At 42.5% G+C, this 57,671-nt stretch carries 52 protein-coding genes and 1 riboswitch (2 of these 53 only partly in view); of the genes, 30 read left to right on the top strand and 22 right to left on the bottom strand.

Annotated features, from left to right (window positions below; all coding sequences use genetic code 11):
• Nucleotides 1–1,154, top strand: the 3' portion of a protein-coding gene (locus IG80_RS0104855) for a putative bifunctional diguanylate cyclase/phosphodiesterase (RefSeq protein WP_032112792.1). 640 nt of this gene lie to the left of the window's left edge; only the last 1,154 of its 1,794 coding nucleotides appear in the window; its start codon lies off the left edge, out of view; the stop codon is at nucleotides 1,152–1,154.
• A 27-nt stretch (nucleotides 1,155–1,181) separates the two neighbouring features.
• Here IG80_RS0104855 and amaB read toward each other — a convergent pair whose 3' ends face one another.
• Nucleotides 1,182–2,723, bottom strand: coding sequence for an L-piperidine-6-carboxylate dehydrogenase (gene amaB / locus IG80_RS0104850; RefSeq protein WP_052046047.1), 1,542 nt, complete (start codon nucleotides 2,721–2,723; stop codon nucleotides 1,182–1,184).
• 71 nt (nucleotides 2,724–2,794) lie between these two features.
• Complete coding sequence (zapE, locus tag IG80_RS0104845; protein WP_032112791.1) at nucleotides 2,795–3,910, bottom strand: cell division protein ZapE; 1,116 nt, start codon at nucleotides 3,908–3,910, stop codon at nucleotides 2,795–2,797.
• 105 nt (nucleotides 3,911–4,015) lie between these two features.
• On the opposite strand from zapE, the gene IG80_RS0104840 reads away from it, so the two are divergent.
• The gene (locus IG80_RS0104840; RefSeq protein WP_032112790.1) at nucleotides 4,016–4,708 is read left to right on the top strand and encodes a hypothetical protein; all 693 of its coding nucleotides are present in this window, start codon (nucleotides 4,016–4,018) and stop codon (nucleotides 4,706–4,708) included.
• A 236-nt stretch (nucleotides 4,709–4,944) separates the two neighbouring features.
• Here IG80_RS0104840 and glmM read toward each other — a convergent pair whose 3' ends face one another.
• The 3 genes from glmM to tilS form a co-directional block, all read right to left on the bottom strand.
• Entirely contained in the window at nucleotides 4,945–6,294 is a 1,350-nt protein-coding gene (gene glmM / locus IG80_RS0104835) for a phosphoglucosamine mutase (RefSeq protein ID WP_032112789.1), read from the bottom strand.
• A 16-nt stretch (nucleotides 6,295–6,310) separates the two neighbouring features.
• Nucleotides 6,311–8,191: an ATP-dependent zinc metalloprotease FtsH gene (ftsH, locus tag IG80_RS0104830; RefSeq protein WP_084756151.1), complete on the bottom strand. Its 1,881-nt coding sequence runs from the start codon at nucleotides 8,189–8,191 to the stop codon at nucleotides 6,311–6,313.
• 184 nt (nucleotides 8,192–8,375) lie between these two features.
• Nucleotides 8,376–9,608, bottom strand: a complete 1,233-nt coding sequence (tilS, locus tag IG80_RS13145) for a tRNA lysidine(34) synthetase TilS (protein WP_052046045.1) — start codon at nucleotides 9,606–9,608, stop codon at nucleotides 8,376–8,378.
• A 44-nt stretch (nucleotides 9,609–9,652) separates the two neighbouring features.
• On the opposite strand from tilS, the gene IG80_RS0104820 reads away from it, so the two are divergent.
• The gene (locus tag IG80_RS0104820; protein WP_032112788.1) at nucleotides 9,653–12,214 is read left to right on the top strand and encodes a tetratricopeptide repeat protein; all 2,562 of its coding nucleotides are present in this window, start codon (nucleotides 9,653–9,655) and stop codon (nucleotides 12,212–12,214) included.
• A 137-nt stretch (nucleotides 12,215–12,351) separates the two neighbouring features.
• Here the strand turns inward: IG80_RS0104820 and IG80_RS0104815 are convergent, their stop codons facing one another.
• Nucleotides 12,352–13,716 (bottom strand): M48 family metalloprotease, encoded by a 1,365-nt coding sequence (locus IG80_RS0104815; protein ID WP_032112787.1) that lies wholly within the window; start codon nucleotides 13,714–13,716, stop codon nucleotides 12,352–12,354.
• Nucleotides 13,717–13,913: 197 nt separating this feature from the next.
• Between IG80_RS0104815 and IG80_RS0104810 the strand changes: the two genes are divergently transcribed.
• Both IG80_RS0104810 and IG80_RS15590 read left to right on the top strand, forming a co-directional pair.
• Nucleotides 13,914–14,744, top strand: coding sequence for a DUF2608 domain-containing protein (locus IG80_RS0104810; protein WP_032112786.1), 831 nt, complete (start codon nucleotides 13,914–13,916; stop codon nucleotides 14,742–14,744).
• 219 nt (nucleotides 14,745–14,963) lie between these two features.
• Nucleotides 14,964–15,824, top strand: coding sequence for a hypothetical protein (locus IG80_RS15590; protein ID WP_052046044.1), 861 nt, complete (start codon nucleotides 14,964–14,966; stop codon nucleotides 15,822–15,824).
• Nucleotides 15,825–15,903: 79 nt separating this feature from the next.
• Here IG80_RS15590 and IG80_RS0104800 read toward each other — a convergent pair whose 3' ends face one another.
• Both IG80_RS0104800 and IG80_RS0104795 read right to left on the bottom strand, forming a co-directional pair.
• A complete protein-coding gene (locus IG80_RS0104800; protein WP_032112785.1) occupies nucleotides 15,904–16,641 on the bottom strand; it encodes an outer membrane protein in 738 nt (245 codons plus the stop codon).
• Between the two features lie 172 nt (nucleotides 16,642–16,813).
• Entirely contained in the window at nucleotides 16,814–19,096 is a 2,283-nt protein-coding gene (locus IG80_RS0104795) for an Rne/Rng family ribonuclease (RefSeq protein WP_052046042.1), read from the bottom strand.
• Nucleotides 19,097–19,658: 562 nt separating this feature from the next.
• Between IG80_RS0104795 and IG80_RS0104790 the strand changes: the two genes are divergently transcribed.
• The 3 genes from IG80_RS0104790 to IG80_RS14975 all read left to right on the top strand — a co-directional run bounded on the left by IG80_RS0104790 (nucleotide 19,659) and on the right by IG80_RS14975 (nucleotide 23,573).
• Nucleotides 19,659–21,902 carry a penicillin-binding protein 1A gene (locus tag IG80_RS0104790; RefSeq protein ID WP_156962040.1) on the top strand — a complete coding sequence of 748 codons (2,244 nt, stop codon included), beginning with the start codon at nucleotides 19,659–19,661 and terminating at the stop codon, nucleotides 21,900–21,902.
• 207 nt (nucleotides 21,903–22,109) lie between these two features.
• Nucleotides 22,110–23,220, top strand: a protein-coding gene (gene prfB, locus IG80_RS0104785; protein WP_156962039.1) for a peptide chain release factor 2 whose coding sequence is annotated in 2 segments (ribosomal slippage) — nucleotides 22,110–22,178 and nucleotides 22,180–23,220 — 1,110 coding nt in all. Because the reading frame shifts where the segments join, the coding sequence is not laid out codon by codon here.
• A 161-nt stretch (nucleotides 23,221–23,381) separates the two neighbouring features.
• Nucleotides 23,382–23,573, top strand: a complete 192-nt coding sequence (locus tag IG80_RS14975) for a hypothetical protein (RefSeq protein WP_156962038.1) — start codon at nucleotides 23,382–23,384, stop codon at nucleotides 23,571–23,573.
• Between the two features lies 1 nt (nucleotide 23,574).
• On the opposite strand, the gene IG80_RS13135 is transcribed toward IG80_RS14975, so the two are convergent.
• The gene (locus tag IG80_RS13135; protein ID WP_052046039.1) at nucleotides 23,575–24,000 is read right to left on the bottom strand and encodes a flagellar assembly protein FliX; all 426 of its coding nucleotides are present in this window, start codon (nucleotides 23,998–24,000) and stop codon (nucleotides 23,575–23,577) included.
• A 177-nt stretch (nucleotides 24,001–24,177) separates the two neighbouring features.
• Here IG80_RS13135 and IG80_RS0104775 point away from each other — a divergent pair, with 177 nt between their 5' ends.
• The 5 genes from IG80_RS0104775 (at nucleotide 24,178) to IG80_RS0104755 (ending at nucleotide 27,624) form a co-directional block, all read left to right on the top strand.
• Nucleotides 24,178–24,357, top strand: coding sequence for a hypothetical protein (locus tag IG80_RS0104775; protein ID WP_032112783.1), 180 nt, complete (start codon nucleotides 24,178–24,180; stop codon nucleotides 24,355–24,357).
• 231 nt (nucleotides 24,358–24,588) lie between these two features.
• The gene (locus tag IG80_RS0104770; protein WP_156962037.1) at nucleotides 24,589–24,921 is read left to right on the top strand and encodes a hypothetical protein; all 333 of its coding nucleotides are present in this window, start codon (nucleotides 24,589–24,591) and stop codon (nucleotides 24,919–24,921) included.
• 71 nt (nucleotides 24,922–24,992) lie between these two features.
• Nucleotides 24,993–25,733: an MFS transporter gene (locus IG80_RS0104765; protein ID WP_156962036.1), complete on the top strand. Its 741-nt coding sequence runs from the start codon at nucleotides 24,993–24,995 to the stop codon at nucleotides 25,731–25,733.
• Between the two features lie 26 nt (nucleotides 25,734–25,759).
• A complete protein-coding gene (locus tag IG80_RS0104760; RefSeq protein ID WP_156962035.1) occupies nucleotides 25,760–26,131 on the top strand; it encodes a hypothetical protein in 372 nt (123 codons plus the stop codon).
• Between the two features lie 170 nt (nucleotides 26,132–26,301).
• The gene (locus IG80_RS0104755; RefSeq protein ID WP_052046037.1) at nucleotides 26,302–27,624 is read left to right on the top strand and encodes an amino acid permease; all 1,323 of its coding nucleotides are present in this window, start codon (nucleotides 26,302–26,304) and stop codon (nucleotides 27,622–27,624) included.
• 154 nt (nucleotides 27,625–27,778) lie between these two features.
• Here the strand turns inward: IG80_RS0104755 and dapE are convergent, their stop codons facing one another.
• The 7 genes from dapE to rpmH all read right to left on the bottom strand — a co-directional run bounded on the left by dapE (nucleotide 27,779) and on the right by rpmH (nucleotide 33,551).
• Nucleotides 27,779–28,933, bottom strand: coding sequence for a succinyl-diaminopimelate desuccinylase (dapE, locus tag IG80_RS0104750; RefSeq protein WP_156962034.1), 1,155 nt, complete (start codon nucleotides 28,931–28,933; stop codon nucleotides 27,779–27,781).
• 84 nt (nucleotides 28,934–29,017) lie between these two features.
• A complete protein-coding gene (gene dapD, locus IG80_RS0104745; RefSeq protein ID WP_032112779.1) occupies nucleotides 29,018–29,857 on the bottom strand; it encodes a 2,3,4,5-tetrahydropyridine-2,6-dicarboxylate N-succinyltransferase in 840 nt (279 codons plus the stop codon).
• Between the two features lie 65 nt (nucleotides 29,858–29,922).
• Nucleotides 29,923–30,591 carry a ribosome biogenesis GTP-binding protein YihA/YsxC gene (gene yihA, locus IG80_RS0104740; RefSeq protein WP_032112778.1) on the bottom strand — a complete coding sequence of 223 codons (669 nt, stop codon included), beginning with the start codon at nucleotides 30,589–30,591 and terminating at the stop codon, nucleotides 29,923–29,925.
• Nucleotides 30,592–30,594: 3 nt separating this feature from the next.
• Nucleotides 30,595–32,292: a membrane protein insertase YidC gene (gene yidC / locus IG80_RS0104735; RefSeq protein WP_032112777.1), complete on the bottom strand. Its 1,698-nt coding sequence runs from the start codon at nucleotides 32,290–32,292 to the stop codon at nucleotides 30,595–30,597.
• A 503-nt stretch (nucleotides 32,293–32,795) separates the two neighbouring features.
• On the bottom strand, nucleotides 32,796–33,050 hold the full coding sequence (gene yidD, locus IG80_RS0104730) for a membrane protein insertion efficiency factor YidD (RefSeq protein WP_032112776.1): 255 nt from the start codon (nucleotides 33,048–33,050) through the stop codon (nucleotides 32,796–32,798).
• Nucleotides 33,047–33,460: a ribonuclease P protein component gene (rnpA, locus tag IG80_RS0104725; RefSeq protein ID WP_052046035.1), complete on the bottom strand. Its 414-nt coding sequence runs from the start codon at nucleotides 33,458–33,460 to the stop codon at nucleotides 33,047–33,049. Before rnpA ends, yidD begins: the two co-directional genes overlap by 4 nt.
• Nucleotides 33,417–33,551: a 50S ribosomal protein L34 gene (gene rpmH / locus IG80_RS13880; protein WP_075553155.1), complete on the bottom strand. Its 135-nt coding sequence runs from the start codon at nucleotides 33,549–33,551 to the stop codon at nucleotides 33,417–33,419. Before rpmH ends, rnpA begins: the two co-directional genes overlap by 44 nt.
• Nucleotides 33,552–33,718: 167 nt before the next feature.
• Nucleotides 33,719–33,914, top strand: a riboswitch (cobalamin riboswitch).
• On the opposite strand from rpmH, the gene IG80_RS0104720 reads away from it, so the two are divergent.
• Nucleotides 33,872–35,992 (top strand): TonB-dependent receptor plug domain-containing protein, encoded by a 2,121-nt coding sequence (locus IG80_RS0104720; protein ID WP_156962033.1) that lies wholly within the window; start codon nucleotides 33,872–33,874, stop codon nucleotides 35,990–35,992. (Overlaps the previous riboswitch by 43 nt.)
• Nucleotides 35,967–36,548: an energy transducer TonB gene (locus tag IG80_RS0104715; RefSeq protein ID WP_032112774.1), complete on the top strand. Its 582-nt coding sequence runs from the start codon at nucleotides 35,967–35,969 to the stop codon at nucleotides 36,546–36,548. The genes IG80_RS0104720 and IG80_RS0104715 overlap by 26 nt, the downstream gene beginning before the upstream one ends.
• 122 nt (nucleotides 36,549–36,670) lie before the next feature.
• On the opposite strand, the gene IG80_RS0104710 is transcribed toward IG80_RS0104715, so the two are convergent.
• Nucleotides 36,671–38,632, bottom strand: a complete 1,962-nt coding sequence (locus IG80_RS0104710) for a hypothetical protein (RefSeq protein ID WP_032112773.1) — start codon at nucleotides 38,630–38,632, stop codon at nucleotides 36,671–36,673.
• A gap of 348 nt (nucleotides 38,633–38,980) precedes the next feature.
• Here IG80_RS0104710 and IG80_RS0104705 point away from each other — a divergent pair, with 348 nt between their 5' ends.
• The 3 genes from IG80_RS0104705 (at nucleotide 38,981) to IG80_RS0104695 (ending at nucleotide 41,900) form a co-directional block, all read left to right on the top strand.
• The gene (locus IG80_RS0104705) at nucleotides 38,981–39,799 is read left to right on the top strand and encodes an MlaA family lipoprotein (protein WP_052046033.1); all 819 of its coding nucleotides are present in this window, start codon (nucleotides 38,981–38,983) and stop codon (nucleotides 39,797–39,799) included.
• A gap of 118 nt (nucleotides 39,800–39,917) precedes the next feature.
• Nucleotides 39,918–40,487 (top strand): MlaC/ttg2D family ABC transporter substrate-binding protein, encoded by a 570-nt coding sequence (locus IG80_RS0104700; RefSeq protein WP_052046031.1) that lies wholly within the window; start codon nucleotides 39,918–39,920, stop codon nucleotides 40,485–40,487.
• A gap of 201 nt (nucleotides 40,488–40,688) precedes the next feature.
• The gene (locus tag IG80_RS0104695) at nucleotides 40,689–41,900 is read left to right on the top strand and encodes a multidrug effflux MFS transporter (protein ID WP_075553154.1); all 1,212 of its coding nucleotides are present in this window, start codon (nucleotides 40,689–40,691) and stop codon (nucleotides 41,898–41,900) included.
• 99 nt (nucleotides 41,901–41,999) lie between these two features.
• Here the strand turns inward: IG80_RS0104695 and IG80_RS0104690 are convergent, their stop codons facing one another.
• The 4 genes from IG80_RS0104690 to IG80_RS0104675 form a co-directional block, all read right to left on the bottom strand.
• Nucleotides 42,000–43,781, bottom strand: a complete 1,782-nt coding sequence (locus IG80_RS0104690) for an ABC-F family ATP-binding cassette domain-containing protein (protein WP_032112771.1) — start codon at nucleotides 43,779–43,781, stop codon at nucleotides 42,000–42,002.
• A gap of 1 nt (nucleotide 43,782) precedes the next feature.
• Entirely contained in the window at nucleotides 43,783–44,259 is a 477-nt protein-coding gene (gene nrdR, locus IG80_RS0104685; RefSeq protein ID WP_032112770.1) for a transcriptional regulator NrdR, read from the bottom strand.
• Complete coding sequence (glyA, locus tag IG80_RS0104680) at nucleotides 44,259–45,524, bottom strand: serine hydroxymethyltransferase (protein WP_032112769.1); 1,266 nt, start codon at nucleotides 45,522–45,524, stop codon at nucleotides 44,259–44,261. Before glyA ends, nrdR begins: the two co-directional genes overlap by 1 nt.
• A 113-nt stretch (nucleotides 45,525–45,637) precedes the next feature.
• Nucleotides 45,638–46,117, bottom strand: coding sequence for a hypothetical protein (locus IG80_RS0104675; RefSeq protein WP_032112768.1), 480 nt, complete (start codon nucleotides 46,115–46,117; stop codon nucleotides 45,638–45,640).
• A 136-nt stretch (nucleotides 46,118–46,253) separates the two neighbouring features.
• Between IG80_RS0104675 and IG80_RS0104670 the strand changes: the two genes are divergently transcribed.
• Together IG80_RS0104670 and rpoH are read left to right on the top strand one after the other, a co-directional pair.
• Entirely contained in the window at nucleotides 46,254–47,210 is a 957-nt protein-coding gene (locus IG80_RS0104670) for an RluA family pseudouridine synthase (protein ID WP_232224330.1), read from the top strand.
• Nucleotides 47,211–47,403: 193 nt separating this feature from the next.
• On the top strand, nucleotides 47,404–48,285 hold the full coding sequence (rpoH, locus tag IG80_RS0104665; protein ID WP_032112767.1) for an RNA polymerase sigma factor RpoH: 882 nt from the start codon (nucleotides 47,404–47,406) through the stop codon (nucleotides 48,283–48,285).
• An 82-nt stretch (nucleotides 48,286–48,367) separates the two neighbouring features.
• Here rpoH and IG80_RS0104660 read toward each other — a convergent pair whose 3' ends face one another.
• The gene (locus tag IG80_RS0104660; protein WP_052046027.1) at nucleotides 48,368–49,375 is read right to left on the bottom strand and encodes a polyprenyl synthetase family protein; all 1,008 of its coding nucleotides are present in this window, start codon (nucleotides 49,373–49,375) and stop codon (nucleotides 48,368–48,370) included.
• A gap of 137 nt (nucleotides 49,376–49,512) precedes the next feature.
• Here IG80_RS0104660 and IG80_RS0104655 point away from each other — a divergent pair, with 137 nt between their 5' ends.
• From IG80_RS0104655 to IG80_RS0104610, 10 genes are all read left to right on the top strand, one after another.
• Nucleotides 49,513–50,265: a tRNA1(Val) (adenine(37)-N6)-methyltransferase gene (locus tag IG80_RS0104655; protein WP_032112766.1), complete on the top strand. Its 753-nt coding sequence runs from the start codon at nucleotides 49,513–49,515 to the stop codon at nucleotides 50,263–50,265.
• A gap of 122 nt (nucleotides 50,266–50,387) precedes the next feature.
• Nucleotides 50,388–50,594 carry a hypothetical protein gene (locus IG80_RS0104650; protein ID WP_032112765.1) on the top strand — a complete coding sequence of 69 codons (207 nt, stop codon included), beginning with the start codon at nucleotides 50,388–50,390 and terminating at the stop codon, nucleotides 50,592–50,594.
• Nucleotides 50,595–50,605: 11 nt separating this feature from the next.
• Nucleotides 50,606–51,715, top strand: coding sequence for a hypothetical protein (locus IG80_RS0104645; protein WP_032112764.1), 1,110 nt, complete (start codon nucleotides 50,606–50,608; stop codon nucleotides 51,713–51,715).
• A gap of 61 nt (nucleotides 51,716–51,776) precedes the next feature.
• Nucleotides 51,777–52,385, top strand: a complete 609-nt coding sequence (bioD, locus tag IG80_RS0104640; protein WP_032112763.1) for a dethiobiotin synthase — start codon at nucleotides 51,777–51,779, stop codon at nucleotides 52,383–52,385.
• A 33-nt stretch (nucleotides 52,386–52,418) separates the two neighbouring features.
• Nucleotides 52,419–53,738: an adenosylmethionine--8-amino-7-oxononanoate transaminase gene (bioA, locus tag IG80_RS0104635; RefSeq protein WP_032112762.1), complete on the top strand. Its 1,320-nt coding sequence runs from the start codon at nucleotides 52,419–52,421 to the stop codon at nucleotides 53,736–53,738.
• A 102-nt stretch (nucleotides 53,739–53,840) separates the two neighbouring features.
• Entirely contained in the window at nucleotides 53,841–54,056 is a 216-nt protein-coding gene (locus IG80_RS0104630) for an aminotransferase class IV (RefSeq protein ID WP_032112761.1), read from the top strand.
• A gap of 17 nt (nucleotides 54,057–54,073) precedes the next feature.
• The gene (locus IG80_RS0104625; RefSeq protein ID WP_052046026.1) at nucleotides 54,074–54,727 is read left to right on the top strand and encodes an HAD family hydrolase; all 654 of its coding nucleotides are present in this window, start codon (nucleotides 54,074–54,076) and stop codon (nucleotides 54,725–54,727) included.
• A gap of 83 nt (nucleotides 54,728–54,810) precedes the next feature.
• Entirely contained in the window at nucleotides 54,811–55,077 is a 267-nt protein-coding gene (gene hfq, locus IG80_RS0104620; RefSeq protein WP_032112760.1) for an RNA chaperone Hfq, read from the top strand.
• 310 nt (nucleotides 55,078–55,387) lie between these two features.
• A complete protein-coding gene (hflX, locus tag IG80_RS0104615; RefSeq protein WP_420887380.1) occupies nucleotides 55,388–56,662 on the top strand; it encodes a GTPase HflX in 1,275 nt (424 codons plus the stop codon).
• 99 nt (nucleotides 56,663–56,761) lie between these two features.
• Nucleotides 56,762–57,671, top strand: the 5' portion of a protein-coding gene (locus IG80_RS0104610; RefSeq protein ID WP_032112758.1) for a hypothetical protein. Its footprint extends 23 nt past the window's final position; only the first 910 of its 933 coding nucleotides appear in the window; it begins with the start codon at nucleotides 56,762–56,764; its stop codon lies beyond the right edge, outside the window.

The raw sequence follows: 57,671 nt of genomic DNA, 5'->3' as shown, positions 1-57,671 counted from the left end.
TTAGGGGAGGAGTAGCTGACTATATCACAGCCCATTTGATGAATGATGTTAAAGAGCGACTGCAACAATATATGGCTGAGGGGTGGATTCTTGGGTTTTGGGGTCAAGGTCGTTTTGGTATCATTATTCCAGGCATAAGCGATCACAAAATTTGTGAAAAGCAGCTCCTTGCGCTGAATGAAAAATTAACTGAAATTTATAAAATTTATGGAGATGAATTAATCATTTCTATTTCCATCGGCGTGGCATTTTCCGAGAGTATTGTGACATCAGCGATGGAATTGATAAATCATGCCCAAAATGCTGTTAGAATGACGAGTCCTCAACAGAAAATCCACATTGCTTTTTACAATACATATATCGCAAATAAAAAAATACGCAATTTAATGTTAGAATCAGAATTAAAAAAAGCAATTCAAGAGGATGAATTTGAGATTTTGTTTCAGCCAATTATTAATATTAAGCAAAATCGGGTCGCTGGGGTTGAGGTTCTGGTACGATGGCATCACCCCACTCTTGGATTGCTTTTACCCTATGAATTTTTAAACCTTGCAGAAGAAGCAAATCTTCTCATTGCATTGAATGAGCTTGTGATTAATAAGGCTTTTGCTCAAGTTAAAGCATGGCTATTCTACGGGATCAAGGTGGCTCTTAATATTCCCGTGGAGCATTTACTATCGGAAAATTTTGCTGAAATAATGAATGCTTTATGTCAAAAATATGAAATCCCGATTGAGTCAGTAGAACTTGAAATTACCGAAGAACAAGCACTAGAGCAAAGCTTAGAAGTGATTGAGGTAATTCATAGAATTAAGCACCATGGTTATCAGGTTGTCCTAGATGATTTTGGGGTGGGCTATTCATCGCTCCAATATTTAAGTAATTTTCCAGTAGATAAAATTAAGATTGATCGGTCCTTCTTATTTATCAATTCACCTAAGCAAGTCAATATCGTCAAAGCAATTCTGGCGCTTTGCCAAAAACTGAATATCCGCTCCGTGTGTGAAGGGGTAGAAGAGTATCGTCAATTCGGGTTTTTGGAAAAGACTGATTGCGACGAAATTCAAGGATTTCTTTTCTCCCACCCCCTCCCAGCAGAAAACGTCGAGCCTTTTATTAAAGGTTTTTCCCTGGACAATTTTCTGCTGAGATAGGCCCGGGTGAGGTGCGAAATGTACTTACTAGAGATCAAATTGAATGCCTTGAGCCAAAGGTAAATCGGCTGAGTAGTTAACAGTATTGGTGGCGCGCCGCATATAGTTGTGCCAGGAATCTGTTCCTGATTCGCGACCGCCTCCCGTCTCTTTATCTCCCCCGAAAGCCCCCCCAATTTCAGCACCACTAGGCCCGATGTTGACATTGGCAATGCCGCAATCACTGCCACAAGCAGAAAGGAAGGTTTCCGCCTCTTGGAGTTGTTGCGTAAAAATACAAGAGGAAAGCCCTTGAGGCACCGCGTTGTTAAGCGCGATGGCTCCTTCCAATGTGTCATAGGTGATAACATATAAAATCGGTGCAAAAGTTTCAAAGCACACAATGTCAGAGTGGGTTGGCATCTCCACCAAAGCGGGATGCACATAATAGGCATCTGGATAGGTGATTTCATGGGTTCTGCTTCCCCCAAAAACATTTCCTCCTTCGGCGGTTGCTTGTTGTAAACTTTGTTGCATCCGTTCAAAAGAAGCTTTATCAATCAGGGGGCCGCAGAGAGTGCGTGATTCAAGTGGATTGCCAATATGAATGGTTTCGTAAACCTTTTTAAGCTTAGCTAAGAGCGTCTCTTTCAAGCTTTTGTGGACAATTAAGCGGCGCAGCGTCGTACAGCGTTGGCCAGCGGTGCCCACAGCGCTGAAGGTAATAGCACGTAAGGCCAAATCTAAATCAGCAGAAGGGGTGACAATCATCGCATTATTACCGCCAAGTTCAAGGAGTGACTTGCCAAATCTTTTGGCGACGCGTTGTCCCACATGACGGCCCATTTCTGTGCTACCAGTGGCGCTGACTAAGGCAATTTTGGGTGAATCAATCAGGCAATTAGCAACATCATGTCCACCTTGAATCATTACCGATAAATTTTCAGGAGCTTGACCAAATTTTTCGCAAGCCACCTCAAATAAATGTTCACAAGCAAGGGCAATCAAAGGGGTTTTTTCAGAAGGTTTCCAAACAGTGCTATTACCGCAAATGATGGCTAATGCGAAATTCCAGGCCCAGACTGCAGCGGGAAAGTTAAACGGGGTGATAAGCCCAACAACACCTAAAGGATGCCACGTTTCCATCATTCGATGTTGGGGGCGCTCAGAAGCAATAACTAAACCATAAAGTTGACGTGACAGACCAACCGCAAAGTCACAAATATCAATCATCTCTTGGATTTCGCCTAACCCTTCTTGCAGAATTTTACCACATTCAAGGGTTACCAAGGCCCCTAATGCATGCTTATGTTGACGTAATTCTTCCCCAAATAAACGGATTAATTCCCCGCGTTTGGGGGCAGGCACGCTGCGCCAATTAAGAAAAGCTTCCTGGGCGTGATCGATCGCCTGATCCACCTCTTTTATAGAGTTGATAGCAACCCGTCCAATCACCTCACCTGAAATCGGTGTGCTTACTTTTAAATCACCAGAGGTAAAAGTTGATGGTTTGACGCCCAATTGAGTAAGAATTTCGGCAGTTAATTGAGTATAGTTTTGGAGATTGAGAGGGAGACTACTTGGAGACATACGGGGCGCCTATATTATAAAGGTAAGGTAATGAAAAAATTTTAGAAAAATATTTTGATATTAGCAAGTGCCTAACTCATTTCAATCAAACGGGAAACAGTACGCCCCGAGGGAAGTGGCGGTTCCATATCTGAACTAAAGAGTTTTTCGGGAGTCGTTGCTGCTTGGAGATAAAGGGTTACTTGATTATCATAAAGGCAATCAACGAGCGTGATGAAACGTCGGGCTGGGTTGCGCCTCTCTTTATCAAATTGGGGCACGTTCACAAGAAAAACCTGTCTGTACGTTTGAGCAATTAATTGGTAATCCGCAGAGCCATAAGCTTTTTCGCCAAACTCATCAAAATCTAGCCAAACAGCGGTTTTCGTGGCATAAGGCAATTTTAATACTCGCTGATTGATGGTAAATTGAGCAGGGTGATAGCCCTCTATCTCCGCAATGTCGGCAAATGTTTGCTTGAGTGTTTCAAGATTTAAAGAACCATGGGATCTAGCTTTGTCGACGGTGCGAAAATCAACCTTCTCATCATTATTGAGCTTAAATACCTGAAAGGTAGAGCCAATATAACTGACAAAAGGGTAAAAGCGATCATAATGAAGACCGCCTTGGTAGAGCCTTTCAGGCGGAATATTGGAGGTGAGAAAAATAATCACGCCCGCTTCAGTTAACCCTTTAAACAAACGACCGAGAATCATGGCATCGGCAATTTCAGTGACTTCCAGTTCGTCTAAAAACAGATAATCGTAATGTTGTTTTAAATAAGTAATTGTTTGTTCAATAGGTTGCGATTTATTGCTTTTTCGGTCGACCTTTTGGGCAAAGTTGGCATTGAGCGCATGTATTTTTTGCATGAATTCAGTAAAATGCCAGCGAATCTTGCGGGCTGAGGGTAGTGTACTGGCGGCAATATCCATCAACACTGTTTTACCTCGACCGACAGGACCATACAGATAGATTCCTGTAGCAGTGAATTTGCGCCGCCCCCATAATCGGGTAAAAAACCACTGAGACTGTTTTTCCAGGCGATTCTGATACACGACTGCAATTTTTTTTAAGGTTAGTTGTTGCTCCTGATCCGCATGCCAATGCAATAATTTTGCTTGTTCTTGGTAATGGTCTAGAAAAAGGGTGGAGAGAGGGGTCATAATAACGAGATATCCTTTGTGAATATTTCCATCATAGAGCATCTACTCTTTCACTTAAATTTAATTTTATTTATTTAAAATTATTGAAAAAGAGATTTTAAGTGGTTTATAAATGCGTCACTAGCTTCACTAAAAATGAGAAAATAAATGCATCACTGTCAATTATTCTTTGCCTTATCTTTTTTAATGACAGCGTCAGGGGTGATGGCATCTGGCAACGGGCAAAACTCAACTAAATGGAACATTGGTGCAAGAATTGGCACACTTGGGGTTCAAGGAGAAGTGGGATATCGATTTAATAAAACATTTGGTTTGAGATTTCAGGCCGGGGGGTTTATTCATAATCGGGAAACCTTTGAATTTGGGGGGATAAGCTATCATGATGTTGAGATTAAACCCCAAACCTATAACTTAATTGCTGACTGGTATCTATTAAATGACGCTGGTTTTAAGCTTAGCATTGGGGGTGGCTATAACCGGAGCAAACTCGTTTTGAATCGGGACTTTTCAGGTATTTCTGAAGTTCCTTTTAATGGAAATGTTGTGCCTGGTACTACCATTGGTATTCTTAAGGCTTGTTACCACTTTAGACGATTTACGCCCTATTTCGGGGCTGGGTATGATTCGCGCAATCTATTTGGCAGTAATTTTTCTTTGAGTTTAGATGTCGGTGCTTATGTGCAAGGGAATACCAAAGCAAAAATCTCTGCGACGGGTCCAATCCAATACAATCCTGCCGGTATGGTTAAGCTTAAACAAGGCGCTGAAGAAGTCGTCAACGATACTTGGTGGATTAAGACTTATCCAGTTATATCCGTAGCGGTGCGGTATAATTTTTAGCAGATTCCCAGGTTGCCATCCTAGGCTCTGCGCATCTAAGCCCTTAAAAAGTAGGTCATATTAAAATATCAGCTTTCCAACTACAATTGGTCTCCTTGAAATAGACTATTCCAGATAGAGACATGACACCCGCAGATGGGAAGTCAGAAGTCCTGAGGTTGGATTCACTATATATGCTTGGGTCTTTTAAAACGCCAATAATGATGGTAAATGGATGCGCTAACTTTTGCCTTCTTTTACGAAGCTTTCACAATAACTTGTTCCAAATCATCAATAATTTTTGTTAGAGCAGCTAGGTCGTCCGCTTCCCCCATCAGACGTAAAAGCGGCTCAGTACCCGAAAAACGTACCAACAACCGTCCTTGATTGGTCTCAAGTTTTTGTTTTGCCACCTCAATGGCATTGACAATTGTGGTTTGGTTTAAAAGCTCACGCTCACTTACCCGGACGTTGCGCAATAATTGAGGAACAGAGCTAAAAACCGTGGCAAGCTCACTAAAAGGTTTTTGGCGCTCAATAAAAATACGCAAAATTTGTAAAGCTGAGAGCAATCCATCCCCTGTGGAGCTGTAGTCTGAGAGAATGAGGTGGCCAGATTGTTCACCGCCAAGGGTATAGCCATGTTGCTGCATGGCTTCTATAACATATCGATCTCCAACATCTGTACGGATAAGATTAATGCCACGACCTTTCAAAAAGCGCTCAAAACCTAAATTTGACATTTGAGTCGCCACCACAGTATTATGAGTCAAGAGCCCTTGTTCATGCATGGATTTGGCCAAAATCGCCATGAGATGGTCGCCCGAGACGATAGTACCTTTTTCATCTGCCATAATCAAACGATCGGCATCGCCATCGAGTGAAATGCCCAAATGAGCTTTAGATTTCACAACGGTTTCGGCCATCAATTTGGGAGATGTGGCGCCGCACCCAGCATTGATGTTAGTTCCGTCTGGTTGGGTACCAATGTGTATTAAGGTTGCCCCAAGTTCCCATAAAATTTGGGGTGCCACTTTGTAGGCAGCTCCATTTGCGCAGTCAATGACAATTTTAATGCCATCTAGACGCAGTTGGCGTGGCAAAGTGCTTTTGACAAACTCTACATATCTGCCGCCTGCATCGTCCAGACGACGAACTTTACCAATATCATGGGGAAGGGCTACATCGTACTGACCTTTATTAAGGATAGCCTCTATTTCGAATTCTGTCGCGTCAGAAAGCTTATAACCATCAGGCCCAAAAAACTTAACTCCATTATCTTCAAAGAGGTTGTGCGAAGCAGAAATCATCACGCCTAAATCAGCGCGCATCGAGCGGGTAAGCATAGCCACGCTGGGGGTTGGGATGGGGCCTAATAAGGATACATCCATGCCCATAGCCACAAAGCCAGCAGTGAGCGATGTTTCAATCATGTAGCCGGATAAACGTGTGTCTTTGCCGATAATGGCTGTATGTCTGTGATTTTTGTCACAAAACTTTGCAGCTACCGCCATTGCGACCTGTAACATCATCTCAGGCGTGATTGGGGCTTTATTGGCAAGCCCTCGGATACCATCTGTACCAAAAAGTTGTCGAGTAGATAACATTAAAATAACCTAAAACTTATGCATCAATCGACGTTTCAGGAATGAAAGGTGTCGTTGGGGTTGTTGTTTTTTCAGAGTTTGTGGGTTTTGGAGCAGTTCCTTCTTCTAACAAAACCTTAATTTCATCTCCACTCAAGGTTTCACAATCAAGCAGAGTACCAGCCAGCAAATGGAGTTTATCAAGTTTGTTCGTAAGCATCTCATAGGCTTCTTTGTAGCAAGAATCAAGAATGCTCAATACTTCTGTATCAATAAGTTGGGCTGTGCTTTCAGATATTTGTTTGCGCTGTGTTAAGGCCTGACCGATAAAGACCTCTTGTTGTTGATCGCCATAGCTTTGAAAACCAAGACGTTCACTCATTCCCCACTCAGTAATCATACGTCTGGCAATGTCAGTGGCCATTTTAATGTCAGAAGACGCTCCTGTGGTGATTTTTCCGGTGCCAAAAATTAATTCTTCAGCGATACGCCCCCCCATAGCAACTCGAAGATCAGCCAGTAATTTATCACGTGACATGGAAATCCGATCTCCTTCTGGCAGACGCATCACCATGCCTAAGGCTCTGCCACGGGGGATGATGGTGGCTTTGTGGATAGGGTCGGAATCAGGCGAATAATAGGCAACGAGCGCATGACCAGATTCGTGATAGGCGGTTAGACGTTTTTCCTCTTCGGTCATCGCAAGAGTGCGGCGTTCTGCCCCCATCATGACTTTGTCTTTGGCTTGTTCAAAATCAGACATGGTGACAGCAAGTTTGCCACGACGTGCCGCCATAAGAGCGGCTTCATTGACAAGGTTCATCAGATCTGCTCCTGAAAAGCCGGGAGTGCCTCTGGCAATAACACGGATGTCAACGCCTTGAGCCAAAGGAACACGACGCATGTGAACGGCTAAAATTTTCTCACGTCCATTAATGTCAGGGTTTGGTACAACAACTTGACGGTCAAAACGACCTGGGCGTAACAAGGCAGGGTCAAGTACATCGGGGCGGTTGGTTGCGGCAACAATAATGACACCTTCATTTTCTTCAAATCCGTCCATCTCAACCAAAAGTTGGTTTAAAGTTTGTTCCCGTTCATCGTTACCACCACCAAGACCAGCACCACGGTGACGTCCCACTGCGTCAATTTCATCAATGAAGACAATGCACGGCGCATTCTTTTTGGCTTGTTCAAACATATCTCGGACGCGGCTTGCACCCACACCAACAAACATCTCAACGAAGTCAGAGCCAGAAATGCTAAAGAATGGCACATTTGCTTCCCCAGCAATAGCTCGAGCAAGTAAAGTTTTTCCTGTTCCAGGAGGGCCCACGAGCAAGACACCGCGTGGGATGCGACCTCCCAACCGTTGGAATTTTTGGGGATCTTTTAAAAAGTCGACAATTTCTTCCAATTCATGTTTGGCTTCGTCAATACCAGCGACATCGTCAAAGGTGATTTTGCCCCCTTTTTCACCAATAAGACGTGCCCGTGATTTCCCAAAGCCCATGGCACGATTGCCGCCGGATTGAATCTGGCGTAAGGAAAAAATCGAAAAGCCAATCAGCAATAAAATTGGCAGCCAAGAAAGGAATAAATGCAAGAAAGAAGGAAGTTCCTCTTCTTGCGGTGCTGCTTTAATTTTAACACCTTTATCGATCAAACGAGTCACCAAATTCGGGTCAAAAGGTGCATAAGTGATGAAAGACTGGCCATCACTCATGGCACCAGAAATGTTATTGCCGCGAATCAAAATTTCCTTAACTTTATGCTCATCAACATTTTTAATAAAGTCAGAAAAGACGATGGATGTCCCAGGCGCTTTCGTGGAGGCACCAGGTAACATTTGAAAAACGCCAAACAGAACGATGGCGATTAACCCCCAAATAAGGAAATTACGATTTGAATTATTCACTTTTGATCCTTAACTGCTACGGCGATCTTATCTTTTAGTGTAATCTTAGCATACTTGAGCTTTGCTTGGAACCCTATTTATCTAGGATATCTCACTCTAATTTCCTTGTTCCATTAAAATTTGGCCTTATTTTCGGATAAAAATCTCTGAAAATCATCTTTAAGGAAATTAAGACGGAGAGAACCTAAGGTAGAAGCTTATTTTTGAGCCGTAATTGCCATGAAATGCCCTCGGTTTTGTTATCAAATGAAATGTAATCGCCGTTTTGTTTTATAATCAATGGCAAAGTGCGTCGCACATAACTTGGCACTGCTGCAAGATGAGGATCGTGAGGGACAATGTGGGCGCCTATCAACTCTTCTGGGGCTTTTAATAAGAAGCGATTGTCCCAGTAAACCTCACGCTCCTTAATTTTGACAGAGGAGGGAAGATTACGGGGCTCCCGTACAATCCAAATTTCCCGAGATTTTAAGACAATTAAGCATCCCCCCATTGTCGTGTTTTGTTGAGGATGGATTTTTGTTATGACTCCGCTTAGTTGCTTGCTAGAAAAAGGATATGGGTGACTGCCAATGGCTTGCAGGCAGTGTGATAACACAAGAGTTTGTAAGGCGGGGAGCTGTTGCAAAAAGGCATATCGATCGATTTTGAGATAGCCAAAAGGGGAGAGATGAACAAATTCCGTGAAAAATTCCGTCATGACCTCGGTTGAGATAGTGGCAAACTCTTGGCATTTCTCCGCAGTTTGATTGAACGGAAAAGGGGTAGTTGTCATATTTTCGAGGCGAGGGAGAATACCACGTACTTTGATGCGCTCAAACTTTTGGTTGAGGTTGCTGGGGTCAGTCACCCATGGCTGGTTTTGAGTCCTTAAGTAATCGAGAAGTTCTTGTTTGGAAAAGCCTAATAACGGGCGTAGAATCCGCCCAAAAGGACGGTAACTGCATGCTTGTATGCCTTGTAGGCCGATAGGGCCTGAGCCATGAAGGAGGCGCTGTAGCACCGTTTCAGCTTGGTCATCGGCGTGATGACCGAGGGCTAAATGAAGGATTTGACGCTCAGCACACCAGCGTTCAAGAAGATGGTAGCGCGCAATTCTTGCCTTATTTTGGATATCCGTTGCGGGTTTTTCACTACTCCAGGTAAGGATATGATGCTCAATTCCCTGTTTTGTTAACCAGTCATTAACCTTTAATGCTTCTTCAGTCGAGTCGGGGCGTAATCCATGATCAACTGTTAATGAAATTAATTTGCCGGATTTTTGTGTAATCCATTGATTCATTAGGAGGCACAAAGCCAAACTATCTGACCCTCCTGACGTTGCGACAACAATTATGGGTTCGTTTTCAAAAGGAAAAAATTGCTGTAGGGATTCAGAAAATTTTTTATATACTAAATTGATTGAAGTTCTCGACATCTTGGCAGATAATTTTTATAACTCAACAGTTTGGTAAATGACTTATGATCTTTTCAAAGATTTTACAATGCTTAATTTATTTTGGACTCATTTTATATCCACTATCACAGGCAGGGGCAAAACCACAAGCTGAATCCAAGTCAACGTCTTCTACGCCGGACAAAAAGCGTGAAAAACCGACTAAAAAAGCGAAGGTGGGCGCCGCTGAACTCAATGTAACCGCAGCAACTGCAAAGGATAATATTGAAGAGAAAATCAAAGCGCAGTTGAAAGATTTAAATGTTTTACAGCCAAAAGGGTCAGCAAAATCAGTTGATCTGGCGCCCCTGCCTCGCCAACTAGCAAAGGTTGAGCTTAGTAAAAAACACAGAAGCTTAGCTGTTGATATAACTCCTGACAAGGAAATTGGGAGTGTTGCTGTTTTTGCCCAAGGCAGCATTTGGTATCTCGTTTTAGGGGGAGTGACGGATATTGACATTCCCTCATTTGATGTAAATATGATTCCTGGTTTAGTGGGGATCGACTCTTTAAAATCTGAGACTGGTGAAGCCATTCTCAAAATTGTTTTTAAATCCCGACAGACGCCAACGGTGACACAAACATCAAAAGGAGTCTCCATTGACTTCCAGCATAAGTATCAGACAATCAATTGTAATGACCTAATTCAATTACCTCAAAAACCTCAAGATCCTTATTGCATTCGCGTCCGATTTTCTGGGAATGTAGTGGAGTTTGAGGACCCAGCAACTCACCATAGCTTTTGGGTACTGACATCAGAAAAGCCGTTCCGTGCAATAAATGAATATAGCTATCCAGAATTTACTTTGCTGCCTTCAGAAATGGGTGTCGCAATTGATAAAATCAGTGAGGATTTAGAGATCGATTATCATCGCCGGAAAGTATCGATTAGTTTGGAAAATGGATTGTCCGTATCTCCTCGATTTCCGATAGAATCAGGAATAACTGCTCAGTCTATTTTTGGCGAATTTAGTTCACAAAAAGCGCCAGACCGTATTATTGCGCTGAATCGGTTGACAAGTCATGCCAGCAATCAAGTTTTGCAGAAAAACATTGAATTGATTTGGCAATACTTAGGTTTAGGTAAGGTGCCAGAAGCATTAAATTTGGTGAATTTGTTGCATGAAAGCTATCCTGACATTGTTTTAATGCCAACCTTTAGAGCTCTTGATGGCCTTACACAGCTCCTTGTTAATCGGAGTTCTAAAGCCGTAGAGCTTTTAGATGTTTTGTCTTATGATCCCGAACCAAAGTTTTGGTATCGCCTAGCTGCAGCTTCCAAAAATGAATTTATCGACACTGATAGTTTGCATAATTTGATAAACTATAAAGCTCATTTCCAATTGTTACCTACCGCTTTACAAGCACGGGTTCAAGGATTGATTTTACAGACAGCTGTATTGCATAAAGATAATACTGTGCTTGAGACGTTTTCGGATAAGAAATTTTATCCAGATGATATTTTTGGCCAACAACTATTTAAGTTAGCACAGGCTATTATCATGCTAAATGATAAGCAAAAAAACAGGGCAATTAAACAATTAAAGGCTTTATCCCAAAACCTAGTGTCGCAGCGTGTTGCCACCTTGGCTGCTTTTGAATTATTAAAAGTTGAGGAACAGGAAAAAACAGTTAAACCGGAAGAGATACTGGCAACTCTCAATCGACTGCGTTTTAGCTGGCGCGGTGATTTCCTCGAATATTACATTTCTAAGCATTATGTTAAGCAATTAGAAGAGCAAAAGCAGTATGCCAAGGCATTACCGGTTTTACGCAGCTTGATTAAATATTTTCCCGAACAAGCCCATCGTGATAAACTTCCTGAGCTCATGCAAAAAAATCTTCTCGATTTTTTTGACAAGAAACCGGCCCCTTCTCTCATGGAATCTTTATCTATTTTTCAAGAGTATGGGGATCTTGCGCCTAACAATGAACAAGGTGATCACATTATCCTAAAAGCAACAGGAGAACTTGTTAAACTTGATTTGTATCAAGATGCTTTGGATATTTTGAAAAAGTATCTTGATAAAAAGCTCCAAGATAAAACAGTCAGTCCTGACCGTAAGAAGCTGTTTTTATACAAGATTGCGGCTATAGAATTGCTGGCAAAAGATCCTCAAGAGTGTTTAAGGACGTTGGGTGGGATTAAGGATCCTTCTAAAGATATTATTGATGATGTGGCTTTGCTAAAGGCTGAAGCTTTGAAGCAAAACGGGCAGATTGATGCAGCGATCAGTTCCCTTGGGGAGACACCACTTCAAATTGAAAAGAAGGGCGAACTTTATTTTACCAAGCAAAATTGGGTTGAGTCAGCCACTAAATACCAAAATGCATTTGAGTTATTCCCTGAAACCGATAAGGAAAATCGTAGTAAATGCATTTTTAACCTTGCTCTTTGCTATGCTCTCAGTAACAACAAAGATAAATTGAATGACTTGAAAGAGACCTACCGGCAATTGATGGATGAGTCAAAATATAAAGAAATGTTCAATTTCCTCATTTCAGATACAGCTTTTAGTGGCGCGCTAACTTCAACAGAATTTAGCAAAATTGACAACTTTGCCGATAATTTGAAAAAAGTTTTTTAGCAAAGCAACGAAAGGAAAATCTGCTTAGACGCGCGTCTGAGAGCCGAGGCAAGATCGTCATGGATATCCCTAACAACCTATAACGATACCGGTTTCTGCTTTGTATCTGAGGCTGTCTTGATCTCAGATGAACGAGCCTATTTTTGGCTAAATAAAATATCATTTGCGCGCGTAAAACCAGGGCCCGATTTTAAGGCTGCTTTGGCACGACTCGCGTGAGTTTTTGCCATTTTATCATCGCCTTTCGCAAGGGCTTCTTCAGCAAGGGCGAGAGATGCTTGTCCTTCTTCATTTAGTTTGCCATGGGCAATGGCTAGAAGCCGCCAGGCAAAAGGGTTGTCTGGATCTTGCTGTGTCACGGGAATAAGGAGCTTTTTTGCTTGATTAGGAGCATCGGCTTGCTTGCTTTCCAGCAAGGCATGAGCCAAAATAATCTTGATATAGCGAGCGTTTGGCCGCTTTTGCACAGCCATTTCCAGCGATTTAATTGCCTCTAGATGCTTGCCAGCATCAAACTGGATTTGCCCTTTAAGTTCATAGAGATAGGGATCATTCGGCCGTGTATCAATCAGCGACTCAAGTCGGGCAATGGCTTCTGGCATTTTACCTATACGATAGAGTGCAATTGCTTTGGCGTAAGTACGATCGTCTTCTGAGAAATGTTTCAAAATGTCGGCAGAGTTATTTAAAATTTTTTGAGGCGATTCAAAAAAACCAATCACTTTGGCACGAATCCGTTGGAATTCGGCTTCAATAGGGGGTGGAATCATACCGGCGTTAGATCTGGCATGCATATGTTCTTCAACGCTTTTAATACGATCAGTTGTGAGAGGGTGGGTGACGGAATAGGGGTCAATCCCTCTTGAAATCATTTGGGTGCGTTTTTCTATAACTTGAAAGAAGTCAAGTAACCCTTGGGATCCCCACCCAAGACGATCTAGATAAGCCATTGCTGCTTGATCAGCGGATGATTCTTGCGTGCGGGTGAATTTTAACATGCCCCGATTAAAGAGATGTTCACCACTGCTAAGACCGGCAATGAGGGGAGCTGGATTGCCGGTGGCAAGAGCAGCGGCACCGCCTAAAAGAAGAGCAGCGGCGGCAGGTAACATAGCCCCTTGCGCGGCTTGATCCATGCGGGCAATATGGCCACCAGCAATGTGACCAACTTCGTGCGCAAGAACCCCTAAAAGCTCCGCTGCAGTATCACAGGATTGGATTAAACCGGTATGAATCAAAATTTGCCCACCCGTGGACGCAGCGGCATTTAATTCAGGATTAACTACCAAATAAATGTGGGGCTGATATTGTTTGAGACCGGCAACTTTGAAGAGCTGTTCAATCCAGTTGGTAAGGGCGCTATTAATTTCCTCATCAATAATCACCGAACCGACTTTAAAGTCAGGAATCGCCCAACAGGGAGTGGAAATCAATAAAAATCCGACAAGTATGCCCAAAACACTTGGAGAAATCGGCTTTTTCAAGCGCTGTGAGTATAACATTTGCTTTAATGTGCCTATCACTCTGGTAAATCCTTTGGGCTATAGCATGCATTAAAATAATTATAGCAAATTTTACAGTAGATATAAATGCAGGAGATAAATCAAGTTTACTTTGGGTGAAATATTCTCTAGTATGCCGGTCACACAAGAAGAATAAAAAATCAATTTTAATTTCTTTCACTGATCGGATTTGATGGATGTCTGTGACAAACAGTTTAATAGGCGGTTGCCCCTCTTTTAAGCAAATTAAAACTTTTTCTGAAATTGAAAAGGCTGTGAGTCTTGATGCTTCAACCCTTGTCTTGTTGGATATTGATAACACAGTTTTATCATCAACTACTGATTATGGTACAGTTGAGTATTTGAGCTATTTAGTTGATCAAGCAATGGCGGATGGCCAAAAAAATGAAATTGAGGCGAAATTAGCTGTTCATGATCGATGGATTCAGGCCCAAAGCTTGGTTCAAACAAAACTGACGGATGAAAAAATTGGGGACTTTATAAAAATTGCACGGACACAACAGGTTTCTATTATTGGGCTGACAGCGCGTCTACCGCGCATGAGAGCAGTGACCTTGCCACAATTGGCGCGTCATGGATTGGCCTTTGATTCTCTCCCGGGTTTTAAATTTAGACGGAAGTATCAAGTCGCTGCTGCTATTCCGGAAAAGCTATGCTACCAAACGATTAACAAGCAAATATGTCCTATTAGGTGGGGGGAGGCAACGATAGAAACACCCGCATTATTTGCCTCCGGTATTGTTTTTTGTCATGATTTAAACGCTAAAGGAGTGGTCTTTAATGATTGGTTTAAAGTCTTTAGTTTATATCGCCAAAGTAAAGGCTTATCTACAATTAAAAAGATTATTTTTGTGGATGATGCCGTCTATAATTTTGATTCAATGTATCAAGCGTCATTAGAGCTTGGCTTAAGCTTTTACGGTTTTCATTTTCAATATCAGAATAATTTTGATGCGGCCCAAGCTGAAATACAAGAGAAAACCTTTACCCAAAAACGAATGTCCTAGGCTCTGTGTACCTAATTCATGCAAAGATGATTTTGAGACATTTTTAGCTGAAAATGATGCTGAGCGCGTCCCTGTAAAACTCATTATATAACACAGGAGGGGGCGATTAAGGTAACCTTTGCCTTATTTTTCTGCACTATTTTTGTATAATTAACTCTTTTTTGATAAATATAATTTAATATTATGGATAGTAGAATTCTTTTGATGGAGAAACTTTCCATGTACACAAATTTATATTTAGGAGTGGCCTTTACCCTCCTTCTAGGGACAACAAGCGCCTACTCGCAATATCAATGTCCTGCTCTGCCTACTCCACAAGAGGCTGCTACAGCATTAATAAACCCAGACCAATGGGTTGATGAGCGCGGTGTTCATTGGGATATTTATGAAAACCCAAGTGCCTTTTTTAAAGGTAACGGCTCTAATAAGTATACAGATATAAAAAGGGCAATACAGGATGCCTATTTTGGGGGAAATGGAGATATTATTCCGACTGACGGCTTCGGGGTCGAGGTAGGAGCTGTTTCTGCAGGTGCATTTCAACTTCGTTCGCTAAATGACATGTCAGTAAGAGTGACGGGGAATAATAGGAGGGCGAATCGTCCATTGGCTGGGTTACCAAGAGGGGAGGTTGGTAAAGAAGCTTGTGCTTATGAGCTTAAATTTCCTGCAGCGTTGACTCGAACAGACGAAAGACAGGGTGATATATGGGTACGGAATGGCGCTGGTCCGGATGAGTTTGTTTTAAAGGTATATTTGACTGCAGAGGAAGTACAACAGCCACAACCTCCGGTTCCAGCACCTCAGCCACAACCTCCGGTTCCAGCACCTCAGCCACAACCTCCGGTTCCAGCTCCTCAGCCACAACCTCCGGTGCAGGCTCCACCACCTGTACAACAACCTCCGGTTCCAGCACCTCAGCCACAACCTCCGGTTCCAGCGCTTCAGCCACAACCCCCAGTTCCAGCGCCTCAGCCACAACCCCCGGTTCAAGTGCCACAGCCGCCACTTAATGGGGTCTACTCATATCATGGCCAGGATTGGCTATTTCAAGACGGTATACCTATTACACCTCTATAACAAAAGGGCCTCATTGCTGAAGCCCTTTGAGTTAAGATCTAAGAAAAAGACTACTTTTAAAAGTAGTCTTTCTTTATTTCTAGAAGTGGTATGCAATCCCTAAACGCAAGGTGTGATCATGGGATTTGTATTTAGCAAAGGAATTCCCAGTGGCATTGTTAAGGACATGACCTACCGGGAAAGCAGTGCTGCCCACAGATTGACCTGGCACGTATTGGTAAGCGGCGCGCCATGTAAGATGCTTGGTGGACCCAATATAGCCTTCTAAACCAGCTTCAGCAAGCAAACGGAAAGAGCGCTTAGATTGAGAAAAATCTACTGCTGGCCTGCCGGCATAACCGATAGCTAGATTAGCGGGAATAAGTTGTGATGTTGTTTTATAATCCCATTTGTCGGATTTTCCACCAATACCAACATAAAGTAGTGTATTTTCTGAAATGGTGCTACCGAATTTAGCTAGAACACCATAAGAAAGCCCATTCTTCTTAATACGCGCACTTATATTTTGATTGCTAAAGAGTTGATTGTTACCACCAAAATTACCATCAATGAACAGCTCTCCGCCAAGATATAAGCAGTTGGAAAATAGATAGCTGTATCCACCAACAAGACTGACTAATCCATTATTGCGATAGGCATTACCCGAACTTTCTACGGAATAAGCAGCTGCTGTATTATTATCATAACTATAATCAACTTTTGACATTGTGGCGCCAAGGTTGCCACCGACATAAAAGCCTGTGAAATTACGGGCATTTGACTCTGTGCTTGCCGCAAATGAAGCAGCAACGAGAGTCGATAAGATAATTTTTTTCATTTTAAATTCTCCTAATAGTAGACATTTATAATGTATAGAATAAAGGGACTAGATAATTTAATTAATTGACTAAATAGGAAAATTTTTTTCAAATTGTATTCAAAAGAATACACTTTTTAAACTTTCTTAAGATATTTAGCAAAAAAAGAACCACATAAAGTGGCTCTTTTTTTTATGATTCAAGCAAACGTTTCCACCAACCCCGCTTTTTTTTCTTTTCCGGCGCGGTGTCTCCGTGGGCTGGCTCCGTACGAGGGCTAGCAGAAGGGGTAAAGGCAGCAGCCACATCAGATTTGACTGATTCAGCGGTTGGCCGTGGGCCTTCCCGTGATTCGTTTTCGCCCGTTGCAGCCTTGGTAGTGCGACGGTTGTGACCGCGACGGTGACGGCGGCGGCGATTATGATCACGCTTTTCGGGATGATCTTGTTGAGTTAACGTGTCAACACTCTCGCTTGACTGTTTAGTCATCCCTTCCTCTGAGCTGGAAACTTCCCTGTGCTCAATTGTAGGTGACTCTATTGATTCCTTTGTCTCATCCCTTGGCGTCTTTTTGTGTTGCCCACGTCGCCGATTATTGAATAAACCATGACGTTGGCGTTTCCGATCTTTAGAGTGAGGAGGTGGTGTTTGTACCGTATCGTTGTCCTCATTCTCATCCTCAATTTCCATCGGCTCAAGCGCTTGTTGTGTATCGATCTCACTTGGATGCGATTGTTGAGAGCTTAATGGTCTATCCATAGAAGATTGAAGCTGGATCACGGATTCTACGATTTCTGGTTTGTGTAAGCGTTGCTTCAATCTGTCAATACGGAAATCAGGGGCAACCATGCTTTCGTCCCGTTGGATTTGGACCGAGAATTGATAGCGTTGTTCCATGGCAATTAACATGCTGCGTTTTTGGTTCAGCAAATATAAATCTACACCAGCTGGAACGGTGACGATAATTTCAGCACTGTGTCCGGCTATTCCTTCCGATTCAATCGCACGCAACACATGGAGTGCCATCGATTCAATGGAGCGCACCACACCTGCGCCTTTACAATGGGGGCACGGTTTCATGTTGGCTTCGATAATGCTGGGGCGCAGACGTTGGCGTGATAGTTCCAACAGCCCAAACTGGCTAATACGGCCAATTTGAATGCGGGCACGATCCCCCCTTGTTGCGTCCTTGAGGCGCTTTTCTACGGCTTGAATATACTTGGTGTCATTCATATCGATAAAATCAATAACCACAAGACCACTTAAATCGCGTAGACGCATTTGGCGGGCGATTTCGTCTGCTGCTTCAAGGTTTGTCTTTACCGCTGTCTCATCTATGTGACGTTCACGGGTAGATTTACCAGAGTTAACATCAATCGCGACGAGCGCTTCGGTTGGGTTAATTACAATTGACCCTCCCGAGGGCAAAGCTGCCACCGGATTCATAATGGCATCAATTTGGGCCTCCACATTGTAACGGCGGAACAAAGGCACATGATCCTTATATAATTTCACCTTTTTGGCATGACTTGGGATTAAAGTCTTCATAAAGGCTTTAGCCTCTTTATAACCTTCTTCACCTTCAACCAAAATTTCGTCCATCTCTTTACCATAATTATCACGAATGGTCCGTTTGATAACGTCTCCTTCCGCATAGATCAACTTTGGGGCAATGGATTTTAGTGTAGTCTCACGAATTTCGCTCCACAGCCGAAGCAGATATTCAAAGTCACGGCGAATTTCAAGCTTGTTACGGTCTTGCCCTGCGGTGCGCACAATCAAGCTTGTCCCATCTGGAATCGGGAGGTCATTTAAAACTTCGCGCAAGCGTTTGCGATCTGTAAGGTCAGTGATTTTACGCGAAATCCCGCCACTGCGGTGGCCAGCATTAGGCATTAAGACACAATATCTGCCAGGTAAACTTAGATAAGTTGTCAGTGCCGCACCTTTGTTACCGCGCTCTTCTTTAACAACCTGAATCAGCATGATTTGGCGACGTTTGATCACCTCTTGGATTTTATAATGGTAAACCTTTGGACGGCGAATAAAAGCCTCTTCATCGTCCTGAAGATCAAGACTATCATCCACGACTAATTCAGCATCAGGGGCCACTTCCTTAATTTCAGGGAAGACGGTTTCTAATGCTTCGGTTTTTTTTGGGGCATCCCCATCCTGGCGCGATGGCTCAGGCCCTTGGGCGCGCACTTCTGGGTGTGGGCGATCACTTACCGGAATACGGTAATAATCAAGGTGAATTTCAGAAAAAGGCAAAAAACCGTGACGATTGTTTCCAAATTCAACAAAAGCTGCCTGAAGAGAAGGCTCAATTCGAATAACTTTTGCTAAATAAATGTTGCCTTTAAATTGTTTTTTGGTAGATGTCTCGGCCTCAAAATCGTCGAGTCGATTTCCATCCATAATTGCCACACGCTGCTCCTCAGAGTGGGTGGCATCAATAAGCATTTTCTTTGCCATAAGGCTGTAATCTCCATTCGATGCTGTCCTTTGCGAGAAAGTAGTGGTAAAGCCCTTATCATGAGGGCTGTCGAAGTCTCAAACAGGGAGACAGCAGAAAAGTTGTTAACTGAATAGTTGTTAAATTGCGCTAAAAAGCGACGGACAAATTGAGGGAGTAAAAGATTCTGTATACCTAACTTCCGAAATTCTACTTTGGATTTTTTTTCCTGCAACTCATTGCAAATTTGTTGAAATATAATAATTAATTCGGCAAAATTTGAAAAGTTTTTTGAATAAAAATATCTCCAAACTCTTTTCACGTTAGTTAGGTATACAGAACCTGGCGCATATTGGGCTGCAACAAAAATTTTAACAAATGAATTATACATTTTACAGTCGCAGTCAACCCCTCAAAATTATTACTCAACTTAAATGTAGCCTTATCTCTAGGTTACGCCAAGGAAAAAAACATCTAAATTTCAAAAAATATTATCTTTAATACGAAATCTTTGAATTTTTGCAAAAATTAGTCATAATACGGCAGGAAGTAGGATGAATCTACTTCACGAAGGAAACTTAAGTGCTGAAACGAGTTCTAAGAATTTTGACAGTGACAGCCTTTTTGGCCACTATCGCCATGGCCGGAATGGGCATTGTCTTTTTTCTTTATGGCCGAGGCTTGTCAGAATACGATCATTTGAAGACGTATGAAGCGCCAGTATTAAGTCGTCTCTATGCGACTGATGGGCAATTAGTGTCAGAATATGCTATTGAAAAGCGTCTTTTTGTCCCTTTCCATTTAATTCCAGAACAAGTGAAATTAGCCTTTATTGCCGCTGAAGATAAGAATTTTTTCTATCATTTTGGGGTGGATGTGGTGAGCACTTTGCGCGCGCTGCTTATCAATACCTTAAGTAATGGGTGGCAGCATCGCCCCGGAGGGGCCTCTACGATCACTCAACAGGTGGCTAAAAATTTTCTGGTTGGCAATGAGCGCTCGATGACGCGCAAGATTAAAGAGGCGATTATGGCGTTTCGTCTGGAAGAAGCGCTGCCCAAAGAGCGGATTTTTGAGCTTTATCTAAATCAAATTTATTTAGGAGCTGGGGCTTACGGCGTGGCTGCAGCGGCCTTAATTTATTTTGATAAGGAATTAGACGATTTAAGTCTAGATGAGGTAGCTTTTCTAGCAGCATTACCTAAAGCACCCACGGCGTTGATTAACAAACAAGAATTGCAGCGAACAGTTCATCGGCGTAATTGGGTAATTGACCGCATGGCGCATCTCGGCATTGTAAAACCTCGCCAGGCAGAATTGGCCAAGACAAAAGAACTTCAATTTCGCACTCACCGCGAATATCCAGTACAGGCTGCCTATTTTTCTAGTGAAGTTCGACGCGAATTGCACCATAAATTTGCAGTAAAGACGATTAATGCTGGCGGATTTACGGTTAAGACAACTCTTGACCCAAAATTACAGCAACTGGCAGATAATGCGCTGCAGCAGGGCCTAATTGACTATGATCGTCGTTATGGTTGGCGGGGACCTCATACCAAATTAACTCCGACAGATTTAAAAAATTGGCAAGAAAAATTAAAAGCATTGCCACACGTTCCCGGCATGAAACACTGGCAGTTTGCTGTTGTCCTCGCAGGTAATGACCAAGAGATTGAGCTTGGGCTTCCCTCAGGCAAAAAAGGCGTACTGACGTCAGAATCGCTTGCCTGGGCTCACACTTTAGCAAAGTCCATTCAGCAACCAAATCCGTTGCAGGTGGGTGATGTGGTTCTGGTGGATAAAACGGAAGCGGGAAATTATATCCTGCAGCAAATCCCTGAGGTCAGTGGCGCCATTGTGGTGATGGATCCTCATACGGGCCGCGTGCTGGCGATGAGTGGGGGTTATGATTTTGAAATGAATCAATTCAATTGTGCCACACAAGCGAAAAGACAACCGGGTTCTGCCTTCAAGCCATTTGTTTATTTAGCCGGCTTAGAGCGTGGCTTGACGCCTGAGACAAAAATTCTCGATAGACCAATTCACATTAACCTTGGGGGGGATCGGGGCTTTTATTCGCCGCGAAATTACACGCGTAAGTATTATGGATCGTGTGCTTTGCGTGTTGGTTTAGAGCAATCACGCAATGTGATGACAATCCGGTTAGCTCAACGCATTGGCATGACCAAGATTATCAAAATTGCAAAAGATTTTGGTATTCAAGAACAAATGCCGCGTCAGCTTGCCATGGTTTTAGGCGCAGGCGAGACAACCGTGCTGCAACTCACCGCTGCTTATGGGATGCTCGCCAACGGCGGGTATAAAATTACACCGCGCTTGATAGATTCAGTGCAAGATCGTTATGGCAATACGCTTCTCGATAACACTCAAAAAAACAAAGGAGAGTTAGTTGTGAATCCTGAAAACATTCAACAATTGACCTCCATGTTGTTAGGGGTAGTGGCTCGAGGAACGGCTAAAAAATTGCAAAGCTTGGGCTTTCCTGTGGCGGGGAAAACGGGAACCACCAATGATTATAAAGACACTTGGTTTGTGGGATATACAGATGATTTGGTGATTGGCGTATTTGTCGGGTTTCTTGCGCCCAAAAGCCTGGGAGACAAGGAAACAGGCTCCAAAGTCACGGTGCCTATTTTTGAAAATTTTGCTAAAAATGCCTATGCTGATTTGCCTAAGCCTGAATTTAAAGCTGTGCTTGGGAAGGAGAATGGGACCCCCTTTGTGAGAGGTTCCGCTGATTCGCCATTAAAATCAGACAAGCTAGGTGAATCTATACCAACCGTTGTTCAAAAAACCGGGGTTTAAGACATGGGCTAAAAAGCGGGGGTTTGGATTGCGATAGGCATAATATCTATTTGTTGGCAAATTAACAGAGTGAATAACTAGGTTTTCTGCCTCAAGTTTGCCGACTTTTCAAGTGTTTTGGATATATTCCATCAAGATTTGGCTTTATTTTCGGTTAAAAATGTCTCAATATGTCCCCCATGCAGAAAAGGGGAGGGAGCTTAGCCAATGCGCACCGAAATTGAACATGTTGTTAAACAAATCGATCAAGCTTTAAACCTCATCCGGAGGCATCTTTGACTGGGATAAGGCTCTCCATAAACTTGAAGACTACAACCGGTTGGCTGAATCACCCACTCTTTGGGATGATCAGCAAAATGCCCAGAAAATTCTAAAAGAACGCGAAAGTTTAAATACGTCAATTTCCCGCATTCGAAAATACGACCAGCGCCTTCAAGAAGCAGTTGATATGATTGAGCTGGCTGAGGCAGAAAATGCCCCCGAATTTTCTGAAGAAGGGGAAGCCTTGCTGATTGCTTTAGAAAAAGAATGTGCCCGTTTGCAGCTGGAAACATTGCTGTCAGGCGAAGCGGATGCGAACAATGCCTTTATTGAAATTAACGCTGGTGCGGGGGGGACAGAGGCGCAAGATTGGGCTGAAATCTTGGCCCGGATGTATAGTCGCTGGGCCGAGGCTAAGAAATATAAGCTTGAGATTATCGATGAAAACCCAGGCGAAGAAGCTGGTATTAAATCCATCACTTTTAAGGTAGTAGGACACCAGGCCTATGGCTGGCTTAAGACAGAAAGTGGTGTGCATCGCTTGGTTCGCATTTCTCCCTTTGACTCCAACGCGAGGCGTCACACAAGCTTTGCCTCCGTTTGGATTTATCCAGAAATTGATGAGTCCATTGATGTGGTTGTAGAAGAAAAGGACTTGCGTATTGATACCTATCGGGCTTCTGGTGCCGGTGGCCAGCACGTGAACAAAACAGAAAGCGCTATTCGCATCACCCACCTTCCCACCGGAATTGTAGTACAATGCCAAAATGACCGCTCGCAACATCGAAATAAAGCCCAAGCTTATGCCATGCTAAAAGCGCGATTGTATGAATTGGAGTTGCGTAAAAAGGAAGAAGCGGCTCAGGCATCCTCTGCTTCCAAAACTGATATTGGCTGGGGTCATCAAATCCGCTCCTATGTCTTGCAACCCTACCAAATGGTCAAGGATACCCGTACGGGAGTTGAAAAAGGTAATGCTCAAGGTGTTCTTGATGGGGATTTGGATGATTTCCTTGAAGCCTCATTGGCGCAGCGTGTCGGTGGGGGTGGCGAATAGTGTATTGATTTTGAGAGTTTCTTATGGCTGTGCCTCTGAAATTTTCCCCTCTCTCAATTCTCGACCCAAATATGGCATTATTATTTTAAATATCTTAGGAAACTTTTAAAAGTTTCTTGAGACAATCTAACAATAAGATAAATCAGCCAAGGTATTAGACAATGTTGGGACAACTGATAGGTGTTTTGGTATCGATAGCCAGTGCGTCTGACTGCGCGCCAAGTGGATCCTCACCAACAACGGTAGGTAGCGAAAGTTGCCGAGTGCAAAAGGATGCTCTAGAGAAACAGCTCCGTCCTTCTTCTGACTCTGGAGAGTCACCTAAATCGGCAACCCAGGCACCGAAAAAATAACTTACAATCCAAGCTTGGCAAGCTCAACCGCGACACGTGTTTCAATTTCGCTCAAGATTTCTTTAAGCTGGGGATCATCCGTTGCCAATTTTTTGCTCAAAATAAGTTGATTTAAATCCAACAGGTCTTGTTGGGAAATAGTATTGCTTAAAATGGCAGTTTTTAAATGGTCTAGTTTATCCAAAAGCTCATGGGCGTAGGTAGTGTCTTCAAACCGAGGTTGCGCGCGTGAAAGGTCAAGAAGTGCTGAATCGAGGGCGGTGACGGCAAAGGTTTGTAACACCCCATTTTCCTGAATTGGGGCGGTGCCAGTAACAGTTGCGCTCCTTTTAAAGCGTGCTTTTTCCGTAGGTGTTGCAGCTCTCGTGACGTTGATGCGTCCTAAAGAGGAAGGGGAGCCATTAATTGGTTTAGTGCTAAAATCCATGCTTTTTCTTTAAAAACCAGTTTGTTCACTATTTAGTTTCTCACTCTTTGGACTGCAAAACAATGAGATTCGCACAAAAAAAGAAGTCAAACTTAATTTATCATAAAAGTTATGGCTATCGCTTTAGTAAAATTTTAGTTAACCTTGAGGTGGTTCTAACTAAGAAAGGGAAATGATATGCGGTTACGTCTGCTAATATTATTAGTTTTATCCTATTTTGCCGCTCCAATAAGCTGGGCGGCTGAGGGAGTTGAATTGACTGAAATAGCATTAGAAAATCAATTACACGCACTGGACCTCTCCAGTGAAGCAGACAACTCATGGACTTTGGTAGTGCCTCCAGAGTTTTTGAGTTAGGACGAGGGGATGCCAGATTTTATGGGAGCGCCATTTACTGTAAACAGTCAAAAAAATAACGGGCAAGGTGAAATAGTACCGGAAGAATGGGATTCTTATCGTTGTTGTGTAAACTCGCTCTGAGAGGGGAGGATGAAGGAGCGTAACAAATATTAAGTAGTGATGATTTCTTTGCGATAAACTTTGGAGGGATATTTGATGGTTTTAAGATGGAATACAAAGGAAAATAAGATGCAGTTATTTTTCGCTTTATTTTTAACTTGTTTTTTAAGCCAAGTCAGTTTAGCCACTGATATAGAAGGATTAGATTTTGGATCACCATCCTCATTTCCAAAGAAAGAGGTGGTAAATGAAGAAAGTGATATTGAAGTGGATTCATCGGAAAAGGAGGTGCCAATGTTGACAGAGGCTAGCTTAGATAGGCCGACGACGACTATGGATCAAAGCTTTTTACAGATGTTTTCGACTTATGTGGAGAATGTGGAGAATAGGTTGGATGCTTGGTTAAAGGAATTAAATCCATTCGACGATTTTGATGAACTTTTTAAAGACTTACGTCTATGATTTAAATCTACATTCAGAGTGTTATCTGGCTCTGAGAATGACTTAGAGCCATTTTATTGAGAGTTATTTTAGTGCAGAAAAGTTTGCTTTATTTATTGGGAATGGTTTTTGGAGTTGGGATTGCGTCCAATGATATTTATCTATCAGCTTTACCCCATTTAAGTGCTTTGCATAGCATTACGCCGTGGCTGATTAATTGTACTTTGGTTGGCTATTTTATTGCCACGGCAATTGCAAGTCTGCTTTATGCACCGTTGCTGAGCTATATTGATCGCAAGCAGCTATTTAATTTATGTGTGCTTCTCTTTTCAGGGGCGAGTATTCTCATTTCCTTAAGTGGAGAAGTTGCCTATATTATACTGGGTCGGATCTTGCAAGGCATTGCATTTGGGATAATTCAACCAACTCTTCTGGCGACAGTGCGGGAGCAATTTCCAACAAACACAAGTGGGGCGTTGGCAGCAATGTCCTTTGCCACAGAAGTGTTTTGTACCTTTATTCCTACTCTTGGTGCCCTTAGTTTTACTTATGTCAGTTGGAATAGTCCGTTTCTAATTATTGGGCTGATTGCAGCTGTCCTCCTTAGTAAAGCACAACCGATTTTAACCACAACGGTAGGGGGGGTAAAGTCGAGGATTAATTTGATCAGTTTGAAAAAACTAGCTCAAAAGCAGAACTTTGTTCGCTATAATGCTATTAGTTTCTTGATGATTGGTCTTGGATGGGGGATGATAACAATGTCAGCCTATCTTTTTGATTCTCCTCTAAGTCACGGTTTTTTTATAGTGGGTACGGTGCATTTTATGCGTTAGGGTGTTTATTGTGTGAGCGAAATATTGTGACAACACCTAGAATTTTGCAAGCCTTTCCTTATATCATCATTAGCGTTGGTATGATGCTCAGCCTTGGTTTCTTTACCACTAATGTAAGTCTTGTTATTATGGCAATTCTCGGGTTTGGTCTTACTTCTGGCCTTGTCTATGGGCCTATTATTAGTCAGGCACTCTCCACCATTGAGCCCCATGATGTTGATCTGGCTAGCTCTCTTGTCATCTTTTGTCGATTGATGGGATCCTGCAGCTTTATAGCGATGGCATCGTGGTTATATTTTACGGAAGTTGCCTATTTTGCGTTCTTCATTGGAGCAGTTTGCTGTCTCATTTCATTGTTATTGGCAATGCGTAAGCCAGTCACGGTTCAATTGACCTAAGACGTTATCATTCTCAACGATCATAAAATTACGATCACTCAGATAAAAATGAACCTCAATCTTTAGAGATGTTTAATTCTTGCTCTTTTATCATAGCTTACAGGGGCTGAGGATGATTGCCAAAAGTGAGCCTATGAACCAATGAAATATCTACCGTGAAGGGGGAGTATATGTCGCAAAAATCCACTGCTGCAAATGTAAAGGTGTTCGGTTTTTGGACAGCCACGAGTCTGGTTCTTGGCAACATGATTGGGTCAGGTGTTTTCTTTTTGCCTGCTTCATTGGCTCAATATGGTTCAATTAGTATTCTTGGTTGGCTCGTTACTGCGATAGGAGCAACAAGTTTAGCATATGTTTTTGCTGTGATGTCGCGTCGACATCCCGATGCAGGCGGACCTTATACTCATACTCGCCGCGTTTTTGGCGATTTTTTGGGATTCTTGATGGCCTGGGGCTATTGGATTACTTCGTGGTCGAGTAATGCGGCTATTTCTTTGGCATTTGCCAGCTATTTATCCCATTTTAGTCCTCCTTTAGCAGCCTCTAAGGGCTTGACTTTTTTAACAGCAAGCAGCCTCATTTGGTTGACCACCCTACTCAATTGTTCAGGTTTACGCAATGTTGGTTTTGTCCAAAACCTAACCGTCATCATCAAGTTATCACCTTTAATCTTAGTTGGAGTAGTTGGCCCCTTTTATATTGATTTTCATAATTTTTGGCCTCTTAAAGTAAGTGGTGATCTCAGCTCATTTCAGTCAATCACTATGGCCTCATCCTTAACACTTTGGGCCTTTATGGGGTTAGAAGCAGCTACGGTTCCTGCCAAAAATGTGGCTAATCCGAAGCATACAATTGCCAGAGCCACTCTCTTTGGGACGAGCCTTGGAGCGGTGATTTATGTAGTGATCACTGTTGTCCTATTTGGGTTGATTTCAACGCCAGAGTTATCTCACTCCTCTGCTCCTTTCGTAGAAGCAGCAATAAGGCTCTTTGGACCAACCATTGCCCCGATCATTGGCTTTTGCGTCTTAGTATCCATTTTTGGAGGGTTGAATGGTTGGATTATGTTTCAGGGGCAAATTCCCCTTGCCATGGCAAACGATGGTTTTTTTCCCAAAATCTTCGCTTGGACATCTTCTAAAGGAATTCCGGTATTTGGTCTGATTTTCTCCAGCATCCTTACCACTCTTTTGTTAAGTTTTGATTTGGATTCTAATCTTGTAGAGCAATTCAATACCATCATTCTCGTCGGCTGTGTCATGGCATTATTTACCTATTTGTTTACGGCGCTCGCCGCGCTTAAAACTGATTTAGAACAGAAAAAACTGCAAGGAGGTCTGATTTTCGCCACAATTATTGGGAGTGCCTACTCGCTATGGGCAATTTTAGGTTCTGGCAGCCAAAATCTGATGATTTGTGCTATTGGTTATTTGTGTGGCTTGCCGGTCTATTGGTACTGTCAAGGGCAACGGCGTGTCATTCCTGTAGGATAGTTTTATCCCTTAAAATGGCCTCAGCTCTACCTAAGAGATTCTTCCTTATCATGGACCAAGCCTTAGTATAAAGGTTGTTGGGAAGGTCCAGGCCGCCCAGTTTCTCTCAGTCTAAGAAGATATAAAATCAATAAATACAGGATGTCGGCTGTTTTTATGTTGAGCTGGCATTAAAATAATTTTCTAAGATCTTTTGATAGACAGCAACGAGCGTTTCAAGTTCTGAAACCGCAATATGTTCATCAATATGATGCGCCGTGGCATTAACGAGACCAAACTCAATGACGGGGCAAAAATCTTTGATAAATCGGGCGTCTGAAGTACCACCGGTTGTGCTAAGGAGAGGTTCCACGCCACAGACATCTTTTACAGCAGAATTGACGACATGGATCAACTCTGGATTTTTTGATATAAATGCCTCAGAACTCGGACACTTAAGTATGTCTATTTTGAGGGGATATCGGGCTGCTATTTCTTCTAATTTCTGGACTAGACCTAATTCAGATTGCAAAGTATTGAAGCGAATATTGGCGCGAGCCGTGGCTTTTGCCGGGATAATATTGCTTGTCGTGTTGCCCACATCGAGGGAGGTAATTTCTAGGTTAGATGGACTAAATTCAGTGGTTCCCTGGTCGAGTGGCGTCTTGGTAATCTCTCGCAAGTAGTCAATCAAGATGGGGATGGGATTTTGTGCGAGTTGTGGATAGGCAACGTGTCCGGCAATGCCGTGGACAACAATTTCAAAGCTAAGACTTCCCCGCCGACCGATTTTTACCATCTCGCCAACTTTGAGGGGGTTCGTTGGCTCACCCACGAGACAGACGTCAATGAGTTCTTGATTTTCTTTGAGCCACTCAAGCACTTTACGGGTTCCATTAATCGCTGGTCCTTCCTCGTCAGTAGTAAGGAGCAAACTAATGGAACCCGTAAAGGGGGTTTGGATAAATGGAATTGCTGCAGCTAAAAAGGCCGCAACAGCTCCTTTCATGTCGACAGCACCTCGGCCATAAAGGACACCATCATGAATTGTTGCTGCAAAAGGGGGATAGGTCCACTGGCTGGCATCAATGTCAGAAACCACGTCAACATGTCCAGCAAAACAGAAATTTAGACCAGAAGTCCCAAAACGGGCGTAAAGATTATCAACCTCTCCAAAGGGTAGGCGACGGCAGGTAAAACCCTTTTCTTTAAGAAGAGTTTCAATAAAGTCAAGGCAACCAGATTCAAGCGGGGTAATACTAGGAAACTGAATCAATTGTTGGGTAAGGTGGATAACATCCATTTTTAATCTCCCGCACCATTGCCACATTTATATGTTTTTTGAAGGTTACCATATCAGTCCGCGCTCTTAACCTAGCTGCCCCCACGGGTTATTGCGTTTAATAATCACTTATTAAGTCCGCAACAGCTCATTAATTCCCGTTTTAGACCGAGTTTTGGCATCAACTTGTTTGACGATGACAGCACAGGCAAGGGAGGGGCTTGTCGGTGTCGCACCAGGCAATGTGCCAGGAACTACAACCGAGTAGGGAGGAACACGCCCATAAGTAATTTTACCAGTTTGCCGGTCAACAATTTTGGTGGAAGCGCCAATAAATACACCCATGGAGATGACAGCGCCTTCTTCAACAATCACTCCCTCAGCGATTTCAGAGCGTGCCCCGATAAAGCAATTATCTTCAATAATAACAGGATTGGCTTGCAGCGGTTCAAGGACTCCCCCGATACCGACTCCGCCGGAAATATGGCAGTTTTTACCAATTTGAGCACAAGATCCAATGGTGGCCCAGGTATCAACCATCGTGCCTTCGCCAATATAGGCCCCCACATTAATAAACGAAGGCATGAGAACGACGTTTGGAGAAATAAAGGCTGAGTGACGAATAATGGCACCCGGAACAACTCTAAAAGCGAGATTGCGGAATTCATCCTGGTTCCAACCTTGGGTCTTAAGCGGAATTTTATCAAACCATGCCGATTTAATATTATCATCGGTGGAGGGGCCGTTGGTGAATAACTTGTTATTGCTCAGCTTAAAGGAAAGCAGAATTGCTTTTTTGATCCAATCATGACAAACCCAACCACTACTGGTTTTTGTAGCGACCCGCAGGAGGCCTTGGTCCAAATTTGTTAAAGTAGTGATAACTGCTTGCAGGCAATCTTGGTCATTTACCGTTAGGCTGTCCCGATTATCCCAAGCCGTTTCTATCATTTTTTGTAGATTCTCTGTCATGTTGCCTCTTTTTTAAATCTATAATTATTCCCCAAACGGGTTTCTTTCATATTTATTCAAGAAACTTAGTTTTTAGCAACAAACTGGGAGATTTCAGCCCGAAGTTCCGCAATCCCAATGTTTTTTTCAGCGCTGGTTGCCATGACTTTTGGATGGGCAGCTGGATGTTTGCCAAGCAGTGTTTCCAGTTGGGTAATCAGTGCCGCCAGTTCTGTCTTGCCCACTTTATCTACCTTAGTTAAAACAATCTGATAAGAAACAGCTGTTTTATCAAACAACTGCATCACATCCTTATCACTTTCTTTCATACCCACGCGGGAATCAACCAAGACATAAGCCCGTTCTAAAGTTGGTCTGCCGCGAAAGTACGCTTCTAAAAGGTCTTGCCATTCACTTTGCATTTTTTTTGAGACTTTAGCATAGCCATAGCCAGGCATATCAACAAGAAGCAAGCGATTAGCAAGGCTGAAAAAGTTCAATTGCTGCGTGCGACCCGGAGTATTAGAGGTCCTGGCCAAAGTATTACGATTAGTCAATGCATTGATAAGACTTGATTTCCCGACATTAGATCGGCCAGCAAAGGCAATTTCAGGTAGACCAATTTCTCCAAGATCATTGAGTTTCTGGACCCCACGTGTAAACGTACATTCTTGGGCAAACAGCCATCGGCCCCATTCGAGGGCCGCGTGACTATAGGTTCCTTGTTGATCTGTTGCTACATCTGTGGGGCGCATGTTTTACGCATCCTTTTTTGTGTCAAGGCGCATAATCGCCCATTGTTGGATGATCGACAAAATATTACTCCAAGCCCAGTAGATGACCAAACCAGCAGGGAAACTTGACAATAAGAAGGTCAAGAAAACTGGCATAATCATAAAGGCTTTTGCCTGCGCCGGATCAGTTGGTTGGGGGTTCAACTTTTGTTGCAAGAACATGGTCAAGCCCATCAAAATTGGCCAGGCACCGATCATCAAGAAACTTGGTGGCATGAATGGTAACAAGCCAAATAAATTAAAGACGGAGGTTGGATCTGGGGCAGATAAGTCATGAATCCAGCCAAAAAACGGGGCGTGGCGCATTTCTAAGGTAACAAACAAAACTTTGTACAAACAGAAAAAGACAGGCGCTTGAATGAGAATAGGTAGGCAACCAGACAAAGGATTGATTTTTTCTCGTTTATAGATTTCCATCAATTCTTGATTCATGCGCATTTTATCGTCGCCATAACGCTTTTTCAGCTGTTCGATTTTTGGTTGCATCTGTTTCATGCGGGCCATTGAACGATAAGACTTGTTCGCTAGCGGGAAGAAAGCGATCTTGAACAAAACCGTCATCACTAGAATAGCGATACCAAAGTTACCAAAAATCTTATGGAGGTAATCTAATAAATAAAAGACTGGTTTGGTGAGGAAGTAGAACCAGCCAAAGTCAATCGCTAAGTCAAACTTGCTCACACCAATTTTTTCTTCATACTCATCAAGGATTTTCAGATTTTTAGCGCCAGCAAAAAGGTGCTGCGTGACACTTTGAGTTTCGCCCTTTGCCACCTCGACAGTAGGATAAACAGTTTCTGTTTGGTAATAATCAACACCATCCAATGTGTGCGCTTTAAACCTAGTGTCAACAGAGGTATTTTGCGTGGGAATGAGGGAGACAAGCCAATATTTGTCGGTAATACCCAGCCAGCCACCGGTTGTGCTTTGTTGTTGTTGTCCCTTATCCAGCAACTTTTTATAGTCTAGTTCAACAAGTTTGCCATTGATGACACCAATTGGGCCTTCATGCAAAATGAAATAGCCACCTGTTTGAGGTGTGCCGCCACGGGTGATTTGACCGTATGCATTCAGACTTAAGGGGTTTTTGGAGCTGTTCACCACTTCATCCGTGACGGTAAACATGTATTGATCATCAATACTGATAGTCCGCTTAAACGTAACGCCTTGGCCATTATTCCATGTTAAAACCACAGGTTGCTTTGGCGTTAACTCTGTGTGATTCGTTTGCCAAACTGTTGTTTTTGTTGGCAAATTAAGATCAGGTTGTTTGCTGAGCCAACCAAAGTCGACATAATAAGGATTTTGTGTTGTTTTAGGGGATAATAATTGGATTTCAAGGCTTTGTGAGTCTGTTGTCTCATGGTATTCCGCCAGCGTTACGTCATCTAGGTGCGCCCCAGTAAGATTGATTGACCCATGAACCATCGGCGCATTAATTTTAATGCGTTTGGATTCAGTCAATGCTTGGGCGCGATCGACAACAGTTATCTTTTCCGCTTCTTGTGCTGGCGCTTGAGGCTCGGTTACTTGTTCTGTTTGTGCGGTTATTTTAGCCTGCATTTGTTGTTGCTGCCTTGGCGCATCATAGAAAAAATTGAAGCCAAGTAAGACAGCGATCGCCAAAACGGAAGCGAGAATTAAATTACGCTGATCATTCATTTTAGAAGATGTCCTTTAACGTATTCTATTATACACCCAAAAATTTGAAGCAGCGGATTTCTAACTTCATATTTAAGGTTGCTTTGCTGCTATCAGAACAAGTTTATTTTAGTCATTTTTGCTTGCCGATTTTTCCGAATTTCTCGAACTAAATTTGGCTTCATTTTCAGCTAAAAATGTCTCAAAATATTACTCGTTCCGATAAGCCCAAACCAACCTAGGGCTCAATTTATATAAAAACCTCTTGAAGAGAACCAATGATGAGCGTCGTTTTTTGCATCCAAGTCGCCGCCTATTTGCTGGTTATAATTTCCGCATCTCCAAATGGTTTCGGTACGGGATCCTGTGAACAATAATTGACACAAGTCCATTGTGAGTGTTTTTGCCTGCAAACTCCCCCCCAGTTTCTGGAAGTAGATAAACTACTTTATCGAACTTTGAATTCATTTTCGGCTAAAAACATTTCCTAATCATTCTCCTTAAACCTTGCTTGTAGAACCTTATTAGCCAGTAGGTTCTGTTGCGCTGAGAGTGTCAGGCACTGGATCATAGCCCCAGTCGCCACCCAAGCGGCGAAAGGGCTGACATTTCATAAGTCGCTTCACAATAAACCAACTTCCCTGTTTAAGTCCATGATGTTGTAAGGCATGAACAGCATATCGGGAGCAGGTGGGCTCAAATCGACAACGAGGTACAAGGTAAGGAGAGATAGTCCAACGGTAAAATTTAATCCCTGCGATAAAAATCTTAGTGATCATTCTGCATCCTGTAAATTTGCGAGTGATTTTTTAAAATCATGTTGAATTTTTGTGAAAGAAGCAGTTACAGCCGCTGGCTTTGCTATCAACACCAAATCGTAAGGGGGAAGAGTCCCTGTCTCTTTAGCCCACAGATGAATGACTTCCCGCATTCGACGTTTGGCTTTGTTGCGTTTAACGGCATTTCCCACGCGTTTACTCGCGGTGAATCCCACACGACATACATGAAGAGATGGAGTGTCATGGACAAGACGCTGAACCACTAAAGTGGCACTAGAAACATAGGTTCCCTCTTGTGCAACTTTAACAAATTCACGCCTTTTTTTAGACGGGGAAGCGATGACATCGCTTGCAGATATATATATACTAAGCAGAAAGACGCTTGCGGCCTCTGGATCGACGAGCTGCAATCACTTTACGACCACCAACAGTTGCCATACGAGCACGAAAACCATGACGACGTTTACGAACGAGGTTGCTTGGTTGGAATGTTCTTTTCATGATTATATTCCTTTAATTTTACAAAGAACCTAAAAATAGGTAAAATTCAATATTGCTTCAAGTAATATCGGGTTTTGTTATAAAATTCAAGCTTGAAATAATAAAACCATAAAGTTTTACCGGGAAATTTGATCAACATCAGAATTGACATCTCATCCTTTATCATTTATAGCCAAAGTTATCATGGTATCTTTATCGAGATTAAAAGGGAATGTGGTGACGTTTATAACGAGCTAAATCCACAACTGCCCCCGCAACTGTAAACACAGAGCAGCCTGCAAAAAACCACTAGAATTTTCTGGGAAGGAGCAGGGACTGCAATGACGTGTGAGTCAGGAGACCTGCCATGGTATCACCATATTTTTGATAGCGGCGGGCTATTAATATCGGAATTTCCGTGGGATTTTTCCCCAGTGGTGGCGTTTAAAAACCACTGGAGGATAAGAGTGTTCTTTTTTCTATTTAATTTAGTGATATACACAAAACACTTAAAAAAGTCGGTTTCTGGCTTCGCACCTTGGGGCTCATTTTTATTTTGGCAGTCCTTAAAGAGAGCCAACGATGAGCGTCACGCCAAAATAAAAGCCGCTTCAAATCTACTCGCCATAATCTCAACTTCTTCAGGCGTTTTGGGTATTGTAACCTCAGCGGCTGCAGCTGAGCCAAAATCACCTCAAACAATTGTGATTGTAGCTGACAAGATTGCCCCAGCTCCGTTGTTAACACCTAGCTTCGGCCGAGTGACGGCTGATCAAATCACCAGTTTACAATATCAACGATTAACCGACGTCTTGAGTCAAGAGCCAGGCGTGAACATTGTCCAATCTGGTCCTGTGGGCCAACAAAGCTCAGTTTTTATTCGAGGGACTAATTCTAATCATGTTTTGGTGCGCATTGATGGAATGCGCGTCAATGCCCCTGACTCGCCGACAGGGGGTTTTGATTTTGCTGATTTAACCACCGATGGATTGAGATCTGTTGAGATAATGAGAGGCGCTGCAAGCAGTCTTTACGGGGCGGATGCGCTGGGCGGGGTCATTAATATTGCGTCGCAAAAGGGAGAGCAAGGGCTAAAATCTAGTGCTCTAACAGAGCTAGGTTCAACCCTTTCAGGACGAGTGAAGGGTGTCCTATCAGGCGAAACTCAAAAGCTAAATTTTGCGCTGAGTGCTGGCATTTTTCATGATGATGGTATGAGTGTTACCCCTGACTATTTGAAGCTTCCAGGCGGACAATATCCAAATCTGCCCTATACATTACGTAACATTGTTTTTCGGGGGGGCGGACAAATTAATGAGAAAACGGAAGTGACGCTGTTTTCAAGGATGAATGATGCTTCTATTTCCTTTCAAGAACGGTTAGGGCCATTGTCACAACATCGGCGTCAGATCCTTAATCGGGTGCAACTAGATCATGCTATTACTCCTCAGTGGACGCATGAACTGGGCGTAGGGATTCTCACTACTTCCTATGCGAGTGGTGAGGGTCGTGCCCAGTATCAATCAAGTCGGGGGGAGCGTCTAGCTGTTAACTGGCAACAAAATCTTAAAATTAATCCTCGGTATTTGGTGCAAACAGTGTTTGAAGGATCCCGAGAAAAATTTGATGCTCAGTATGGGGTGGTTTTATCTCAGGCCCAGCAGCAAGAATGGGGGCTCGCCTTGTTACAACGATGGACACCGTTTGATTCTTTATTGTTGGAGCTTGCTGTGCGCCAGGATTGGCGGCATCTATTCCATAGCCCCCTTTGTTATCGACTTGCTGCAAGGTGGACGGTGCCGATACTCAAAACACAAATATTTGCAAGTTACGGGACAGCATTTAAGGCACCGACTCTGGTTGAACTGTATGGTAAAACAGCTCATTTTAACGGCAATCCCCACCTGCAACCAGAGCGGGCTCAAAGCTATGAAGTGGGGGTAAAACAGCCAATTGTGGATACTGTTACGGCAACGATGATCTATTTTCAGAATGATTTAAATCAGTTGATTGACTATGATTTTTCTGCGCGCAAAAACTTAAATATTGCTAAAGCGACCACCAAAGGGGTGGAATCGATGATAGCTATTTTACCCACAAAGGCGACGAAACTTGAGTTGGCCTATACATTAACCTGGACACGAAATAATCTCACGGGCGAAACTTTAAAGCGTCGCCCAAAACAAAAAATCTTTATTCGGGGTAGCTATCAGCTTGAATCAACTCAATTCTTTTTGGAATGGTTGTTTGTTGGCAAACGTTTGGATGTGAACCCACAAACCTTTCAAAGACAAGAAAATAGACCATATCATACGTTGACGCTGAAAGTGGATTATAAAATGGCTCAAAATTGGTTGCTTTATGGCCGCATAGAAAACGTGTTAAATAAGAGAATTGAAGAACCTCTGGGCTATTGCCAGGCAAGGATGACAGGATATGTGGGACTTAAAACAACATTCTAAAATAGTTATTCTCTCTCCTCTCAATCGCATATGGCCATTTGGTATTTTAGCTGCCTTACTGCATGGTGTTGCGCTGGCAGGGTGGATGTTACCAAAACAGGGAAGCGATTTAGCACAAATAGAGCCTGGTTATCCAGTGACGATTGTTCACTTTGAAGAAATACCCCCACCAGAGCCTGTATCGGCGCCCCCAAGACAGGAAAAAAAGAAAGATGCGATAAGTGTTGCTAAGGAAAAAATTGTTGTTGAGGGGGAGAGTGAGTCAACTAAAGCAGCCTCATTATTATCGGCACAACCTCCTTTACAGCCTCAAGCAGGCAACCCCCATCCGCCTTATCCTGAGGATGCGCGTGAACAGGGCCTAGAAGGAAGGGTGGTTGCTGTAGTGACTGTGGCAATGACGGGCGTTGTTGAGGCTGTCGAGATAATCGCCCCCCGAGCCCATGAGTTCCTGGAAAAAAGTGTTCTTAAGGTGGTCAAACAATGGCGATTTCAACCGCTAGATTCTCCGACTGTCAGACAAAAAACTTTTCATTTTGACTTTTGTTTGCAGTGACTATTGTAATTTTTGTGGCTAAAACTAATCCGACTCTTTGGGCTCTCATGTTATGGCTCCAATCTTAAGTACATTCCTTCAGTAGACCTCTTTCGAAAGAGGTCTACTGGGCTGATAGTACCTCACAACCCAGAAAGATCTGGGCGTTCCTCCAGTTGTGCATTAATAAAATCACGATAAATTTTCATAAGTTCCCTGCCGAGAGTCGGTGTTGCAGGTTTATAGGCCGCTATTCTGCCGATAACATTTCCTTGGGAATCATAACGCACTAATTTACGGAAATCCCCTCCTTTTTTAGGAGGAAGTTCAGAGATACCAATCTTACTCATTGCATTAAGAGCTTTTAGATAGAGGATTGTAAATGGTTTTTCTGCTGGATTGCGAAGGGCTATTAACGCCGCCAAGTGTTTACCATTTTTAATACTTAGTGTACTCCCTTGCGCTTTTTGGAGAGTTTCTGATTTCGTTGGCGCCCTTAAAGAGGGAGCGCGCCCTATAATTTTTAGGTTCGGTTGTTTTGGTTGGGCTATAAAAGATGTTGAATCGCCTGGGATTGAAAGGGAATGACTCTTTTTTGAGATGGACTCTTCTAGGGGCTGAAATGGGTGTTCAGCTTCTGATGTTTCTATAGTGAGTTTAGCCTTTAAGATTTGTATATTATCAGAGGTCTCTTCTTTGGATGGAGGGGACAATGGTGAAACTGATAAAGCTTTAAACTCCTCTATGGGAAGAAAAGCAGAGGCAATTCCTGATGTTTCCGAGGTAGACCCAGCGCCTAAGGCTCGCTTGTTATCAACAGTAGGCCCTTCTTCACTCTCCCCTGGCAACAATGATATCATACTTTTTTGTTGAGAACGTTTCTGTTGGTGGATGGTTTTTTTCTTTTTCTTCTTCTTTTTGGGCTGCATTCGTTCTGAGGATATTATTTCTGAATTACTTTGAGGTGAGGTATATTCAGACTCACCTCTTAAAGCAGCATTAAGGAAGTCTCTTGATCTATTAATTTTCTCAAGCTTGTCTCTTTGGGCTTCCTTAATGTATGATTCTACACGACTGCGATGTAATTTATAGAGCAAATTATAATATTTCTTTGCTTCTTCTTTCTCATTGGGCAGCAAGGACTTTACTTCGATCTCACCACGTAAAACACCACCTGTATTGACCTGTCCATTCAGCGTCGCTATCAATTGCAGCAAAGGCGTAGATTTCTCAGCCTTTTCAATTCCTCTTTGATATAAAAACCCATCCATTAAGAAAATACTAGGATCCTCCAGAGTCAATTCTTGTTTGACATACTGTTGAACTTTTTCAGCAAAATCCCATTCCTTTGCTTCAGGCTGTAACCCTGCTTTAATTAAAATATCTATAGGGCGTACGTAATCAATAATATAATAAAGCTGAGATAATGCAGCTAAACGCGAATCTTGAGTATAATAGGTGTCGATTTCCTCTTTTTTCAAGCTAATATGAGAATAAGCTGTTCCTCCTTTTGAGGGCATATACGCTTCAAGTGTTGGCTTTAAATTGAGAAGATGAGACACAAGGAGAGAATCCAAAAGGCACATTAATACTGCTTGGTCTTGGCTGTTTACATATTGGTCGCACAACCCAATTAGCTGCCCAAATCCTTGCACAGCATTTCGGGATCGAATAATTTGTTTTTGAAATTCATCTTGAATAATCCGTTCAGTCGCTTTCTTTTGCGTTGCCTGGCCTTTTAATCGGTCTCGCATGGTGGATGAAGTTGGTTTGTTCTTCTCAATAAAGCGAGACCAAAAAGGATCTATGATCTCCATTCTTTCTTTATTATAAGTTTTTGGATCAGAAAATTTATCCATAAAGATTTCAAAAGCCTCTCCAAAATCCTGCTCACGTGCCTGCATTGTTTGCAAGATTTTTTTAACCTTTATAGCGGCTTCTTGAGGCGTGTATTTAGGTTGTTTATTTCCTAGCATGTTGACTCTATCATCTTGAGGCAAAAAATCGACCTCAGCCGCTGTAACAGTAGAAATCTTTAAGCCAGATTCTAGTGAAAAAGACAAGATGGAAGAGGCTATAGACAAAAACAGCAGATTCTTAAGCATAATTACATCCCGAAAAAATTTCTTTATTATGTATTTAGATAACAACTATTTTGAATATTTCAATTATTTAGTTTGCAGATAAAAAGGAGGGACCTTCCGCTACCGCTATTGTAATCCATCCACTTCAAGCTTACAAAAAGATGTGATAAACATATTTAAAGGCATAGAGAGAAACATACCCTTATAATGCTTTACATATCGCCTTACTTCTTAGTTTTTTAACGGCGAGGTGCTCAATGGTAAATTTTTATTAAAATAATTTCTTCCTTTACTAAGCTTCCTATTGCAAACCATAAAAGCCAGCTTTACAACTGATTATAAGAATCAGTTATAATACGAGCGTCGGTCATGAAAATCTTATTTTTAATAGTGTTCCTTTCTGGGTTGAGTTTCTTGGCGGTTGAAGCAGCCGTACCTCAAGCGAACGAATCTACTGCTCAAACGACTCCTGCTGAAGAAGAGGATTTTGGAGAGGATGAAGAGCTCAATGATCCTTTAGAACCATTAAATCGCACAATCTATTTTTTTAACTCTATTCTGGATGCGTTTATCACTAAACCTCTAGCAATTGCCTATCGTCTAGGGTTGCCTGAAGAAATACGCAATGGCATTGGGAACGCTTTCACCAACATTGGAGCGCCCATCACCTTTGTGAATCACTTATTACAAGGGCAACCATCCCGGGCGGGAACGACGCTAGCGCGATTTGGCATTAACACGACCCTTGGAATTGGGGGGTTGTTTGACCCCGCAAGAGATATGGGCTTTCACACTCTTGAGACGAACTTTAATGAAACCATGGGAGTTTGGGGCGTCAATACAGGGCCGTATTTAATGTTGCCAATTATTGGGCCGTCCAGCTTTAGAGGATCTTTTGGTCTTGGTGCGGACTATTTCACTCAGCCATTGAACTATGCTTTCCGCCCAGAAAATCATAATCTTTGGATTGGATTGACGATGACAGGTGTGGAAATTGTCCATCAACGTAATCTCGTTTTAGAGGCTATTGATGACTTGGAGGCAACCTCACTTGATATGTATGCAAGCCTCAGAAGTATCTACTTCCAGAAACAAACTTATCGTTTAACCAAACTAAAAAAGGTGGACGAAGCAAAAACTAACGATGAAATTCTTGATTCTCCTACGGAGAGAGAGATTTTTGGCTAGTGTTCTTTAAGTATTTATATTAAAAAGTAAAAGTCCGCTATTTTTAAAATGGCGGACTTTAATTCTTCTTAAACTTATTTTTTCTATTCTAAAATTATAACGTTAACGAGTTTAAATAATGAAAATACTTCATAAACTAATTAAAGCCCCTTTTCTCGTTGTGTGCGCGTTTTTCGCATTGAGTGTGCCTGCGTCGGCAGTAAAGGGCAATGCTGAGCAATTTATTAATGATTTTGGGCATCGGGCTATTCGATCGCTAACGACTGAGGCACCTGTTGATAGTACTTTTTTAAAGCTGTTGGATGAGGGATTTGACTTAGATTATATTAGCCGCTTTGTTATAGGCCGTTATTGGAAGCAATTTAGCCCTGCCCAACAAGCAGAGTTTAAAGAGATATTCCGCCAACGCTTAAAAGATACCTACGCCAGGCGATTTAAGGAATATAAGGGTGTTGTTTTGACGATAAAATCAAGTCATTTAAAAGAGAAGAATGAAATTGTTGAAACAATTATTCAAAAGCCAGGCGGCCCAGCCACCCCTGTTGATTGGGAAGTGACAAACGGGAATAAAATACGCGACGTCATTGTGGAAGGAGTTAGTATGAGCCAGACAATGCGGAGCGACTATTATGCCGCTTATCAAAATGTTGGCGCAACACCAGAGTCCTTCTTGAAATCTTTGAAATAAGTCCTTTTATAGAGAAGAGATATTTCTCTTCTCTATACTCTTTCTCTGTCAATCTATCTTAAAAATTTGCATCTTGTCCTCAAAGTGGCTATAGTAGGGACTTGTATAAGTCCTCTTAACCCTTGATATTTATAGGTGACATCTCCCCATAAAAAGATGTGACTTTTTAAATTTATTGATTTTTTTAGGTTGTTACAATAAATGCCACTGGCATCTTCAAGAATAATATTATTACCGCTTGTCCTTGTTTTGATGACATTAATGGCAGAGATGTCGACGGATATTTACATTCCGTGTCTTCCCGAAATGGCTTCTTATTTTGCCGTTGGTCAACATACGGTTGTTGTCACCATTAGCAGCTATTTACTGGGCTTTTCCTTAGCTGGAAGTTTAGCAGGTCCATTTTCTGATAATTTTGGTAGACGCCCGCTTTTCCTCCTTGGTTCCTTTGTTTTTACGCTGGCAAGCGTTGGCTGTACCTTGGTAGATTCGGCGAATTGGTTGATCGCCATTCGTTTCATTCAAGGAATAGGGGCCGGTATTGCCTATGTCACGACAAATGCCATCATTAAAGACATTTATAATGAGAAAATGTCGTCTCGGATTTTCTCTTTTATGGGAATGATGGTGACAATGTCGCCGATGGTGGCACCCATTTTGGGCGGCGTGATCACTGCCTATTGGGGGTGGAAAGCGAACTTTTATGTTATCTTGGTGGGCGCGTTGATTGGTTTTTCTGTGCATGTTTTCCGTATTCCAGAAAGCCTAAAACCTGAACATCGCCAGGTAACGCTGTCCTATCATAAAATTGTGGGCTCGTATAAAATCTTGCTGAAAACGCCACGGGTAATTGGATTCTCGTTGATTTCTGGCGTTACTTACGGTGGATTGTGGACTTGGATTGCTGCGGCTCCCTTTTATTTCATCAACGTGGTTGGGATTGATCCTAAACATTATGGCTATTATTCAGCCGTGGGCCCCGCTGCCTATATCGTCGGTACCATTATCAATCAGATAGGTGTTGGTATTTTTGGTACTATTCGCATGCTGCAGTATGGTTTATTTTGTATGACTGTGGGGAGCTTACTCCTGTTTATGGTGATGTATTTGCACGAGGTAAATCTCATTGGTATTTACAGCACCTTTAGTGTGTATGGTATCGGGATGGCGTTGGTCTTTGCCAACAGTGCCGCGCATGCCGTCAATGTCGAGCCGCGTTATCGGGGGACGGCTTCTTCGATTTTAAGTACAGTGGAAATGAGTTTTGCTGCCCTTAGCTGTTATCTTATCAGCCTAGTGAGCAACAATGATTTGCGGCCCGCAACCTTTACAATGTTTATCTGCAGCTTAGTTTGTATCTATTTGTTTCATATAACAGCCCGCGCTGAGGCCTATAGGCGAAAAACAATCTGAAAATTAACCATACTTTACGGCGCAGAGCTACCCAGACACCCCTCTCTAGTCTCTCACCTCTTCCAGTAGAAAGTAGATGTAAGGGGCAGCTTGGCCTATCTACCCATTAATTTTTTCATCAAGTTCTAGCCAACGCAATTCTGCTGCATCAAGCTCTATTTTGGCTGTTTCTAATCGAGCGGTGAGGGTGATAAACTCATGGTGATGGTTCTGGTAGAAATTAGGGTGATCAAGCTTTGCTTCAATCGTTTTAATCTCTGCTTGCAAAGTATCCATAGTTTTAGGCAATACTTCGTAGTCGCGTTTTTCATTATAGGTGAATTTGCGGAGCGGTTTTTCCTGAAGAGTTTGAGCTATCTTTTCAGTTTTAAGTGACTTTGGGGCAGGTTGGCGTGGTTTGCGTTGGCTTAAATAATCAGAATAGCCCCCGACATACTCTTCAATAACGCCATCACCTTCAAAGGCAATGATTGAGGTTGTGAGTTTGTCAAGAAAGTCACGGTCATGGCTGACAATAATCAAAGTCCCCTCATACTCGCTTAAGGTGTCCAGCAAGAGGTCAAGGGTGTCCATATCCAAATCGTTGGTTGGCTCGTCGAGGACCAAAACGTTGCTTGGTTGAGCTAAAGATTTAGCCAGAGCCAGGCGATTTTTCTCCCCGCCAGACAAAATAGCCACAGGGCTACGCACCTGTTTCTCCTCAAACATGAAATCCTTTAGATACGACATAATGTGACGATGTTGACCTCTCACCATGACCTGGTCACCACCAGTTTCACACAAATTGTTCCATAAAGATTCATCCAACTTCAAGGAGTCACGCATTTGGTCAAAATAGATCAGCTCGTTTTTAGCGCCAAGACGAACTCTGCCACTATCAGGTTTCATTGCTCCCACCAATAGTTTCAGCAATGTTGATTTGCCGGTTCCATTGGGTCCGACGATGCCGATGCGATCGCCCCTGATGATGCGGGTGCTGAAATTATTAACAAGCAGTTGGTCACCAAAGCTCTTACTGATATCTTTGGCCTCTATCACCATTTTACTGCTGACTTCTGTATCCAATGACCCTAATTTTAAGCTTTTAACTTGGTTGCTCAGACGACTGCGTTTTTCCATGCGCAAGACACCTAGTTGGCGTAAGCGGCCTTGGTTTCTTTTGCGTCTCGCTGTCACGCCTCGATGTAACCAATCCATTTCCTGGCGCAATTTGGTGTCGATTTTTTCTAATTGGCGTTCTTCTTCTTGCAATAAAAAGTCAGACCAGCGCTCAAAATCAGCGTAGCCTTTACTATTTTGATGCAGATTACCCCGATCAAGCCACAAAGTTGACGTGGAGACTTTTTCTAAAAATGCACGGTCATGGCTGATGACAAGAAAGGCCCCACGGAAGGATTTAAGGGTATCTTCTAACCATTCAATGGCGGGGATATCCAAGTGGTTGGTTGGCTCATCAAGAAGCAAAATGTCAGGTTGTTGGACCAGAGCAGTGGCCAGCGAAATACGGCGGCGTTCTCCGCCGGAAAGGCCTTGCATTATCCGCTCCGGCGGCATGTTTAACTCGCCTAAAATCGCTTCAACTTCATATCGTGGCGCATCGGTTTCATTGCAAATGTAGTCGATAACAGTCGCTGATTCTGGAAAGTCCACATCTTGGGGCAGATAGGCAATTTTTGTGCCTGGTTGGACGAAACGCTCGCCGTCATCGATGTCAATCATGCCGGCAATGATTTTTAACAATGTCGATTTTCCTGTCCCATTACGCCCAACCAAAGAAATTCGATCGCCTTTACTGATTTGTAAGGTGATGTTTTGAAATAGCGGCTTCCCACCAAATGTAAGGCTGATATCGCGTAAGGCAAAAAGAGGAGGTGTGGACATACTATAATTCTAATGTGTTTTGTGTGTCTGATTTCGACATATTGCTAATAAAAGTGACAAAATCTTCAACATTTTGAAATTCATGATAGACGCTGGCAAAACGAATATAAGCCACCGTATCAAGGTTGAACAGGGCTTCGATCGCCATTTCCCCAATCACATGAGTTGGGATTTCAATCTCACCAGAAGTCTCCAATCGCCGTATAATTCCAGAAATCACTCTGTCAATTTGATCAGGCGGAATGGGGCGTTTGTGTAGAGCTGTTTCAATGGAGCTCGCCAGTTTATCCCGATGAAAAGGGACACGAAGCTTATTTTTTTTAATGACCATCAAATCACGCAGCTGAATGCGCTCAAAAGTTGTAAAGCGGCTGCCACATTCAGGACACTGACGGCGTCGGCGCACGGCAGATAAATCGTCAGTCGTACGGGAGTCTTTAACCGTTGTGTCAAAATGACTGCAAAAGGGACAACGCATTAAACATACCTCATTTCCGGATAAATAGGAAACGCCTGACACATCTGGATCACTTGATCGCGGATACAACTTGCTTGTTCAAGTTTTCCTTGCTCAAGCAATGTGACCACTTCCACAATCCAATGCCCAATTTGTTCAAATTCAGCTTCACCAAATCCCCGCGATGTTGCTGCTGGTGAGCCAAGACGGATACCAGAGGTAATGGTGGGTGGTGTTGGATCGTTTGGAATGCCATTTTTATTGCCGGTAATGTTGACCGCTTCCAGGGCTAAGGTGGCGTCTTTACCCGTTACATTTTTAGGGCGTAAATCAACAAGGATAAGATGTGAATCTGTTCCACCCGAAACGAGCTTAAGCCCATGATCAGTTAAAACACGGCCCATGACTTTAGCATTATTAACTACTTGTTGCGCATAAGTTTTAAAATCAGATTTTAACGCTTCGCCAAAAGCGACTGCTTTGGCAGCAATCACATGCATCAGTGGCCCGCCTTGGAGGCCGGGAAATACGGCAGAATTAATCTTTTTGCCCAAAGCATCATCCATGGATAAGATAATCCCACCACGAGGGCCCCGCAAGGTTTTGTGAGTCGTTGACGTGACCACATGGGCGTGGGGGAGTGGGCTTGGGTACACACCTCCGGCAACCAGACCTGCAAAGTGAGCCATATCCACCATGAGATAGGCGCCCGCTGAATCAGCAATTTCACGGAAGCGGGCAAAATCAATTTCCCGCGGATAGGCAGAACCACCAGCGATAATGAGACGTGGTTTGTGGTGTTCGGCAAGCCTTGCTACTTCATCCATGTCAATACGATGAGTTTCAGCATCCACTCCATAACTGACGGCGTTAAACCACTTGCCAGAGAAATTGACGGGTGAGCCGTGGGTTAGATGGCCGCCTGCATCCAGGGAAAGGCCAAGGAATGTATCTCCTGGCTGGAGTAGGGCCAACATCACAGCCTGGTTAGCCTGCGCACCAGAGTGGGGTTGGACGTTAGCAAAGTTACAGTTGAAGAGTTTTTTGACGCGGTCAATAGCGAGTTGTTCAGCAATATCAACAAATTCGCACCCCCCATAATAACGTCTGCCAGGATAGCCTTCGGCATATTTATTGGTGAGGATGGAACCTTGCGCTGCCAGGACTGCTTGCGAGACAATATTTTCTGAGGCAATCAATTCAATTTGATTTTGTTGGCGAAGCAACTCTTGTTGAAGTGCTTTTGCGAGTGCAGGGTCACAAGTTAAGAAGGAATGAAAGTCCATCGATATCACCTATTGTTGAGGCATTTTGGCTAGAGTATAGCGATATTCTGAGGCGCTGTGAATAAGAAACCCAGCAACTGCTGGGTTTTTCTTGAAATAGATCGTAAAGAATCTTATTTTTTGGATGTTTTGGCATCCGCTTTTTTATCATCAGCTTTTTTTTCTTCACCTTTTGTCTCAGCAGGTTTTTCAGCTTTTGACGCAAATTTATCAGCAATTTTTAAGAAGCGTTTGGCTTTATTAAGGTGAGCCATTGTATGAGTTTTCATATCGTCGTCTTTGGCAGCATCCATTTCAAGCTTAGCATGCGCCATGTTTAGTTCGACCATTTTTTTATCGGCACCGGTCATGGTTTTTACTTTTTCAGTCAAGCTTGTCATCAAGTTATCAGCTTCTTTATTATTGTGTGCCAGACGTTCTTCTTTTGTCATTCTAGAATGAGTTTTGGTTTTTGGTTCAACTTTTGTATCTGCAACAGTTTGTGCCGCTTCGGTTGTAACTTTAGGGGCTTCTGCAGGCTTTGTTGGCTCAGAGGCGGTTGCTGTGAATAGAAAACTTACTGATAGGAGGCTTGCTAGGACTAATTTCTTCATGACTCTTAACCTTTAATGTCTTAAAATTTCATTTTTAATTTATACAAATTTGTAAAAAATACGCAACTGCAGATTATTGTGTTTCCAATTATATTCCTTTAAAACTAGACAAATGATGGAGATACACAAATTAATAATGACCGAAGCTGACGCTGGCATTCGTTTGGACAAATTTATTGCTAACTCATGCTTGGCCTTAAGTAGGACGCGTGTACAGCAACTCATTGAAACAGGGATGATTCACCTTATGCCAGAACGGGTGGTGAGTGCCTCTATCAAGATGCGCGTGGGGGATGTGGTGACGGTCCATATTCCAGAAGCTGTTGCTGCAGAGCCACTTGCGCAAGAAATTCCTCTCGAGATTGTTTATGAAGATGAGGCCTTATTGGTTATCAATAAGCCTGCTGGGTTAGTTGTGCACCCAGCTCCAGGCCATCCAGACTCAACTCTCGTCAATGCGCTTCTGGCCCATTGTGGAGATAGTTTATCGGGGATTGGAGGCGTTAAACGGCCAGGAATTGTCCATCGATTAGATAAGGATACCAGTGGTCTAATGGTGGTAGCTAAGACCGATCAGGCGCACCAGGCGTTAAGTGCTCAATTTTCTGACCGTAGTTTAAGTCGCACCTATCAGGCTTTAGTGTGGGGAGTGCCATCGCCCAAAAATGGCACAATTCAAACATTAATTGGTCGCGATCCAAAAAATCGTCAAAAAATGGCAGTTGTTACTAAAAATGGCAGAGATGCTGTCACACATTATAAAGTTATCCAAAGTTTCCAAGTAAGTGAAGAAGCAAGGCTTGCCATTTCGTTGGTTGAATGTACCTTGGCCACCGGTCGTACCCATCAGATTCGCGTCCATATGCGTTACCTTGGTTGCCCTATTATTGGGGATCCTCTCTATGGTCATTTACCAAAAGGAGCAAAAAAAATCTGGGCAGACGAATTGGAGTTTGTACACCGACAATTGCTCCACGCAATATCAATAAAGTTTATACACCCTAAAACGCAACAAATGATTAATTTTTGTGGGAATCTCGCTAAAGATATGCAGAAAATTCTAAAAGACGTTGAAAAAAATAAAAAATCATGATATTTAGAAAAAGATTTAACGTAGTTGTCGGCAGCACAAAAATATGAGTAAAATTTAACTAGACTCAATTTGATGCTAGGCTATGCTAGGAAAGAAGAATAATGATTAGAAATTTCTATCTTTTTGTTTAGCCTATATTTAGCACGCATTTAGGGTTTAATAGCCTAGTAACACCAACATCGGTAGGAATCTTATGAAGTCATCTCCAAGATTCAATAATAATGATATTAACGCGCATTATGTTCGCCACATCAAAAGTATGCCAATTTTGACGGTTGATGAAGAATACCAACTGGCTAAAAAGTGGCGTGAAGAAGGTGATAGAGTAGCTGTTGAAAAGTTGGTGTCCAGCCATTTACGATTGGTTGCCAAAATTGCCTCTGGTTATCGTGGTTATGGTCTTCCGATCAGTGATTTAATCTCTGAAGGGAACCTTGGCATGATGCATGCGATGAAGCATTTTGATCCCGATCGTGGCTTTCGCCTATCCACCTATGCGATTTGGTGGGTTAAAGCGGCAATCCAGGAATATATTTTGCATAGCTGGTCACTGGTCAAAATTGGCACCACCGCGGCCCAAAAAAAATTATTCTTTAACTTGCGTAAAGAAAAACGTCTCTTTAATGAAAATGAAGAGCTTTATCTGACCCCAGAGCAGATTGCTAAAATTGCTTTGAAACTTGGCGTGAAAGAAACTGAAGTGATTGAAATGAACCAGCGAATAGCTTCGCAAGATCATTCTCTTAATGCCCCTATACGGAGTGCGGGGGATTCTGATTCCGAGTGGGTCGATTGGATTAGCGATGACCGCGATAACCAAGAAGTTGTCACTGTGGAACGCGATGAATTAACGAAGCGTCGTAAATTGCTTGATCAAGCAATGGAACATCTGACCCAGCGGGAGCAAGAAATTATTATTAACCGTCGCTTAAAGGAGCCATCCGATACACTTGAAGAATTAAGTGTAAAGCTTAATATTTCCAGAGAGCGCGTGCGTCAAATTGAAGTTAAAGCTTTTGAGAAATTACAAAAAGCAATTAAACGTTTAGCAAAGACGAAATTTGACAATATTTAACAGGGATGGGATATGTAAAAGTATGCCATCAGTGTCGCCTGCTTAATTCACGATAAATGCGGTATAACTAGCATTGATTTTTTTAAGCCTGTCGCTCAAGGCAAAATTCAATGAGATTTTTGAGAGGGTGGACAAGGGGTGACGTAATGAAACGTAGGTCATTCAAAGCCTCGTCAGCAAAGCGTTTGGCGGCCGTATAGGCTGTGTCAAAACCACCATACGTTTGAATTAAGTCTAAAGCGATTTTAAAGTCAGCTTCACAGTTATCTGCTGTCGTCAATAAATCAGTAAACCGTTTCTGATCGTGAGCATTTGCCTTATGATAGGCATAGATCAAGGGCAGCGTAATTTTACCTTCACTAAAATCATCACCTAGATTTTTACCGCGGTTAGCAGCGCTGGTATAGTCTAAAATATCATCTGTAATCTGGAACACCATGCCAAGGGCATAGCCATACTGATAAAGAATTTTGGCTTGCTCACTATTGGCACCGCCAGTAAGGGCGCCGGTTTGGCAGGCAGCGGCAAAAAGCTCCGCCGTTTTAGCTCCGATTATATCAAGAGCAATGGTTTCATCAATATTAAGGCTGTGACTGTGGGTCAGCTGTAAAACTTCACCAGCGGCAATTTTAGCGGATGTTTGGGATAGGATATCAAGGATAGCAAGATCACCTGTTTTAACCATCAATTCAAAAGCTTTGGCAAATAAGTAATCGCCAACCAAAATACTTGCAGAATTACCCCAAATTTGATGCGCCGTTTGAAGGCCGCGCCGGAGATCAGAATCATCAACCACATCATCATGCAATAAAGTAGCGGTATGAATAAACTCAACGGCTGTTGCCAGATAAAGCGCCTCACTAGGAACGGTAGTATTGAAAATCTTGGCTGAGATCAGACTGAGAAGAGGGCGAATACGTTTGCCGCCTGCGTAAATAATATGTTTAGCAATGCCTTCGATAAGCTGGATGTCGCTGTGAAGTGAGTGATCAATGATGGTGTCAACACCAATCAATTCACTTTTGACGAGAGACTGCAAATCTTCTATAGAAAATTTGTTGTCTGATATGTTACTTAAGTTAGGTGACATTCAGGTCTTATCATTATAAACTATCTACATAATAATAGGTTTAATCCCCGGCTCTGTCGACAAAATTATAATGTGATTTAGTTTTAGACAATTTTTTTCGATAGAGACAAACCATAACAAACAATAAAGTGCGAGAGATGCAGCAAAACGATCTTGATTATACAGAAGACCACCTCTTAGGCGGGCGAATTTTATTGCGTCAGCCTGTTCAAGGTTACCGCGTGGCCATTGATCCGATTTTTCTTGCCGCTTCTTTAGATGTCCACGAAGGGGATGCAATTTTGGATATTGGCGCTGGCGTTGCTGCCGCTTCTCTTTGTTTGGCGGCACGTGTTCCCCATTGCCGGATTGTCGGTTTGGAACTTCAGCGTAGCTCCGTGCGTCTTGCGGCTGAAAATATTATCCTTAATAATATGCGCGACCGTGTGGAAATTTTGAATGGTGATTTGTTGCAACCGCCGCCGCGTCTTGCTGCAGGAACATATGCCCATGTTATGACTAATCCACCGTACCTTGAATCCACGCGTGTGAATCAGAGTCAACATACCCATAAGCAATTGTCGAATGTTGAGTCATCTGTATCCTTAGAACAATGGGCGAAGTTTTGTCTTTTAATGGTCCGACCTAAAGGAACGGTTACCTTTATTCATCGAGCCGACCGTCTCGCTGAGATTTTATCTTATTTCAATGGTAAATTGGGAGATATAGTGGTTTATCCCTTGTGGCCCAGTGAAGGTAAGCCAGCGAAACGAGTGTTAGTTCGGGGACGCAAAAATTCCCACGGGGCTTTGACTCTGGCGCCGGGGATGATTTTACATCATAATGATGGCAAATATACTCCTATGGCTGATGCAATCTTACGCAATGCAGCCCCTCTTTGTATGGTATAAAATTTCTTTTTATTCTAGTAAAATTTAATAAAATTGCAAACAATCTCTTTTTTTAGTTCTTTTTTAACTTATCCTGAATAGGCTGTAAAAGATATTAAAAGGGGGGTGATTATAAGGTAGGCATGAATAACTTTATTCTTTCTTTTATTTTACCATTCCTTATTGCTTCACCCTCTTACGCAGCTGAGAGCGAGTATTTAGAATCCTTAAATAAGGGACACAAAACATGCCAATCTCAACCCATGCAGTTGAGCGGCAAGGATTTCCAGGAAAATGCATTAATTGAAGAGGTGGAGGCGCAGATAAGCGCCATTACCAAAAAAAATTAAAAGAAGGCGAAGTGCAGCCGTGGACAGGAATAATCTCCAAGAACTTAAGTGAATCAACCCATGAAAATGCCAAAAAAATTGCCCAACTAACAGCTCGATTGGAAGCAGAGTTGTGTGATAGCTTTTCAGATGGACCAGATTTAGAAAAGCAGATAAATAGTCCAGAACCCCAAGTATATATTACTGAAGATTATGAAAATGATGAGGAAGAGGATAGATACGAGCAAGAAATAGAGGAAACCCTTAAGAAATTAGCAGAAATGAGGAAAAAACGTCAGGGAAAATTGACAGAGGGTTTAGAAAATTTTATGAACACGAAATATAAAAGCCAATATGAGGCTATTTGTCTTAGTTCTTGGGATAAGTTTGAGTGGTTAACCAATTCTATCAAAAGTAATCTAGACACAATTCACCTTAATATCAAACATATCAATACTGATTTTTCAAAACTTTCTATTGAAGATATGCTAAATGCTACTGAGCAAAGCAGCCGTTATTTAGAAATCAGCGAGGAAATAAACAGGCAATGCTCTGATATAAATGATTTTCGCCTGATCGTTTATAATTATTATGTTAAAGAATTGGCAAAGACTCTCTTAAAGCTATGTGATTTTAATTACGAGGCCGATACTCTGGAAACATGGCAGACCAAAACCACCATTGTGATGGTCAATCTGTATGAGTTTTTCAAAACCCAAAAGCATGAGGAGATTCCCGAAGAGAGACAGCTTACAATTGAAGAAACTTTTATGATGGTTTTTCCGGCCTTGGAGGAACCTTTACTTGATTTTTATAAAAAATGCACAGGTTTCTTGGTTTATCGCTATACACATGAACGAAATTTTGTGTCACAAGGGTTAAATCTGCTGGGGGCAAAATCCTCAGAAACTAAAAGGTTGTTTGAATGGTTGAAAGAACAGTTTCCTTTGCGTTTCCCTTCAATTGATCAAAAATCCAAACTGTATAAAGAGATTGAGGAGATGAATGCCACGTGTAAATTAAAATTCGATGAACAAGATCAAAAATTATCAAATCAAGTTTCTAATTTGCCTGGGGCAACGGTTACGATAGCGACGTCTTTTGTCTCCGCTGGTTATAAAAAGCTTTCAAGTTGGTTTTGACGCCCCTATCGTAAATTTGATATAGACAAAGAATAAACCTAAGTTTTAAAGATAAATTTCTATGACCCAGCAGTTTTTTGTCACTGGCACAGGTACGGATGTGGGTAAAACCATTGCGTCGGCTTGGTTATGTTTAAAGCTGAAAGCGGCCTATTGGAAGCCGATCCAATCAGGGGCACAGACACATTCTGATGCAGAGACAGTGACTGCCTTAACAAAAAATAGGGGCGTCGAAATTTTCCCCCCATGTTATACCTTTCAGGCCCCTTTATCACCGCATTTAGCAGCAAGTTTAGAAGGCCAAGAAATTAATCTCAGTAAAATTGTGCTGCCGACGGCGGAGCGTCTTGTCGTCGAAGGAGCAGGTGGGGTGTTGGTGCCACTCACCCATCGACGACTGATGGTTGATTTAATCCAGCACTTGAAGTTGCCAGCGATTGTTGTGGCGCACACCACGTTAGGGACGATTAATCACACGCTTTTGACGCTCGAGGCATTGCGGGCGCGCCAAATTCCCGTCAAAGGAGTTATTTTAAATGGTCCTGAAAACAATGATAATTTGTGGTCTATTGAAACCTATGGTCAGGTGTCTGTGATTGGCTATTTGCCGCCACTGGTACAGGTGACACAAGCCGTACTCGAAGCAATCCCCTTGAGGGAAAAAATTTAGCTTTACTCAGAAAAAAATTATGAGAGAAAACCCATGCCCTTGATCCAAAAAGATAAAACTTATATTTGGCATCCCTTTACTCAGGCAAAAACGGCGGCTGATACAATTGTTATTACCCATGGAAAAGCCGCGAGTTTGTTTGATGCAACGGGGAAAGAATATCTTGATTTAATTTCCTCATGGTGGGTGAATTTGCATGGTCATAGTCATCCAAAAATTGTGGAGGCGTTAACCCGACAAGCTGAAAAGCTTGAGCATGTGATGTTTGCTGGTTTTACCCACGAACCAGCTATTCGTTTTGCCGAGCAGCTGGTCGGATTGTTGCCAGCCTCCCTTAACCGGGTCTTTTATTCAGATAATGGCTCTACAGCAGTTGAAGCCGCTGTTAAGATGGCGTTACAGTATTGGCATAACCAGGGAAATCCGAAAAAAAGGTTAGTTGCTTTCGAAGGAGCCTATCACGGAGATACCTTTGGCGCGATGTCCCTTGGTAAAAGCTCAGGTTTTTATGGCCCTTTTACGGATCATTTGTTTGCCGTGGATTTTGTATCTTACCCCGAAACGTGGATGGATGATTCTGAAGTGGAAGCAAAAGAGAGTACAAGCCTTCACCAACTAGAGCAACTGATTGCAAGCCATGGAAACGACATTGCTGCCTTGGTTATCGAGCCATTAGTGCAAGGATCAGCTGGGATGCGGATGTGTCGACCTCAATTTTTGGAGGTTTTGCTTGAGCGCTGTCAGTCAAACAATATCTTAGTCATTTATGATGAAGTGATGACGGGTTTTGGTCGTACCGGAACCTTATTTGCTTGCGAACAACAGCAGCACACACCCGATTTTATTTGTTTATCTAAAGGGATCACTGGTGGCTTTTTACCCTTGGCGGTGACGGTCACTTCCTCAAAAGTTTATGAGAGTTTTCTAGGAGATACATTCAGCACGGCCTTTACCCATGGCCATTCCTATACAGCGAATCCTTTAGGATGTGCTGCTGCAATCGCCAGTCTCTCTTTGTTTGTTGAGGAACAAACCTTTGCCAAAATGAAGGTCATTGAGCTCATTCATAAAGAACGTGTCACCCAACTCCAGGCAACAGGCCTCGTGACCCAAGGGCGAATGTGTGGTACCATTGCCGCCATGGATGTTAAATGTCCGCAAACTCAGTATGGCAGTGGAATGAGTCAGCAGCTAAAAGAAGCATTTCTTGCCCAAGGGCTTAATCTTCGTCCGCTTGGAAATGTGATCTATTTGATGCCACCCTATTGCATTAAGCCGAGCCAGTTACACTATGCTTACGATATAATTCAAAAAGTGTTAACTGCTTTTGCTCCTCAAGACTTAGCTAGGTAGGCTCTGGGCACCTAATTTCCCCAAATTTCTCGAGGTAGATAAACGACGACATTGAACTTTGACATCATTTTCAGCTAAAAATGTCTCAAAATCTTTGACATTTTGAACGGAATCACTCGCCAACGGTTGATAAAACTCGTCAGTTCTCTTGGTTTTGAGATAAAAGAGCAGCCATTTACCTTGAGCGAAACCTTAAAAGCCGAAGAAGCATTTCTTTCCAGCTCTATTTCGGGAATAGGTCCTGTGGTTCATTTAGATAATCATAAAATTGGGTTAGGACAAGCAGGAGAAATTATGTCACAATTAATTAAAAGCTAGCAACAATTTACAATAAAATGAAACATGAAAAACAACTTTTGACCTTCCCTGAGGCAATTTTATTCGATTGGGATAATACTCTCGTCAGTAGTTTTGAGATTATCAAAAAATCGATGAATGCCGCGTTGAGTTATTTTGACAAGCCCGTATGGTCGGATGCGGAAATACGGCAGTATACTCAGCTATCAGCTAAAGATGGTCTGCCAGTGATTTTTGGTGACCATTGGCCAAAGGCTTTGGATATTTTTAGTGAATGCTATCAAAACAATGTGGCAAATATGTTGACGGCTTTGCCAGGAGCATTGTCCTTACTGCAGGCAGGCAAACAAGCTAATATTCCAATGGCAGTGATTAGCAACAAACGTAGTAAATTCTTGCATCATGAAATAAAGCAATTTGGTTGGGAGTCATTTTTCCAAGTCATAATTGGCTCGGGTGATTTAGCCGAAGACAAGCCATCACCGCTCCCTGTGTATCATGTGCTTGAGCAAATGGGGCTTGAGGCAGGGCCTGCGATTTGGTTTGTCGGGGATGCACCGGTGGATTGGCATTGCGCAGAAGCCTCTGGATGTCTACCAATCCCCATTGGAGAGGGAGTAGTGGAAGCTAAAAATTATGCTCAATTTGTGGCTAATTACCTCGAGTTAGAAAAAATCTTACTAAAAAGATGAATTCTGTACTTGGTAAATTGAAAAAATAGTAATACTTATAAAAGAATAGAATAAAATTTTAATAAAGTAGCAAGGAGTCCTCCGTGGCAACAGATAAGCCAGTTAACGTTCAAGATGTTTTTTTAAACCATGTTCGTAAAAATAAAACCCCCCTTACTGTATTCTTGATTAATGGTGTTAAATTGCAGGGAGTTGTCACCTGGTTTGATAGCTTTTCCATGTTATTGCGGCGCGATGGTCATTCACAATTGGTTTACAAGCACGCAATTTCAACAGTGATGCCCCAAACACCCATTCAATTGTTTGAATCAAATCCACAACCTGCCGCGACTGATGAAATCATAGAATAAACTGTGACCCTATCCAGCTTGAAGACAATTACGATGGCCAATCTTTTGCCGATTGAGCGCACTATACTTCAGTACGGTTGCGTTCCGGTTCTCGATTTATCGTCTCTTTGTCTGATACTCCGAATAGTGATGCTCTCAGCTCTGTGAACTAAATTTCTTTAACTCTATTGAAATTTGGTATCATATTCAGTTAAAAATGTCCTAAAGTCATCTGAGAGTGAATTAGGAACAGGAGAACGAGATATCTGGAGAAGTATTAAGCGATGACGAATGGTGCAAGTTTAAAAAACCAAAAACTTTAGCTTGTGTCATTCATGTTGCACAGAGGCAAAAGAGTGAGGTAGGGGGGATTGTCCCTAATCTTCAGGCGGCGTTGGAAGAGGCTGTAGGCCTTGCTGATGCTATTGAGCTTGATATTCGCTATACTCAGATTGTGCAATTGCAACGGCCGACTCCCTCAACATTGCTTGGAAAAGGGAATGTCGAATCTATTGGTCAGATTATTCAAGCTGAGGGTATTGAGCTTGCTGTGATGGATTCAGTCGTCACGCCGATTCAGCAACGTAATCTCGAAAAAGCCTGGAAATGCAAGGTTATTGACCGAACTGGGTTAATTCTGGAGATTTTTGGTGAACGGGCGCGTACCGCTGAAGGGCGATTACAGGTTGAATTGGCTGCGCTTAGCTATCAACGCAGTCGATTGGTTCGATCTTGGACTCACCTTGAGCGGCAGCGGGGTGGTTTTGGATTTACCGGAGGACCGGGGGAAACCCAGCTTGAACTGGATCGCCGTTTAATTGATGACAGAATCATCCTCATTAAAAAACAACTGGATCAAACCAAACGTACTCGGGGACTCCATCGCGCTGCTCGTCAAGATGTGCCCTATGCAGTGGTAGCCTTGGTTGGTTATACGAATGCAGGTAAATCAACCCTATTTAATAAAATAACTCATGCAGAGGTGTTGGCAAAAGATATGTTGTTTGCCACTCTTGATCCGACCATGCGCCAAATTAAATTACCGAGTGGCCGTGTGATCCTTTTTTCGGACACAGTTGGGTTTATCTCCAACCTGCCAACACAATTGGTAGCGGCGTTTCGGGCCACATTAGAAGAAGTTTGTGCGGCGGATTTGATCCTTCATGTGCGTGATGTGGCTCATCCTGATACTCAGCATCAGGCAATTGAAGTCGAAAAAATCTTAAAAGAACTCGACCTGGAAGAAGCTCTACACGATGGCACTGTTGTCAATGTTTACAATAAAATTGACCTTTTGCCCTCTGAGGAACAAGATCGACTTAAAAATGCTTCTGAACGTCAGAAAACAGTGGTTGCCATCTCCGCTATCACCGGCGAAGGAACAGACCGACTTTTAGAGTTAATTGATCAACAGCTAAATCGATACAATTTAATTAAGCTAGCGGATTTATCTGTGATGGATGGCGAGGCGCTCGCCTGGCTTTACCGTCGTGGGGCGATCCAGGGCCGTGAAGATAAAGAAACAAAAATCCATCTCAAACTTAAAATCAGCCCACAAGACTTAGCTCGATTTCAGCAATTATTTTCTCATTTAAATATAACATAAACTTCGTTTGAATTTTCTGATAGAGTTGTTATTACTTGTAATTTCTAAGTAAATGCCTGCTTACAAGTTACTCTGATGAATTAATTAAGACTATTTATTATGGATATAAAAAATAAAATTTTCCTTTTAGGTTCAGCCTTTACTCTTTTTTCCCACACAGTCTGTTCTGCGAATGATGATCATCATGTGTTTGATAGACATTCTGTACCGGTTGCAGCTAGTCAATATGTTGAAAAATATGATTTTTCAAAGCTAGTCCCTTTTGATTTCAATGAACAAATGGAATTTGCAAAAACAGTAAGAGTAACTTCATTGCCTGCTTTAGCTACTTTTCATGGTAATGGCCGTGAATTGCGATATTTGGCTGTGCAGCACGCAATTGGAGCTTCCTCGCCAACATTTCAATCGATTCGTCAAACAATAGAAGATTTTCAGCCTTCTTGCCTCATTCTAGAAGGATTTGAGAATTGCGACGAGACCATTCAATGGATTTCCGAACAATATAAAAAGGAGCCTGAGTATTGTGGAGAACCGCTATATGCGGCATATCTAGCCAAAGAAAAAGGGGTTTTATTCATGAGCGGAGAACCAACGGATCAAGAGATTATTCGTCACTGTATAAATAAGAATTATACTAAAAATGATGTTGCCTATTTTTACTTCACACGGCTAATCCCGCAGCACTATCGCCAACAGAAGCTCTCTTTTGAATCAGATTTACCTCGGTTTTTTGAAGACTTATCTCAAATGTGGATGGGTATCTTCAATGAAAAATATACGCATGAAGGATACCAATCTTGGTGCAACGAAGCTTATAATAAACCCTTAACATTCCAACAAGTTATTGATACAACGCAGACATCACCCATTTTAACAGGGCACAAACTGCAAAAAATTGGATATGAAGTTGGTCTTGTAAGAGATAAAGAAATTTTAACAAGAATTTTTGATTCCATGCAAAAATACGATAAAGTCCTGGTAATATATGGAGCCTCGCATTACTTCACTC

It is taken from the genome of Candidatus Paracaedibacter symbiosus (genome assembly GCF_000757605.1).
In the GTDB taxonomy this organism is placed as follows: domain Bacteria; phylum Pseudomonadota; class Alphaproteobacteria; order Paracaedibacterales; family Paracaedibacteraceae; genus Paracaedibacter_A; species Paracaedibacter_A symbiosus.
This window is presented reverse-complemented; position numbering and strand designations above follow the sequence as displayed.

Bases quoted from the DNA above. Each gene is read 5' to 3' on its own strand.
- amaB (WP_052046047.1), bottom strand. From the start codon at position 2,723: ATGTCTCCAAGTAGTCTCCCTCTCAATCTCCAAAACTATACTCAATTA.
- zapE (WP_032112791.1), bottom strand. From the start codon at position 3,910: ATGCTCTATGATGGAAATATTCACAAAGGATATCTCGTTATTATGACC.
- IG80_RS0104840 (WP_032112790.1), top strand. From the start codon at position 4,016: ATGCATCACTGTCAATTATTCTTTGCCTTATCTTTTTTAATGACAGCG.
- glmM (WP_032112789.1), bottom strand. From the start codon at position 6,294: ATGTTATCTACTCGACAACTTTTTGGTACAGATGGTATCCGAGGGCTT.
- tilS (WP_052046045.1), bottom strand. From the start codon at position 9,608: ATGTCGAGAACTTCAATCAATTTAGTATATAAAAAATTTTCTGAATCC.
- IG80_RS0104820 (WP_032112788.1), top strand. From the start codon at position 9,653: ATGATCTTTTCAAAGATTTTACAATGCTTAATTTATTTTGGACTCATT.
- IG80_RS0104815 (WP_032112787.1), bottom strand. From the start codon at position 13,716: ATGTTATACTCACAGCGCTTGAAAAAGCCGATTTCTCCAAGTGTTTTG.
- IG80_RS0104810 (WP_032112786.1), top strand. From the start codon at position 13,914: ATGTCTGTGACAAACAGTTTAATAGGCGGTTGCCCCTCTTTTAAGCAA.
- IG80_RS15590 (WP_052046044.1), top strand. From the start codon at position 14,964: ATGTACACAAATTTATATTTAGGAGTGGCCTTTACCCTCCTTCTAGGG.
- IG80_RS0104800 (WP_032112785.1), bottom strand. From the start codon at position 16,641: ATGAAAAAAATTATCTTATCGACTCTCGTTGCTGCTTCATTTGCGGCA.
- IG80_RS0104795 (WP_052046042.1), bottom strand. From the start codon at position 19,096: ATGGCAAAGAAAATGCTTATTGATGCCACCCACTCTGAGGAGCAGCGT.
- IG80_RS14975 (WP_156962038.1), top strand. From the start codon at position 23,382: ATGTTGGGACAACTGATAGGTGTTTTGGTATCGATAGCCAGTGCGTCT.
- IG80_RS13135 (WP_052046039.1), bottom strand. From the start codon at position 24,000: ATGGATTTTAGCACTAAACCAATTAATGGCTCCCCTTCCTCTTTAGGA.
- IG80_RS0104775 (WP_032112783.1), top strand. From the start codon at position 24,178: ATGCGGTTACGTCTGCTAATATTATTAGTTTTATCCTATTTTGCCGCT.
- IG80_RS0104770 (WP_156962037.1), top strand. From the start codon at position 24,589: ATGCAGTTATTTTTCGCTTTATTTTTAACTTGTTTTTTAAGCCAAGTC.
- IG80_RS0104755 (WP_052046037.1), top strand. From the start codon at position 26,302: ATGTCGCAAAAATCCACTGCTGCAAATGTAAAGGTGTTCGGTTTTTGG.
- dapE (WP_156962034.1), bottom strand. From the start codon at position 28,933: ATGTGGCAATGGTGCGGGAGATTAAAAATGGATGTTATCCACCTTACC.
- dapD (WP_032112779.1), bottom strand. From the start codon at position 29,857: ATGACAGAGAATCTACAAAAAATGATAGAAACGGCTTGGGATAATCGG.
- yihA (WP_032112778.1), bottom strand. From the start codon at position 30,591: ATGCGCCCCACAGATGTAGCAACAGATCAACAAGGAACCTATAGTCAC.
- yidC (WP_032112777.1), bottom strand. From the start codon at position 32,292: ATGAATGATCAGCGTAATTTAATTCTCGCTTCCGTTTTGGCGATCGCT.
- yidD (WP_032112776.1), bottom strand. From the start codon at position 33,050: ATGATCACTAAGATTTTTATCGCAGGGATTAAATTTTACCGTTGGACT.
- rpmH (WP_075553155.1), bottom strand. From the start codon at position 33,551: ATGAAAAGAACATTCCAACCAAGCAACCTCGTTCGTAAACGTCGTCAT.
- IG80_RS0104720 (WP_156962033.1), top strand. From the start codon at position 33,872: ATGACGTGTGAGTCAGGAGACCTGCCATGGTATCACCATATTTTTGAT.
- IG80_RS0104715 (WP_032112774.1), top strand. From the start codon at position 35,967: ATGTGGGACTTAAAACAACATTCTAAAATAGTTATTCTCTCTCCTCTC.
- IG80_RS0104710 (WP_032112773.1), bottom strand. From the start codon at position 38,632: ATGCTTAAGAATCTGCTGTTTTTGTCTATAGCCTCTTCCATCTTGTCT.
- IG80_RS0104705 (WP_052046033.1), top strand. From the start codon at position 38,981: ATGAAAATCTTATTTTTAATAGTGTTCCTTTCTGGGTTGAGTTTCTTG.
- IG80_RS0104700 (WP_052046031.1), top strand. From the start codon at position 39,918: ATGAAAATACTTCATAAACTAATTAAAGCCCCTTTTCTCGTTGTGTGC.
- IG80_RS0104695 (WP_075553154.1), top strand. From the start codon at position 40,689: ATGCCACTGGCATCTTCAAGAATAATATTATTACCGCTTGTCCTTGTT.
- IG80_RS0104690 (WP_032112771.1), bottom strand. From the start codon at position 43,781: ATGTCCACACCTCCTCTTTTTGCCTTACGCGATATCAGCCTTACATTT.
- nrdR (WP_032112770.1), bottom strand. From the start codon at position 44,259: ATGCGTTGTCCCTTTTGCAGTCATTTTGACACAACGGTTAAAGACTCC.
- glyA (WP_032112769.1), bottom strand. From the start codon at position 45,524: ATGGACTTTCATTCCTTCTTAACTTGTGACCCTGCACTCGCAAAAGCA.
- IG80_RS0104675 (WP_032112768.1), bottom strand. From the start codon at position 46,117: ATGAAGAAATTAGTCCTAGCAAGCCTCCTATCAGTAAGTTTTCTATTC.
- IG80_RS0104670 (WP_232224330.1), top strand. From the start codon at position 46,254: ATGACCGAAGCTGACGCTGGCATTCGTTTGGACAAATTTATTGCTAAC.
- rpoH (WP_032112767.1), top strand. From the start codon at position 47,404: ATGAAGTCATCTCCAAGATTCAATAATAATGATATTAACGCGCATTAT.
- IG80_RS0104660 (WP_052046027.1), bottom strand. From the start codon at position 49,375: ATGTCACCTAACTTAAGTAACATATCAGACAACAAATTTTCTATAGAA.
- IG80_RS0104655 (WP_032112766.1), top strand. From the start codon at position 49,513: ATGCAGCAAAACGATCTTGATTATACAGAAGACCACCTCTTAGGCGGG.
- IG80_RS0104650 (WP_032112765.1), top strand. From the start codon at position 50,388: ATGAATAACTTTATTCTTTCTTTTATTTTACCATTCCTTATTGCTTCA.
- bioD (WP_032112763.1), top strand. From the start codon at position 51,777: ATGACCCAGCAGTTTTTTGTCACTGGCACAGGTACGGATGTGGGTAAA.
- bioA (WP_032112762.1), top strand. From the start codon at position 52,419: ATGCCCTTGATCCAAAAAGATAAAACTTATATTTGGCATCCCTTTACT.
- IG80_RS0104625 (WP_052046026.1), top strand. From the start codon at position 54,074: ATGAAACATGAAAAACAACTTTTGACCTTCCCTGAGGCAATTTTATTC.